Source organism: Reichenbachiella sp., from assembly GCF_965223055.1.
GTDB lineage: Bacteria > Bacteroidota > Bacteroidia > Cytophagales > Cyclobacteriaceae > Reichenbachiella.
Genome location: NZ_CBDCVM010000010.1, coordinates 57,672 through 115,342, shown reverse-complemented (window position 1 = coordinate 115,342; position 57,671 = coordinate 57,672). Strand labels below are relative to the sequence as shown.

61 protein-coding genes and 1 riboswitch (2 of these 62 cut by a window edge) are annotated in these 57,671 nt (G+C 39.2%); of the genes, 27 read left to right on the top strand and 34 right to left on the bottom strand.

Features of this window, described 5'->3' with window-relative positions; genetic code table 11:
- Positions 1-536: the 3' portion of a TIGR02757 family protein gene (locus tag ACOQO5_RS08360; RefSeq protein ID WP_420581236.1), read on the top strand. It extends 226 nt beyond the left edge of the window; 536 of the gene's 762 nt are visible here — the last part of the coding sequence; the start codon falls outside the window, past its left edge; the stop codon is at positions 534-536.
- A gap of 69 nt (positions 537-605) precedes the next feature.
- Here the strand turns inward: ACOQO5_RS08360 and pyrE are convergent, their stop codons facing one another.
- Positions 606-1,256 carry an orotate phosphoribosyltransferase gene (gene pyrE / locus ACOQO5_RS08355; RefSeq protein WP_420581235.1) on the bottom strand — a complete coding sequence of 217 codons (651 nt, stop codon included), beginning with the start codon at positions 1,254-1,256 and terminating at the stop codon, positions 606-608.
- Positions 1,257-1,388: 132 nt separating this feature from the next.
- Between pyrE and ACOQO5_RS08350 the strand changes: the two genes are divergently transcribed.
- Positions 1,389-2,057, top strand: a complete 669-nt coding sequence (locus tag ACOQO5_RS08350; RefSeq protein ID WP_420581234.1) for an NUDIX hydrolase — start codon at positions 1,389-1,391, stop codon at positions 2,055-2,057.
- Between the two features lie 8 nt (positions 2,058-2,065).
- Here the strand turns inward: ACOQO5_RS08350 and coaD are convergent, their stop codons facing one another.
- The 4 genes from coaD to ACOQO5_RS08330 all read right to left on the bottom strand — a co-directional run bounded on the left by coaD (position 2,066) and on the right by ACOQO5_RS08330 (position 4,590).
- On the bottom strand, positions 2,066-2,524 hold the full coding sequence (gene coaD, locus ACOQO5_RS08345) for a pantetheine-phosphate adenylyltransferase (RefSeq protein ID WP_420581233.1): 459 nt from the start codon (positions 2,522-2,524) through the stop codon (positions 2,066-2,068).
- Between the two features lie 10 nt (positions 2,525-2,534).
- Positions 2,535-3,425, bottom strand: coding sequence for a DUF3822 family protein (locus ACOQO5_RS08340; protein WP_420581232.1), 891 nt, complete (start codon positions 3,423-3,425; stop codon positions 2,535-2,537).
- An 8-nt stretch (positions 3,426-3,433) separates the two neighbouring features.
- Complete coding sequence (locus ACOQO5_RS08335; protein WP_420581231.1) at positions 3,434-4,030, bottom strand: hypothetical protein; 597 nt, start codon at positions 4,028-4,030, stop codon at positions 3,434-3,436.
- Positions 4,031-4,098: 68 nt separating this feature from the next.
- Positions 4,099-4,590, bottom strand: coding sequence for an NUDIX domain-containing protein (locus ACOQO5_RS08330; protein ID WP_420581230.1), 492 nt, complete (start codon positions 4,588-4,590; stop codon positions 4,099-4,101).
- Positions 4,591-4,632: 42 nt separating this feature from the next.
- Between ACOQO5_RS08330 and ACOQO5_RS08325 the strand changes: the two genes are divergently transcribed.
- Together ACOQO5_RS08325 and ACOQO5_RS08320 are read left to right on the top strand one after the other, a co-directional pair.
- A complete protein-coding gene (locus tag ACOQO5_RS08325; RefSeq protein WP_420581229.1) occupies positions 4,633-6,030 on the top strand; it encodes an ATP-dependent DNA helicase in 1,398 nt (465 codons plus the stop codon).
- A 36-nt stretch (positions 6,031-6,066) separates the two neighbouring features.
- Complete coding sequence (locus tag ACOQO5_RS08320) at positions 6,067-6,480, top strand: DUF1573 domain-containing protein (protein ID WP_420581228.1); 414 nt, start codon at positions 6,067-6,069, stop codon at positions 6,478-6,480.
- Positions 6,481-6,539: 59 nt separating this feature from the next.
- On the opposite strand, the gene ACOQO5_RS08315 is transcribed toward ACOQO5_RS08320, so the two are convergent.
- From ACOQO5_RS08315 to ACOQO5_RS08270, 10 genes are all read right to left on the bottom strand, one after another.
- The gene (locus ACOQO5_RS08315; RefSeq protein WP_420581227.1) at positions 6,540-6,911 is read right to left on the bottom strand and encodes a VOC family protein; all 372 of its coding nucleotides are present in this window, start codon (positions 6,909-6,911) and stop codon (positions 6,540-6,542) included.
- 24 nt (positions 6,912-6,935) lie between these two features.
- Entirely contained in the window at positions 6,936-7,448 is a 513-nt protein-coding gene (locus ACOQO5_RS08310) for a DUF4199 domain-containing protein (RefSeq protein WP_420581226.1), read from the bottom strand.
- Between the two features lie 77 nt (positions 7,449-7,525).
- Entirely contained in the window at positions 7,526-7,942 is a 417-nt protein-coding gene (locus ACOQO5_RS08305; RefSeq protein ID WP_420581225.1) for a response regulator transcription factor, read from the bottom strand.
- Between the two features lie 3 nt (positions 7,943-7,945).
- On the bottom strand, positions 7,946-8,815 hold the full coding sequence (locus ACOQO5_RS08300) for a hypothetical protein (RefSeq protein WP_420581224.1): 870 nt from the start codon (positions 8,813-8,815) through the stop codon (positions 7,946-7,948).
- A gap of 181 nt (positions 8,816-8,996) precedes the next feature.
- Positions 8,997-9,671: an ABC transporter ATP-binding protein gene (locus tag ACOQO5_RS08295; protein ID WP_420581223.1), complete on the bottom strand. Its 675-nt coding sequence runs from the start codon at positions 9,669-9,671 to the stop codon at positions 8,997-8,999.
- An 88-nt stretch (positions 9,672-9,759) separates the two neighbouring features.
- Positions 9,760-10,104 carry a DUF6984 family protein gene (locus ACOQO5_RS08290; RefSeq protein ID WP_420581222.1) on the bottom strand — a complete coding sequence of 115 codons (345 nt, stop codon included), beginning with the start codon at positions 10,102-10,104 and terminating at the stop codon, positions 9,760-9,762.
- The gene (locus ACOQO5_RS08285) at positions 10,101-11,069 is read right to left on the bottom strand and encodes an ABC transporter ATP-binding protein (RefSeq protein ID WP_420581221.1); all 969 of its coding nucleotides are present in this window, start codon (positions 11,067-11,069) and stop codon (positions 10,101-10,103) included. The genes ACOQO5_RS08290 and ACOQO5_RS08285 overlap by 4 nt, the downstream gene beginning before the upstream one ends.
- Positions 11,069-12,085, bottom strand: a complete 1,017-nt coding sequence (locus ACOQO5_RS08280; protein WP_420581220.1) for an iron chelate uptake ABC transporter family permease subunit — start codon at positions 12,083-12,085, stop codon at positions 11,069-11,071. The genes ACOQO5_RS08285 and ACOQO5_RS08280 overlap by 1 nt, the downstream gene beginning before the upstream one ends.
- Before the next feature lie 44 nt (positions 12,086-12,129).
- A complete protein-coding gene (locus ACOQO5_RS08275; protein WP_420581219.1) occupies positions 12,130-13,263 on the bottom strand; it encodes an ABC transporter substrate-binding protein in 1,134 nt (377 codons plus the stop codon).
- A 45-nt stretch (positions 13,264-13,308) separates the two neighbouring features.
- Positions 13,309-13,773 carry a hypothetical protein gene (locus tag ACOQO5_RS08270; protein WP_420581218.1) on the bottom strand — a complete coding sequence of 155 codons (465 nt, stop codon included), beginning with the start codon at positions 13,771-13,773 and terminating at the stop codon, positions 13,309-13,311.
- A 293-nt stretch (positions 13,774-14,066) separates the two neighbouring features.
- Positions 14,067-14,305, top strand: a riboswitch (cobalamin riboswitch).
- Positions 14,306-14,408: 103 nt separating this feature from the next.
- Here ACOQO5_RS08270 and ACOQO5_RS08265 point away from each other — a divergent pair.
- From ACOQO5_RS08265 to ACOQO5_RS08235, 7 genes are all read left to right on the top strand, one after another.
- Positions 14,409-16,319, top strand: a complete 1,911-nt coding sequence (locus tag ACOQO5_RS08265; protein ID WP_420581217.1) for a TonB-dependent receptor plug domain-containing protein — start codon at positions 14,409-14,411, stop codon at positions 16,317-16,319.
- 65 nt (positions 16,320-16,384) lie between these two features.
- Positions 16,385-17,035: a diphthine--ammonia ligase gene (locus tag ACOQO5_RS08260; RefSeq protein WP_420581216.1), complete on the top strand. Its 651-nt coding sequence runs from the start codon at positions 16,385-16,387 to the stop codon at positions 17,033-17,035.
- Positions 17,032-17,535, top strand: coding sequence for a bifunctional adenosylcobinamide kinase/adenosylcobinamide-phosphate guanylyltransferase (locus ACOQO5_RS08255; RefSeq protein WP_420581215.1), 504 nt, complete (start codon positions 17,032-17,034; stop codon positions 17,533-17,535). The genes ACOQO5_RS08260 and ACOQO5_RS08255 overlap by 4 nt, the downstream gene beginning before the upstream one ends.
- Positions 17,535-18,572 (top strand): nicotinate-nucleotide--dimethylbenzimidazole phosphoribosyltransferase, encoded by a 1,038-nt coding sequence (gene cobT, locus ACOQO5_RS08250; protein WP_420581214.1) that lies wholly within the window; start codon positions 17,535-17,537, stop codon positions 18,570-18,572. The genes ACOQO5_RS08255 and cobT overlap by 1 nt, the downstream gene beginning before the upstream one ends.
- Positions 18,573-18,574: 2 nt before the next feature.
- Positions 18,575-19,348, top strand: a complete 774-nt coding sequence (locus ACOQO5_RS08245) for an adenosylcobinamide-GDP ribazoletransferase (RefSeq protein ID WP_420581213.1) — start codon at positions 18,575-18,577, stop codon at positions 19,346-19,348.
- Positions 19,333-19,893: an alpha-ribazole phosphatase gene (gene cobC, locus ACOQO5_RS08240; RefSeq protein ID WP_420581212.1), complete on the top strand. Its 561-nt coding sequence runs from the start codon at positions 19,333-19,335 to the stop codon at positions 19,891-19,893. Before ACOQO5_RS08245 ends, cobC begins: the two co-directional genes overlap by 16 nt.
- Entirely contained in the window at positions 19,890-20,612 is a 723-nt protein-coding gene (locus ACOQO5_RS08235) for a diphthine--ammonia ligase (RefSeq protein ID WP_420581211.1), read from the top strand. The genes cobC and ACOQO5_RS08235 overlap by 4 nt, the downstream gene beginning before the upstream one ends.
- Here the strand turns inward: ACOQO5_RS08235 and meaB are convergent.
- Positions 20,593-21,582, bottom strand: coding sequence for a methylmalonyl Co-A mutase-associated GTPase MeaB (gene meaB / locus ACOQO5_RS08230; protein WP_420581210.1), 990 nt, complete (start codon positions 21,580-21,582; stop codon positions 20,593-20,595). The two genes, ACOQO5_RS08235 and meaB, sit on opposite strands and share 20 nt — an antisense overlap.
- 250 nt (positions 21,583-21,832) lie before the next feature.
- Between meaB and ACOQO5_RS08225 the strand changes: the two genes are divergently transcribed.
- Positions 21,833-23,077 (top strand): CHASE2 domain-containing protein, encoded by a 1,245-nt coding sequence (locus tag ACOQO5_RS08225; protein ID WP_420581209.1) that lies wholly within the window; start codon positions 21,833-21,835, stop codon positions 23,075-23,077.
- 28 nt (positions 23,078-23,105) lie between these two features.
- Positions 23,106-24,032: a hypothetical protein gene (locus ACOQO5_RS08220; protein ID WP_420581208.1), complete on the top strand. Its 927-nt coding sequence runs from the start codon at positions 23,106-23,108 to the stop codon at positions 24,030-24,032.
- Between the two features lie 72 nt (positions 24,033-24,104).
- Here the strand turns inward: ACOQO5_RS08220 and ACOQO5_RS08215 are convergent, their stop codons facing one another.
- From ACOQO5_RS08215 to ACOQO5_RS08175, 9 genes are all read right to left on the bottom strand, one after another.
- Positions 24,105-25,031 carry an aspartate carbamoyltransferase catalytic subunit gene (locus tag ACOQO5_RS08215; protein WP_318172270.1) on the bottom strand — a complete coding sequence of 309 codons (927 nt, stop codon included), beginning with the start codon at positions 25,029-25,031 and terminating at the stop codon, positions 24,105-24,107.
- Entirely contained in the window at positions 25,028-25,576 is a 549-nt protein-coding gene (pyrR, locus tag ACOQO5_RS08210) for a bifunctional pyr operon transcriptional regulator/uracil phosphoribosyltransferase PyrR (RefSeq protein WP_420581207.1), read from the bottom strand. Before pyrR ends, ACOQO5_RS08215 begins: the two co-directional genes overlap by 4 nt.
- A 71-nt stretch (positions 25,577-25,647) precedes the next feature.
- Positions 25,648-27,216 (bottom strand): hypothetical protein, encoded by a 1,569-nt coding sequence (locus ACOQO5_RS08205; RefSeq protein ID WP_420581206.1) that lies wholly within the window; start codon positions 27,214-27,216, stop codon positions 25,648-25,650.
- Positions 27,217-27,274: 58 nt separating this feature from the next.
- Positions 27,275-27,682 carry an EVE domain-containing protein gene (locus tag ACOQO5_RS08200; RefSeq protein WP_420581205.1) on the bottom strand — a complete coding sequence of 136 codons (408 nt, stop codon included), beginning with the start codon at positions 27,680-27,682 and terminating at the stop codon, positions 27,275-27,277.
- A gap of 58 nt (positions 27,683-27,740) precedes the next feature.
- Positions 27,741-28,982, bottom strand: coding sequence for a M16 family metallopeptidase (locus ACOQO5_RS08195; RefSeq protein WP_420581204.1), 1,242 nt, complete (start codon positions 28,980-28,982; stop codon positions 27,741-27,743).
- 71 nt (positions 28,983-29,053) lie between these two features.
- Positions 29,054-30,310 (bottom strand): RNA polymerase sigma factor, encoded by a 1,257-nt coding sequence (locus ACOQO5_RS08190; RefSeq protein WP_420581203.1) that lies wholly within the window; start codon positions 30,308-30,310, stop codon positions 29,054-29,056.
- A 48-nt stretch (positions 30,311-30,358) separates the two neighbouring features.
- Positions 30,359-30,802: a hypothetical protein gene (locus ACOQO5_RS08185; RefSeq protein WP_420581202.1), complete on the bottom strand. Its 444-nt coding sequence runs from the start codon at positions 30,800-30,802 to the stop codon at positions 30,359-30,361.
- A 125-nt stretch (positions 30,803-30,927) separates the two neighbouring features.
- Positions 30,928-31,272 (bottom strand): YciI family protein, encoded by a 345-nt coding sequence (locus tag ACOQO5_RS08180; protein WP_420581201.1) that lies wholly within the window; start codon positions 31,270-31,272, stop codon positions 30,928-30,930.
- Between the two features lie 17 nt (positions 31,273-31,289).
- Positions 31,290-31,676, bottom strand: coding sequence for an SRPBCC domain-containing protein (locus ACOQO5_RS08175; RefSeq protein WP_420581200.1), 387 nt, complete (start codon positions 31,674-31,676; stop codon positions 31,290-31,292).
- A 152-nt stretch (positions 31,677-31,828) separates the two neighbouring features.
- Here ACOQO5_RS08175 and ACOQO5_RS08170 point away from each other — a divergent pair, with 152 nt between their 5' ends.
- Together ACOQO5_RS08170 and ACOQO5_RS08165 are read left to right on the top strand one after the other, a co-directional pair.
- A complete protein-coding gene (locus ACOQO5_RS08170; protein ID WP_420581199.1) occupies positions 31,829-33,118 on the top strand; it encodes an aminopeptidase P family protein in 1,290 nt (429 codons plus the stop codon).
- 12 nt (positions 33,119-33,130) lie between these two features.
- On the top strand, positions 33,131-33,553 hold the full coding sequence (locus ACOQO5_RS08165) for a RidA family protein (RefSeq protein WP_420581198.1): 423 nt from the start codon (positions 33,131-33,133) through the stop codon (positions 33,551-33,553).
- Positions 33,554-33,562: 9 nt separating this feature from the next.
- Here the strand turns inward: ACOQO5_RS08165 and ACOQO5_RS08160 are convergent, their stop codons facing one another.
- Entirely contained in the window at positions 33,563-34,030 is a 468-nt protein-coding gene (locus ACOQO5_RS08160) for a hypothetical protein (protein WP_420581197.1), read from the bottom strand.
- 168 nt (positions 34,031-34,198) lie between these two features.
- Between ACOQO5_RS08160 and ACOQO5_RS08155 the strand changes: the two genes are divergently transcribed.
- The 3 genes from ACOQO5_RS08155 (at position 34,199) to ACOQO5_RS08145 (ending at position 36,132) form a co-directional block, all read left to right on the top strand.
- Complete coding sequence (locus ACOQO5_RS08155) at positions 34,199-34,780, top strand: DUF4389 domain-containing protein (protein WP_420581196.1); 582 nt, start codon at positions 34,199-34,201, stop codon at positions 34,778-34,780.
- Positions 34,781-34,852: 72 nt separating this feature from the next.
- Entirely contained in the window at positions 34,853-35,344 is a 492-nt protein-coding gene (locus tag ACOQO5_RS08150; protein WP_420581195.1) for a DUF4870 domain-containing protein, read from the top strand.
- Positions 35,341-36,132, top strand: coding sequence for a M48 family metallopeptidase (locus ACOQO5_RS08145; protein ID WP_420581194.1), 792 nt, complete (start codon positions 35,341-35,343; stop codon positions 36,130-36,132). Before ACOQO5_RS08150 ends, ACOQO5_RS08145 begins: the two co-directional genes overlap by 4 nt.
- Here ACOQO5_RS08145 and fabD read toward each other — a convergent pair.
- The 3 genes from fabD to ACOQO5_RS08130 all read right to left on the bottom strand — a co-directional run bounded on the left by fabD (position 36,129) and on the right by ACOQO5_RS08130 (position 40,425).
- Positions 36,129-37,001 carry an ACP S-malonyltransferase gene (gene fabD / locus ACOQO5_RS08140; protein WP_420581193.1) on the bottom strand — a complete coding sequence of 291 codons (873 nt, stop codon included), beginning with the start codon at positions 36,999-37,001 and terminating at the stop codon, positions 36,129-36,131. The genes ACOQO5_RS08145 and fabD overlap by 4 nt on opposite strands.
- A 113-nt stretch (positions 37,002-37,114) precedes the next feature.
- Positions 37,115-37,528, bottom strand: coding sequence for a thiol-disulfide oxidoreductase DCC family protein (locus ACOQO5_RS08135; protein ID WP_420581192.1), 414 nt, complete (start codon positions 37,526-37,528; stop codon positions 37,115-37,117).
- Complete coding sequence (locus ACOQO5_RS08130) at positions 37,507-40,425, bottom strand: gliding motility-associated C-terminal domain-containing protein (protein WP_420581191.1); 2,919 nt, start codon at positions 40,423-40,425, stop codon at positions 37,507-37,509. The genes ACOQO5_RS08135 and ACOQO5_RS08130 overlap by 22 nt, the downstream gene beginning before the upstream one ends.
- 315 nt (positions 40,426-40,740) lie before the next feature.
- Here ACOQO5_RS08130 and ACOQO5_RS08125 point away from each other — a divergent pair, with 315 nt between their 5' ends.
- The 6 genes from ACOQO5_RS08125 to dnaE all read left to right on the top strand — a co-directional run bounded on the left by ACOQO5_RS08125 (position 40,741) and on the right by dnaE (position 50,038).
- Complete coding sequence (locus ACOQO5_RS08125; protein ID WP_420581190.1) at positions 40,741-41,421, top strand: succinate dehydrogenase cytochrome b subunit; 681 nt, start codon at positions 40,741-40,743, stop codon at positions 41,419-41,421.
- A 32-nt stretch (positions 41,422-41,453) separates the two neighbouring features.
- Complete coding sequence (locus ACOQO5_RS08120; RefSeq protein WP_420581189.1) at positions 41,454-43,376, top strand: fumarate reductase/succinate dehydrogenase flavoprotein subunit; 1,923 nt, start codon at positions 41,454-41,456, stop codon at positions 43,374-43,376.
- 8 nt (positions 43,377-43,384) lie between these two features.
- The gene (locus ACOQO5_RS08115) at positions 43,385-44,137 is read left to right on the top strand and encodes a succinate dehydrogenase/fumarate reductase iron-sulfur subunit (RefSeq protein ID WP_420581188.1); all 753 of its coding nucleotides are present in this window, start codon (positions 43,385-43,387) and stop codon (positions 44,135-44,137) included.
- Positions 44,138-44,230: 93 nt separating this feature from the next.
- Positions 44,231-44,530, top strand: a complete 300-nt coding sequence (locus tag ACOQO5_RS08110) for a hypothetical protein (protein WP_420581187.1) — start codon at positions 44,231-44,233, stop codon at positions 44,528-44,530.
- A 54-nt stretch (positions 44,531-44,584) separates the two neighbouring features.
- The gene (locus tag ACOQO5_RS08105; RefSeq protein ID WP_420581186.1) at positions 44,585-45,580 is read left to right on the top strand and encodes a glycosyltransferase family 2 protein; all 996 of its coding nucleotides are present in this window, start codon (positions 44,585-44,587) and stop codon (positions 45,578-45,580) included.
- A gap of 243 nt (positions 45,581-45,823) precedes the next feature.
- Complete coding sequence (gene dnaE / locus ACOQO5_RS08100) at positions 45,824-50,038, top strand: DNA polymerase III subunit alpha (RefSeq protein ID WP_420581185.1); 4,215 nt, start codon at positions 45,824-45,826, stop codon at positions 50,036-50,038.
- Positions 50,039-50,060: 22 nt separating this feature from the next.
- Here dnaE and ACOQO5_RS08095 read toward each other — a convergent pair whose 3' ends face one another.
- The 3 genes from ACOQO5_RS08095 to ACOQO5_RS08085 all read right to left on the bottom strand — a co-directional run bounded on the left by ACOQO5_RS08095 (position 50,061) and on the right by ACOQO5_RS08085 (position 51,688).
- Positions 50,061-50,237, bottom strand: coding sequence for a PLDc N-terminal domain-containing protein (locus tag ACOQO5_RS08095; protein WP_318172295.1), 177 nt, complete (start codon positions 50,235-50,237; stop codon positions 50,061-50,063).
- A gap of 249 nt (positions 50,238-50,486) precedes the next feature.
- A complete protein-coding gene (locus ACOQO5_RS08090) occupies positions 50,487-50,948 on the bottom strand; it encodes a hypothetical protein (protein ID WP_420581184.1) in 462 nt (153 codons plus the stop codon).
- A gap of 101 nt (positions 50,949-51,049) precedes the next feature.
- Positions 51,050-51,688, bottom strand: a complete 639-nt coding sequence (locus ACOQO5_RS08085; protein ID WP_420581183.1) for a toxin-antitoxin system YwqK family antitoxin — start codon at positions 51,686-51,688, stop codon at positions 51,050-51,052.
- 152 nt (positions 51,689-51,840) lie between these two features.
- On the opposite strand from ACOQO5_RS08085, the gene ACOQO5_RS08080 reads away from it, so the two are divergent.
- From ACOQO5_RS08080 to ACOQO5_RS08070, 3 genes are all read left to right on the top strand, one after another.
- Complete coding sequence (locus ACOQO5_RS08080; protein ID WP_420581182.1) at positions 51,841-52,746, top strand: hypothetical protein; 906 nt, start codon at positions 51,841-51,843, stop codon at positions 52,744-52,746.
- 117 nt (positions 52,747-52,863) lie between these two features.
- Positions 52,864-55,899, top strand: coding sequence for an ATP-binding cassette domain-containing protein (locus ACOQO5_RS08075; RefSeq protein ID WP_420581181.1), 3,036 nt, complete (start codon positions 52,864-52,866; stop codon positions 55,897-55,899).
- Between the two features lie 48 nt (positions 55,900-55,947).
- Positions 55,948-56,670, top strand: coding sequence for a YdcF family protein (locus ACOQO5_RS08070; protein ID WP_420581180.1), 723 nt, complete (start codon positions 55,948-55,950; stop codon positions 56,668-56,670).
- Here ACOQO5_RS08070 and ACOQO5_RS08065 read toward each other — a convergent pair.
- Both ACOQO5_RS08065 and ACOQO5_RS08060 read right to left on the bottom strand, forming a co-directional pair.
- Complete coding sequence (locus ACOQO5_RS08065; RefSeq protein WP_420581179.1) at positions 56,667-57,464, bottom strand: SDR family NAD(P)-dependent oxidoreductase; 798 nt, start codon at positions 57,462-57,464, stop codon at positions 56,667-56,669. The genes ACOQO5_RS08070 and ACOQO5_RS08065 overlap by 4 nt on opposite strands.
- Positions 57,461-57,671: the end of a dihydrofolate reductase gene (locus ACOQO5_RS08060; RefSeq protein ID WP_420581178.1), read on the bottom strand. 296 nt of this gene lie beyond the right edge of the window; the window shows 211 of its 507 coding nt (coding positions 297-507); its start codon lies beyond the right edge, outside the window — the gene reads right to left on this strand; it ends in the stop codon at positions 57,461-57,463. Before ACOQO5_RS08060 ends, ACOQO5_RS08065 begins: the two co-directional genes overlap by 4 nt.

Sequence of the window (57,671 nt, the reverse complement as noted above, 5' to 3'; positions counted from 1 at the left end):
TCCTCAATCACGAAGAAAATGACCTCAAGCGATTTTTGACTTTCAAACACAGAACTTTCAATCCCACTGATACGCTGTTCTTCATTGATGTCTTACGATCTCACTATCAAAAACATGATTCTTTGGAATCTGCATTTACTGGAGGAAATGAAAGTGATATGGAGTGTTATCTATCCCATTTTCACAATACGCTATTCGAGCATCCAAATGCACCGGATAGAACAAAAAAACATGTAGCCACCCCTGCACGCAAGTCTGCTTGCAAGCGATTGAATATGTTCTTAAGATGGATGGTTAGAATAGACAACAAGGGTGTTGACTTTGGAATTTGGAACAATATCAGACCAGATCAGTTGATTTGTCCCCTGGATGTGCATGTGGAACGAGTAGCAAAGAGTCTAGGTCTACTTAAACGAAAACAAACAGACTGGCGTGCAGCAATTGAACTTAGCGAGAACCTCCGTTTGCTAGACCCTAGGGATCCTGTGAAATATGATTTTGCTTTATTTGGTCTAGGCGTGATGGAAAAGTATTAAGAGTTGAAAGTGAAAAGATTAAAGTTCAAAGTGGCTTTCTACTTTAAACTTTCCAACTACAAACAAAATTCACCCTCTCCAGTTTTCCGGTTCTATTCTCCAAGAATTAAGTGAATCCAACTCATCGCTATTGATTAAATGGGAAGACACAGCGATATCCAATAGAGAATGATAATCAGATAAAGTGAAATGCGAGACATTCGCCTGCATCAGATTTCTATCTGCATGTGGGAATCCATAGGTGAATATCGCTCCTAGCCCCAGTACGTTCATACCAGATTCTCTGAGTGCTTCTATCGCCTTAATCGAACTTCCACCTGTTGAAATTAAATCTTCTACAACAAAAACATTTTTTCCTTCCTGCACTTGTCCTTCTATTCGATTAGTCCGGCCATGAGATTTTGCTTTGTCTCTTACATAGATAAATGGTAAACCCATTTCTTCTGCAATCAACGCACCCTGAGGAATGCCGGCAGTAGCTACACCAGCGATCACTTCTGTCTTTGGGTATCTAGCCTTGATTTCTTTGACGAATGCATTTTTAATGACCGTACGTAATGCAGGGTATGACAATGTCATTCTATTGTCACAATAGATGGGCGACTTCCATCCCGATGCCCAGGTAAATGGGTCTTTGGGCTGCAATTTGATCGCTTTGATTTCTAATAATTCTGTTGCTATTTGAGCGCTAAGCGGAAGATTTGATTCATTGTTCGTCATGTGGCGAAATTAGTAATATTTTAAATCAAGATTTCGTTGAAAGAATGAATTCTAAAGATTCAAGAAAAATTAACCATCGAAATTGTGAATCTCAGGATTTTTTCTCCATGTTCGCCAAGTACTTCTATGTGAATGAAAATATATATTAACGACATACCAGTCAGAATTCGTGATCGCGAACGTGAATCTAATAAGAAGTTTGATGTAGTATTAGATAGCGATGTAGATGATATCCAAGCGATCAAGCTCAAGGGTAAAGTGCTGATTAAAGAAAAATCTCACGAGGCGATCAATCGTCTGCTCCACATCATGACAGATAAGAAGTACAGCAAAATCAAACAAATCGAGATACGTGTAAAAAATAAGGCTAAGGCACAACAGTATCTCAAATCCAAATTCAACATTGTAGAAGCTGCAGGAGGTGTTGTCGAAAAAGAGGGTAAAACGCTGATGATCCTAAGAAATGACCTTTGGGATATTCCTAAGGGAAAACTTGAAAAAGGTGAGAAAAGGTCAGAAGGAGCAGCGCGAGAAGTAGAAGAAGAAACAGGTGTCAAAGTACAATTGGAAGAGAAAATATGCTCGACCTGGCACACATATACCAGAAATAAGAAATACGTACTAAAAAAGACCACGTGGTACAGAATGACCTGTTTGGACGACAGTCAGCTGAAACCTCAAAAAGAAGAAAACATTCAAAAGGCCGTATGGATGTCCGAAACCGAAGTGGACGTTGCGATGCTACACTCATTCAAGACCATTGAACGAGTCGTTCAAAAATACCGAAAACTAGTAAAGTAAACGGCAGACTAAAGTTCGTAAGGAATAAACGGGCTAATGTCACCGTCATATTTATGCACCTCTCTGATAATCGTAGAGCTGATATGTGCATATTCTGGCGATGTGATTAAGAATACCGTTTCCAACTCGCTATTCAAGTACCTATTTACCTGTGAGATACTATTTTCATATTCAAAATCTGTCGTGTTTCTCAAACCTCGAATCAAAATAGATGCCTTTGTTTTCTTAGCCAAATCAGCAGTGAGTTCATTATACACCATGACAGAAATATTGTCTTCTGGGGAAAATGCTGACTTTATTCGATCCATCATATACTCTACTTCAAAGTATCTGGATTTGGCACTGTTATAGCCTACAGCTATTATTACTTCATCGAATAACTTCAAAGCACGACGTACGATATCCTCATGCCCTTTGGTGAATGGATCAAATGACCCAGGGAATAGAGCAATTTTTTTATCCGACATCGGTTTAGATTTAGTCGCAAAGATAGACGCTTAGCAAGTCAAAATACTGATGATCGGCTATTTCGTCAAAATGATAGTTGAATTTAAGGTTGGCAGGACGTTTACCAAAAGTTATGTTTCCAATATACTTTGAAAACAATTTATAATGATCTGAGCTTTTTGTGATATTCCCCCACAAAATCACTTTCTGAGTACGCTGATTCAGGTTAAACTCTTTAAAAACCAACATCACGTATTTCACGTAGTCCTTGGCTTCTTTAATTGAGAATTGATTGTAATAATGAAGTTTGTGGTTTTCGGAAACGAATACGTGCATTATCCCCCTATCCAAAATACAGTATACAATTTTAGAATTCGCTTCTGTATTGTACTTCAATAATCCCTCAATCAATGCACTTCCTTGGTGAGTAACATCAATATCCTTATTAGGATACAAAGAATCTATCCAACTCACGAGTCGCTTATCAGCGGCAAAGGCATTTACAACATTGGAAGAAGTATGCTTATAAGTATACTCGCTTTCCACAGAATCGTTGATCGTGCAATTGAGCATGAGATAATCCCTTACCGAATCTTCCACAAAATGTGTAGCAGGAACCAATGAAAACTTATGACTTTTAAGAGATAGCTTAATAGAATTCCAAAAACCTGCCATAAGCAGGTGATGATTTTCAAATAGTTTAGCCAGTACTTGCAATCTTGCATTGATCGTCTTTACATCCTGAAGGATATAATCCTCCAATAGTAAACAAGTGTCTGTGCGAGTATCAGTGATACTCATTTGAAAATCACGAATCCCTATTTGCATCGAAAGACAGTAATGATGCAGTTGATCTACATCAAAATTACTGTCTTTGATTCTTTTTACCAGCTTGTATGTTGCGCTATGTATAGCTTCCAAATCTTTTGTTATTCCCAGTTTCCGGCTGTAGTGATACTTGTTCTAGATCCAAATCTCAAAGGCTTTTTGGTTCTAGCTTCATTGTCTTCTTTTCTTTTAGGATCAACAGGTCTAGGGTTCCAAACTTCTACAACATCCACTTTCACATTGCTTTTCTCGATTTTATCAGCCCACATTTCAAATTCAACCTGCTCTTCTTCATAGCCAGGGACAAATGAGAATGTAGTCAAATCAAATCTTGGATATTTGGCCGCAGAAAATAATGAATCCCTAACTGCTACAGTTCCTAAAGTATCAATTTCAATGTAAACACTATCCGCGCCATAGTCTAGTGTGATAATATGTTCAATTTTGGATGTTAAAAAGAATTGTCCAGAATCAACAAAATTTTTCAATTTGCCCCAGTCACTTGTATATTGTCCATTGACCGCCTGATATCCAATCTGCGCATCTCTAATCATGATTAACTTATCAATGATTTGGCCTTCCATTCTTTCAATTCTATCTGCATTATCTATTGATGTATAGATGCTGTTTCCTAAAAAGCCCGCCAACAAAAGCGAAAGGACTAAAAAGCTTATTGATATTATCTTTGTCTTCTCCATGCTTGAATTTCGATTTTTTGCAAGTATAAATATTTTTTAGAGTAAATCTGCTTTAAGCAAATGCTATTTTAAGGATTATTTCCAATATTAAAAAATCCCTTTTTCTCAAATAGATCATCTAATGATTTTAAGTCCCAAAACAAGCGATGAATGCAGTTATTAGACAATTTATCAATCTGAATAAAGTCCATCCACCGAGCTTCTTTTAAAATGGATTTATCACCTAACTCTGGATCGGTACCCAGTTGTAATTTACCACCGATTTGCTCCACCACAAAGAATAACTCTATGGCATGCAGTTCATTAGATATAAATTCACTAGCACCGAAAAAGTCACAAACTTTTATAGAAAGATTCACTTCCTCTTCAAATTCTCTAATCAGAGCCTCTTTCGTAGACTCTCCAAAGGTTACCCCTCCCCCTGGAGGCAACCACAATTCACCTTCATCATTGAGTCCAGAATGATTCAACAGTAAAATCTTTTCATCCTGAATCGATAGGCCCATCACCCGGACCCGAACTTGATTTCCAAAAATAGTTTTGATTTCTTCTGATCGCATTCTTTGGGGTTGCTATACTTGCGCTAAAATAATCAATATCCTTTGCCGCTACCCTCCGAAATATTAAGAAACAAATTTGAACATGAGCCGACGGCCAGTCAAGTCAAGGCCTTTATGGCAATAGATCAGTTTGTCGCGTCTAAGACTGCCAAGCCAACTATGATCCTCAAAGGCTACGCCGGTACCGGGAAAACCTCGATCGTAGCAACCTTAGTAAAGGTATTACCCCTTTTCAACTACAAGTTTGTCCTACTCGCCCCCACAGGTAGAGCTGCCAAAGTAATAAGCCAATATGCCAAACGAACGGCTTTCACAATTCACAAGAGAATATACAAGGCGAAATCAAGCCAAGAAGACAGTGGCCCTGTTTTTAGCCAAACAAAAAACTATCAGTCTAACACCATTTTTATCGTAGACGAGGCCTCTATGATCAGCTCAGAAGCAGACTACAAAAACAAAAGCCTCCTCAATGATTTGATCCAATATGTATTCGAAAAGGAAGGCAACAAGCTATTGCTTGTAGGAGATACGGCGCAGCTTCCACCTGTTCATCAAGAAAAAAGCCTGGCTTTGGATCGAGCACACTTATCTGACGTATTTCAATTGGATACGACAGAAAGTATCCTCACAGAAATCACCCGACAGGCCGAAAACAGCGGAATTTTACTCAACGCCACTAGTTTGAGAAATAGTCTCTTTGAAAAAGAGAAACAGGTTCATTTCAATACTAAATCTCACAAGGACATCTACCGAATGACTGGCGAAAGGTTGGAAGATGGTTTGAGGTATGCACATGACAAGTACGGGCTTGAAAACACGCTGATCATATGTAGGTCAAACAAGAATGCAGTGATGTACAATCATTACATTAGAAATACACTCTTCTACAAAGAAGATGAACTGGATGCGGGTGATCTACTCATGATCTCTCGGAATAATTATAATTTTGCTACAGATAAGGTGCCTTCAGGTTTTTTGGCCAATGGAGATTTCATGGAAATACTGAAAATCAAAAAATTTGAAGAGTTGCATGGCCTAAGATTCGCAGATGTAGAAATTCGACTCACTGACTACCCCGATGCCGAACCGTTTGAAGCAAAAATCATTTTGGATGGCTTGCATAGTTACACCCCTGCCCTGACTCAAGAGCAAAATCAGGCACTCTACAAAAGTGTTTTGATCGACTACGCCGACCTGCCTCGAAAGAAACAAAAAGAAGCCATGAAGGAAGACAAATACCTCAATGCGCTTCAGGTAAAATATGCGTATGCTTTGACATGCCACAAAAGTCAAGGCGGTCAATGGGATGCCGTTTTTGTGGATCAAGGGTATTTGGGGGAAGCAGAAATAGACAATGACTTTATCCGGTGGACGTATACAGCCATCACCAGAGCAAAAAATGAACTTTTTCTGGTTAATTTTGACACCAAATTCTTCTAGAATTACGTTAAGTATCAAACAACTAAAAAACTAGCAATGAAATATATATTAAGTTTAGCAGTTATTTTTTGCCTTGGCTTTTCGGCTAATGCTCAGGATGCAGAACTATTGGCACCAACCCCTCCGGGACCGTTTATAAAATTTTCTGAAGAGTCTCACGACTTTGGGGATATTGAGCAAGGAGAAAAAGTAGAATACACTTTTGAATTTACTAATACAGGTGATGCACCAGTGGTAATCTCAAATGTATTGACTACTTGTGGGTGTACAGCTTCGAGTTGGCCAAGAGAACCAGTTCTCCCTGGTACATCTAGTAAAATTGAAGTGAGTTTTAATAGTGCCGGAAAAATTGGCCACCAAAACAAAGTCATTACCATCATGAGTAATGCCACGAACAATCCAGAGAGAATAAAGATTGTCACCAATATTTTACCTAAAACAGATAGCTAAAAAGTTAATGACAAAATCAATTACAATGGCTCAAGGCATTAAAACTTGAGCCATTTTTTTTATACATGCTGGTCTATTAAAATCATATTACCATCAGGGTCAGCAACCATCATGCTGGCTGGCCCTTCGCTTGATTCATCTGCCTCTTGAATCAAGGTAAGTTGCTCAGCTTTCATCTTCTTTTGAATGTCTCTCACATCATCGTACGTATCTAAAGTATTGGCATCTTGATCCCAGCCAGGGTTAAAGGTCATCAAATTGCCTTCGAACATGCCTTGAAATAAACCTATCAAAGTCTTTTCGTTTTTCATGATAAGGTAATTTTGTTCAGGGCTTCCTGCAAAAACAGTAAATCCTAATTTCTCATAAAATTTTTTCGATAATGTCAGATCCTTTACACTGAGGCTGACTGAAAATGCTCCGAGTTTCATTGGTGTCAAATTTTAAGTTTTAAACTATTTAGATTTTAAAGCAATAGATGAAATGAGTGTCATTACTAAGCCTATAGGAAACACTGTCCCAAACATTAGTAATCCTCCAAATGCAGAGCTGAGCCATAGATCTTTTCCTTCGTTGATATAGGCTAGCTCAGCTTCCATCTCTTCAGGAGTCAGATCCGCATTGGTTTTGACCATAGCAATGGAATGATCCAAATAGGTTTGCAAAAAATCCGGCATTAACCAAGCATACAAAAGATACGAAAAGATTCCAAACACTAATGCTGCAACAAAATTCACAAATGTCCCAAAAATGAAAGCTTGTTTGAATGACAGCTCTCCCTCCAACTCTGTTTTATATTGTTTGATACCAAAGTAAATGGCAGTAAGAGACAAAATCATAGAGGCATAGCCATACACCTCTCCTGCTCCTAATTCCATGTTTTCTCCGTAGATCCAAAAAGGAAGCATGACGCCAAGTATCATTACTACAGCTCCTATCAAACCATATTTGATTGCTATGTTTTTCATATTTTTAGAAATAGATAATGATCCAAATGTATTGGAAGATAGGAGAAAATAGCTCACCCGAAAGTATGAAATCGGAGCTATTCGACTATTCTTAACTCTTTTGCTTTGGCCAATGCTTGGGTTCTGCGCTTAGCATGAAGCTTTGAGTACAGATTACTAATATGTGTTTTGACCGTATTGAGAGAAACAAAAAGTTTGTCGGCGATTTCTTGATTGGACAGACCATTATTCAATTCGACCAGTACATCAAGTTCACGGTCGCTCAAATTGATTTTCTTTCCATTTTCAATGGAAACCTTGGAAACTCCTCGTTTCTTTTTCGATTCACTCAGTTTAATTCCAGCCCATATTCCTAGGACCATAAAGAGCAATCCCACGCCAGCAGCGTAAAATTCGAAAGACAATACTCTAATGAGATGAAAATAGTCAAGTGCATTCAACAATGTAAGCAAAAAACCCACACTCAGCCCGATGAATAACGCTGACTTATTCAAACCTTATTCATTAAAGCCAGTTCGCTGATATTTGATGGTAGTGGCTCTATCGAGTATAGAGAAATGATTGCTGTTTGGAAAGTTGAGTTTATAGTCCTGAGAGTTTGCTTCCAAATATATTTCATTTTCAAAATGAAGATTCAATTCGAAATGACTGCTTCCAGCAGCATTCACCATCCAATATATAAAATGATGATTGTGTTCATCGTAGCTGATTACGCTTTTTTTGTACAATTTACCCCCTCTCAAAAACCTAAGCTCCATGGAATGAGGAAATAGCTCTATAATTTCACAATAAGAATTATCAGACCCTCTATAAGTTCCAGGAATAAGATTAAAAATATAATTCGTATTAATAAGTGAATCCGCTGAAGGATATACTTCAGATGCCAGACGGATTACAGTTTCAAAGTGCTTCTTGCACTGTTCTGCTTTTTCACTGTAGCCGACATCAGATTTTGAAAATGGAAACTGCAAGAAAAATTCTTTAAAAGAAGGTGCCCCATTATACAGTTTTTGAATTCGTTGAGTTTTACCGATGGCATCAATATGTACTACTTTTCCTTTTACCACTCGGCCTTTATTGGACTTGACTTCTTCGATTTTGACAGAAGCCATATCCAAATCTCTTAGATTAACTATTCGATCGAAGTAAAGACCTTTGTCTACCCGGTTTGGTGTATCTGAGCTAGAGTTCTTTACGTTTATCGACTGCTTTTCTGCATTGTACAAAAAGTCATTATGCCACCATTTACCTGTTGATGGATTTTGATAAACATACTCCAAGTTGGACACCAACCACTTCATCGATTCGTTGAATTCCTCCTGATCTTCCACTTTTGATTGTCCAAACATTGCTGAAGGTACAATCATTATTAAAATGATTAGCCCAATAAATTTTGTTCTCGAATGCTTACCCATAGCCAAGGATTATAAATAACTTTTCTAATTTATAAAAAGCTCAAATATAGGCAAGGTTAAATAGCAGAACCAATGGGTCACAAAAAAACCGAAGCGAGTAACTTCGGTTTGCAATATTCCTTGTGCTTCAAGTTTATTTACCATCGCTGACCACAGCACCATCTTCTAATCGAATAATTCTCGATCCATATTCCGCACATTTCTCCGAGTGTGTGACTTGAATGATGGTCATGCCCTCCTCTTCATTCAATTTTTTGAAAAGTTTCATGATTTCTTCCCCTTGCTCGGAATGAAGATTGCCAGTTGGCTCATCTGCCAGTAGCAATTTAGGCCCACCGATCAATGCCCGGGCCACACCTACCAGTTGCTGCTGTCCTCCTGACAACTGCTCTGGAAACAAGTCTCGTTTGGCTACCATCTGAAATCTATCAAGCATTTCAGCTACCATACTGGCTCTTTCTTTGCCTTTTACTCCTCTATAGAGCAACGGCGTTTCAATGTTTTCATAAACATTCAATTCGTCAATCAGGTGATAGGCCTGAAACACGAAACCAATATATTCTTTATGAAGTTTTGAAGTTTTTCGTTCGCTAAACTTATGAACCGGTTCATCCAGAAAATAGTATTCCCCAGCCGAAGGCTTATCTAACATGCCAATGATATTGAGGAGTGTTGATTTACCAGAACCTGAAGGCCCCATGATACTCACAAATTCGCCTTGTTTCACTTCCAGATCTATTCCTTTCAGAATAAATAGTCGCTGAAACTTAGAATCGACAAACTTGTCTATGTCTTTTAGTTTGATCATTTGATTTTATTTTGAAGTTGTTTTTGACTCTTTCTCAAATATAGAAATTAATGTCACAAACGGAAGTGATCAACTTCGGTTTTACAAACTATATTCCACGCGTATTGATAGACACCTTATCGGGAGTCGGATATTTCAAAAGTTTGGAAAAATTCTCTTTCCAAAAATCCATATCCAAAAGCTCTCCTTTGCTATTTTGGGTGAGAGTAATCACCACTCTAATGCCATCTTCATCCGTATATTCCACCTGAACGATGTCACCAGCGTAATCCGAAGAGTCTCCAAGCGTAAAGTTGATACTACCCATGACTCCACCTTCATACTCATCCACATCACTTGGAAATGAATAAGCGCTTGGATCTTTTTCAGCTAATACAAGAAGGTGCCTGGCTAGCACAATTTCTTCTTCTCTAATTTTTCTAATCTGGCTCATTTCTGTTCAATAAAATCCAAAAGTTCACTAATACTGTTGCCTGATCTATCTTGAATATTCCAGGTAAACACATTCTCTTTTAAGCCGACATCTATAGATGTACCACCTTCACTTACTCCATAGCCCTTTCTTTCCAAAGCCTTTTGAACCCAATGTGCCGGTTTATCCTCTCCAGTGATCTGAAAAAACCTATTCACTTCTTGCTTGAGTTTCACTTGCCCAGTCCGACTGTCTAGCTGAAATTCTTCATGAAAAAACACTTTTTCTATTTCTCCCGATAAACCAAGATCCTCAGGCGTACCAGTTACTATCGGAGCATTGAAATTCATCAACCACAATTCATCGGCAAACTGCATAGAAAGATCTAATTCGTGGGTGGAAATCAGAATGGACTTTCCTGTTTCATTTTTAATGGACTGAAGTAATTGAAACATTTCCACTCGATTCACCACATCGAGATGCGCCGTAGGTTCGTCCATCAGAATAATGTCTGTATCTTGGGCGAGCACTCTAGCCACCATAGCCTTTTGAAACTGCCCATCACTGATCGCAGATAGCTTGGCTTTTTCAATATAGTTGATCCTACATCTCGAAATAGATTCTTCAATTTTCTCTTTGTCTTCGTTGGATTCTTGTCCAATCCAATTGGTATAAGGGTATCGTCCTAGCGCCACTAGTTCTCGTACGGTCATATTGGACATACCAATCTTCTCAGTGGTAATTATGCCTAATTTGGTGGCGAGCATCCTCCTTTCCAACTCTCCAATGTTTTGACCGTCGATTTCAATATTTCCTGTTAGTGGATCCTGCAGATTGGAAAGCGTACGTAATAAGGTGGATTTCCCAACTCCATTTTGTCCAAGCAAACACACCAACTGACCTCCACCGAGATTTAAATTGATATCTCTGGCAATTTCTTTGGTCGCGTACCCCACGCTCAATCCTTTGATTCGTAAAGCAGTCATCAGAAGCTGTTAGATATATTTCCTCGTTTGACAATCAACCAAATCACCAATGGACCTCCAAGTATGGAAGTTATGGCATTTAGCGGAAGTGAATGAGACAAGCCAGGCATTCGCGAAATCACATCACACAACATCAATATGATGGCTCCAAGAAAGCCAACAAAAGGGATCAACAATCGATGATCAGAAGTGTCTAAGATCATACGTGCAATATGAGGAGTGGCCAGGCCGATAAATGCAATAGGCCCACAATAAGCGGTAATCGTACCTGACAACAAGGCTGTCACGCTGATCACACCATATTTTGCCAAAGTCATATTCAGACCAGCATTTTTGGCATATTGATTTCCTAACAGAAAAATATTTAGAGGCTTAATCAAAAAAACAGACCCTACCCACCCTAAAGCAATCAGTGGAAACAACACCTGCAACTCACTCAAAGTCACACTACCCAAATCACCAAACGTCCAAATCAAATAAGATTGTACATCCTCAGGGTTGCTGAAAAATTGAAGGATACTCACAATAGCACTTGTAGCACTACTAAACATCAAACCGATGATGAGCAAAGAGGTATTGTCTCTCACTTTCGTTGAGAAAAAGAGCACCACAGCGAATACCAAGAATGAACCAATGATTGCACCAATAGCCATGGAAAATCCAGACATAAATTGAATACCAAAGAGCAACCATAAAGACTCCCCAAACACCACCAATGCAACTCCCAAGCTAGCTCCTGCACTAATTCCCAGCACATAAGGACCTGCCAGTGGATTTCTAAAAAAAGTCTGCATATACAAACCACTCAATCCTAATCCACTACCAGCCAACACTCCAGTGACTGCTCTGGGCAATCTATAGTTGACCACGATCCGTTCCCAAGCAGGATGATCTACTGGTTCGCCCAGTAAAATATTCCAAAGACCTTCAAAGGGTATCAATACAGACCCGAACATCACATCCAACAAAAAGGCTGCAATAAATACAAGAATCAGTATGGCTAATGGTTTATTCAATGAACTAGAAAGAGTTTTGAACGAATTTAATGGAAATGTAAAGGCTATTCTAATTTCATATAGTAATAGAGTTCGTAATCTGGCAGGAGTTCTGGGTGCAAGATTTTAATATGATCAGCCAGAAGTTTCTCCGGATTCACATTGCCCGATTCAAAATAGTCATTGGCTCCCTCCACATTCACTCTGGCCATATAAGAGTATACGTTTCCATTCTTAAATGCTTCAAATTCAGCATAGCGTTCATCTGCTTGCCGCAACTGATCCAACGAAGTGTAACTGGCTACTCCAATCCAATAATCTGCATTGTAACCACGCTCAAATACAGATTCAAAATCCATACTCAACCAACCAGCACTTTGATCTTCCTTCCACAAATAATCTCCGCCAGCTGTTCCTATGATGTTGGCTCCATAGTTCTCGCCTGCAGGCATAAACCAGGTGCCGCCATAAAGCGTACCTGTGATCACCGATGGCCGCTCTTTGCCCTTAACAAGCCGTGTCAATGAATCATAAATGGCGACCTTCCGATCAAAAACCTCTTTGGCTCTCTCCTCAGTACCTGTCAGTTGGCCCAAAAATTTGATCCATTCATATCGGCCTAAGAGTGATGTCTCCATATAGCCTGCATTCATCACCACCTTGACACCGAGTTCCTTTAATTTCTCTAGTTGGCGGTTTTCAGTCCCAGAACTAAAAGCAAGAACAATATCAGGGTTCAAATTCAATATACTTTCTATATCCAAGCTTCCATCAGGGCCAACTTCTTTTATGATTCCTTTTTTAACACTTTTCAATATCTCTGGTGAATAGATAAACTGAGTTTGTGCAAAACCAGTAAGTCTATCGGTCACACCCAACTCATCCATAAGCGCGAGTTGTGTGGTCAGGTTAGAAACAATAGTTTGTACTGGAGTCTTGATCTTAACTAAGGAAGCATCATTCTGATACTTTTCAGGAACGCTGTCGGTGTACAACAAATACTGAAGGGGTGCTTTACTACCCTGCCAAGGTTTGTCAATTGTAATCAACCGAATACCGTCCTGGTATTGGACATCAAATCTTTTGGCATACTGAATATTCGAAATGCTCTGATTATCGGATTGAGTCTTTTTGCTCTGCTCTGAAGAACAAGAGACCGCAAAAACAAGGCACAAAAAAAAGGACAGGTGTTTATTCATCGCGCAAATAAACACCTATCCTTTCAGAAATATAAAATTCTAAGCTTACAATCTGATCAAGGAAGCTCCAGCTTCCATGGTTGCATATTTTCTTATTGATTCGTAATCTTCGTTTGGCAAGTGGTCTATGGCTTTTCCTGTATTTGGAATTTTATGACCATTCTCCGCGTTCCACCATTCTCCAGCAAGTGATTTAGTTTCTTCATGATTTACATCAAAGTGTTTGATGCACGTATCACAAGTCATCCAAGTCTGATCCTTTTCTGCAGTTTTCTCAAAAATGATACCTCTCATTTTTGTGGCATTTTCATCTTTATCTTTAAAATGCTGTGTGGTATAAGACATGGTCTCCGGCTCAACCATCTTATGATCCCAATAAGTTTTACTTGTAACCACCTGAGAGGTAGTTAATGCATATCCTTCATTTCTTTCCATGTGCGACTTACACACGCTACATTGCGTAGCCTTCTTCCCTTTTTTTTCTTTTTTAAACAGCCCTAATAGTCCCATGATTGTTGAGTTTTGATCCTTGGTTTTTGATTATATCTCTTCTTAAGACGTGAAACATTCCATTCGGTTTCACATGTATAAGATGATCCTTGTGTTCATTTAGTTGCACAAAAGACAAAAATATTACGAAATAGTTTCTTTCGGCTTACTTGATTGCCCTAATAAAATTACGACAACAGTCACTTTTACACACCCTACTCCCCACTAACAACCGCTTATTCTAAACAAATAGCCAATATCAAGGATACCATCCCAATTATTAAATAATGTTTCTCATCCTCAATTATTTCTCTAGCTTTGCGGCAAATATTGGTTTTCGAAGGAAAGTCCTGAGAAATTAAAAGGGAATTCGGTGCTGTGCCATGCACAAACTCCGAAGCTGTTCCCGCAACTGTAATTCGAAGATGTCCTAGTGACATCATTTTTGATCTACCACAGCCACTGTCTGATCCTGACAACTATCAGGAGGATGGGAAGGCCGATCAGAAAGTTTCGAAAAGCCAGGAGACCTGCCAGTAGTTCAATTATTTATCTGAGCTTTCGGGAGAAAAGTGAAGTGAACTGCGGCATGCAACATGCCACTATTCCTTTTTTCAAACAAAGGCTCATAGTTTTTTAACCTTATAAAAATTACTATGAGAATTTTAAAAATTAATCTCAAACACTTTCTAGCCATTGGGCTATTTATTAAGACAGGATTGTCTATTGCACAAGAGCAAGAGGATCTTTCTACCTATACCATGGATGAATTTGTGGTAACAGGAACAAAATTCGAATTACCTGTAGAAAAATCAGGCAAAACCATCTACAAACTGACAGCCAAGGACATTGAGCAAAATGCAGGTAAGACTGTTTCGGATTTGCTCAATGAAGTACCCGGCATACAAATGGATGGGAATTTTGGTGCGCCTGGCACCAATATCAGCTACTATGTAAGAGGTGGTAGAAACAAAAATACTCTGATTTTGATAGACGGTGTGCCGTTGAATGACCCTTCTGGTATCGATGCTTCGTTCGACTTACGTTTTCTTCCAGTGAGCCAAATCGAATCTATTGAGGTACTCAAAGGTGGGTTGAGCACACTTTATGGAACAGGTGCTTCTGCAGCAGTCATTAGTATCAAGCTCAAAGAGGCGAATCAAGATGGTGTACACGGTCAGGTAGACTATAGCTACGGTTCATTTGATACGCAGCAGGCGTCTGCTAATGTAAACGGCAAACAAGACAAATTGAGCTTCATGGTAAGTGGTAGCTTGATGAAATCAGAAGGCTTTTCAGCGGCTTCGGATGAAAATGCATCGGCAACTTTCAACAAAGACGGCATGTCTCAAAAAAATGTCAATGTGAAGATAGGCTTAGAAGCCACAGAACAATTAAATATTGGAGTAAATGCGGCGTATGATGAGTTTTCTGCAGATTACGACGGTGGTGCATTTTTGGACGCAGATAATCAAAACAATGGCGAGCAATTCAGAATTGGATTCACTCCAAGCTACAAATATGGTGCAGGCCAAGTTAAATTGAATGTATTATTGAATTCAGGTTCAAGAGAATTCAAGAGCACTTATCCATCAAAATACAAGTCCAAAAACCTCCAAACGGAACTGACCCACGAACACCAATGGAATGACAATTTCAAGACTTTAATAGGTGTAAACGCACAAAAGCTCTCGGCTAAAGAAGTACTTGCGGATCCAAATGCTGAATATGATGATTTTACAATTGTTGATCCTTTTGCCTCTGTGTTTTTTGATCACAATTCTGGATTGAATGTTCATGCTGGTGTAAGGCTGAACACACATAGTGCGTATGACAATGAATTTATCTACAACATAAATCCTTCATTTCTACTACCAATAAATGGAGGTTTTTCAGTTAAATTTCTAGCTTCTATTTCTACTTCATACGTCACCCCGAGTCTTTATCAGTTGTACTCTTTTTATGGAAATAAAAATTTGTCTCCTGAGCGATCTACCAATTATGAAGGAGGTATTTCTTTTTACTTAGGAGATAACTTGACTTTAAATACTGTATACTTCAGAAGAGACGAAACGGATCCAATAATATTCAGCGGTGCTCTTGACGCTGGTGGAAATTGGGTGAGTTTTTACGATAACGGAACTGATGAACAAGTAGTCAAAGGACTTGAGCTTGATGCCAATTGGGCAATATCAAATCTTATTAGTTTGAACGCAAATTACAGCTATGTCACAACAGACGAACCAACCAATTTCTACAGAATACCAGCATACAAATTTGGTATTGGCTTGATTGTTTCTCCTATTGAAACAGTTGATATATCTGTTAAATATAATTTAACAGGAGAAAGAACTGTAGCCTATTGGGATTCGGCAACGTTCTCTTCAGTAGAAACCAAATTGGGATCTTTTGGACTTGTTGACCTTTTTGCCAATTACAAACTGATTAACAAAAAACTATCAGTCTATGGTGGAATCAATAATGTATTTGATACTGATTTCGTAGGTATCTATGGCTATACCACACGAGGCAGAACCATGACCATAGGTTTGAATTATACATTTTAAGTAAATAAACTGGCTGTTGGACTTTGTTTTAGCAACCCAACAGCCAGTCAATAAATCTCCATAAAATGAATATAGGATGTTCCTGGAGTGGTGGTAAAGACAGTTGTTTTGCATTGATGAAACAGCTGAATAAAGGCGACCAACTCAAAGTAGTCATGAACGTAATGGATGAAAACCAAGAATACTCCAAATCTCATGGATTGACCCAGGAGATTCTTCGAGCTCAGGCCAAAGCATTGTCTGTTCCCATTCAATTGACAGCAGCTTCCTGGTCAACGTATGAAGAAAACTTTATTTCCAATCTTCATCAAATCAAAAAGGATCATCACATCGAAGGCATGGTCTACGGAGATATTGACATCCAAAAGCACAGAGACTGGGAAGAGAAAGTTTCTGCGACAGCAGGGTTAGAAGCCTACCTCCCACTTTGGCAGGGTGACCGCAAAGAGATAGTAGAATCCATGATTGACGCAGGGATCAGGGCGATCATTGTTTCTTGCAATCACACTTTGGGATTGGATTTTTTAGGGCAAGAAATTACCCATGATTTGATTCCAAAGCTAGAAGCCAAAGGCGTAGATGTTTGTGGTGAGAATGGTGAGTTTCATACTTTAGTCGTGGATTGCCCGCTTTTTGATCAACCCATTCAAATAGAAAAAGGTGAAAGAGTGAAAACTGACAATTATTGTTTCATTGAAACTAAATTAGCCCAATGATCACTTATATCTCAGGTGGCGAACGATCTGGTAAATCTTCTTACGCTCAAAAGATGGCATTGGAGCTATCAGACAATCCCATTTATTTGGCTACAGCCAAAGCCTATGACGGCAACTTTGAGGAGCGAATCAAAAGACACCAAGCCGAACGAGATGAACGATGGACTAACATCGAAGAACGATTTGAATTGAGCGTTGTCCTGCCACCAGATCGAATTGTTGTAATAGACTGCGTCACCCTCTGGCTTTCTAATTTCTTTTCCAAAACCAAGGGCAAACGAGACGAAACACTGGAATTAGTTAAGGCAGAATTCGACAAACTAAAGGACTACAAAGGTCATTTGATATTTATCTCGAATGAGATAGGCATGGGCTCACATGCCGACACGCAGGTGGGAAGAGACTTTGTCGAAGTACAGGGCTGGATCAATCAGCATATTGCCAAGGCTGCCGACGAAGCGTATTTCATGGTATCAGGTTTACCACTAAAATTAAAATAATGATTGATTTCAATATCCCTCAACCAAATTCAGATCTCGACGCCGCAATCGATCATAAAATTGATTTCAAAACCAAACCCATCGGAGCACTGGGTCAATTAGAAAGCCTGGCCAAACAAATTTGCCAGATTCAAGAAACACTTTCACCCGAGTTGAAAAAACCAAGTCTTGTGGTATTTGCAGGAGACCATGGTCTGGCTAAAGAAGGTGTGAGTGCCTACCCGCAAGAAGTCACACATCAGATGGTGTTGAACTTCCTATCCGGTGGTGCGGCCATCAATGTATTCAGTCAACAGCATGGTATAGACTTGAAAATCGTCGATGCCGGGGTAAATTTTGATTTTGGTACCAAAAGCGATCTAATCAATGCTAAAATAGGTATGGGTACTGCCAATGCATTGAAAAATGCCGCTATGACAAAAGACCAACTCGACTTAGCCATTCAAAAGGGAGCCGAAATTGTGAATCAAATTCATGCTAGCGATTCAAACATAATTGGATTTGGTGAAATGGGAATCGGCAACACCTCCTCGGCTAGCTTGATTATGAGCCACATTTGCAATCTGCCCATCGATGAATGTGTCGGACGAGGAACGGGCATAAACGACACTGGCTATCAAAAGAAAATAGATATTCTGAGGCAAGTACAAGAAAAGCACTCCTCTATTTCAAACACAGCGGAATTGCTTCAAGCAGTCGGTGGCTTTGAAATAGCTATGATGACAGGTGCCATGCTACAAGCAGCAGCCAATCAAATGATCGTACTGGTGGATGGATTTATTTCTACTTCTGCCTATCTCTGCGCGCAATCCATTCATCCCAATATTCAACACTACGGCATATTCTGTCATCAATCTGATGAATCAGGACATCAGCTAATGCTTGAGTATTTAGGTGCAGAACCCATCCTACGGTTGAACCTTCGATTAGGCGAAGGTACAGGCTGTGCTCTGGCATTACCCCTTATTCAATCGGCGGTTGAATTTATGAATAAAATGGCCAGCTTTGAAAGTGCTGGAGTCTCAAACAAACATTAATCATGAAAAAAGAATGGTCCATTTTCCTTACTGCGGTCATGTTTTATACTCGCATCCCCTGTCCACGATGGGTGGATCATTCTGCTGATATGCTCAATAAGGCCACTCGATACTTTCCTTTGATTGGTTGGATCGTAGGTGGTTTTTCAGCGCTCATTTATTTGGGAAGTGTTTTGGTCTTGCCATTGAGTATAGCTGTGATACTGTCCATGATCAGCAGCATATTGCTCACAGGAGCCTTTCATGAAGATGGTTTTGCAGATGTTTGTGACGGATTTGGTGGTGGATGGACTAAGGAGAAAATTCTGACCATCATGAAAGATTCCGCCATTGGCGCTTATGGTGCATTGGGAATGATCATGATGCTCCTTTTCAAGTTTACTCTTCTATGGGAAATTGGCAACTCCAGAGGTGGTTTGAATGCCGCTATAGTAATATTGGCTGCGCATGCCATAAGCAGAGCCAATTCCGTTTTCATGATATTCACGGACGAATATGCCCGTGACAATGAAGACTCCAAAGCTAAGCCTGTAGCTAAAAAAATGAAATCAGACACTTTCCTAATTGCCATGATCATAGGATTACTCCCATTATTCTATTTCCAAAATCTATATTTTCTTATAACCATTCCTGTTCTTATTTTGGTTAAATTGTATCTTTCCAGCTATTTCAATAAATGGATAGATGGATACACAGGTGATTGTTTAGGCGCTGTTCAGCAAATTTCTGAAGTCGCCTTTTACCTATTGGTTCTACTACTATGGAAATTTACTTGATCAGGCACACCACTCCAAAAATCGCCAAAGGCATTTGTTACGGCCAAAGTGACCTTGAGCTTTCTTCTGACTTTGATAATGAAGCAGCGGTGGTACAACAGCTGATAGAAAAGCCCCTGGATTATATTTTTTCAAGTCCTTTGAAAAGATGCGCTCAACTGGCTGATTCATTCGATGTTCCAGTTCAAAGGGAACCCAGGTTAATGGAACTGAGCTTTGGGGATTGGGAAATGAAAAAGTGGAAAGACATCCCGCAGGCAGCACTCAATGAATGGATGGAAAACTACGTCACGCAAGCGCCACCTAAGGGTGAATCTTATAAAAAGCTAAAAGCCAGAATCGTAGAAATATTCAAGGGAATCATTTCTCAGAATAGATCATCAACTGGCATCATAACTCACGCCGGTCCAATTCGAGCGATTTTATCTCATGTTCTCAATCTTTCTCTTAAGGACACCTTTACACTAAAAATAGATTATGGAAGCGTTACTAAAATAAGTTTGGTTGAAGGTCAATTCACAGTAGATTATATTAATAAAAAATGAATAAGATTCCGTTAGCAATCAGTTGGAGTGGTGGCAAAGATTCAAGCATGATGCTACATCATTTGATGAATGATGATAAATACGAAATCGTGGAACTCCACACGGCCATTTCCAGCGAAACTGAGCGGGTTTCCATGCATGGTGTAAGCCAGGATCTCATACGGGCGCAAGCGGAATCCATTGGACTCCCCATACATTTCATTTCTATAGCCCCCGATTCGACCAATGCCAATTACGAAAAAGCTATAAACGTATATTATTCCAACCTCAAATCACTAGGCATCAATCACATTGGATTTGGTGATATTTTTCTGGAAGACCTCAAGGCATACAGAGATCAGATGCTTAGTAATAATGGTCTTAAAGGAATTTATCCATTATGGAAAAAGGAAACTATTGACCTTGCTCAATATTTCTTTATGAAAAATTTCAAAACCCTCATTTGCGCTGCAAAACAATCCCTATTTACTGAAAGTATCTGTGGCAAAGAATACTCGAAAGAAATGCTCCAGTCATTTGATCCAAAAGTAGACCCTTGCGGAGAAAATGGAGAGTTTCACTCTTACGCTTTTGATGGACCCATCTTCAAAAACCCCATTTCCCTAGATGTGAATGAAATAAAAGTACATACCTACGAGCATAAACTGGCGTCAGGAGAAGAAATAAAAACTTCTTTCGAGTTTGCAGATTTGACATTGGCTAAGCCAGTTGTTGTTTAATTACCTTGAGCATTTGAGTCGTGGCCTTGGTTACAGACATCTTGTTTTGCTGAACTTTCAGTTTCAATTCACTTTGAAGAGTATTGAGCTTGGACTTACCAGTCAACTCCATTAGAATGCCCAATTGCACCCTTTCTTCAAACCAGGACACATTCTGATTTGTTCTGTTTTGGTCGAAAAGGCCATTAGATGTCATTTCTTCCGTAAAGGATTGAATCATTTGCCATACAGAATCAAAACCGCTCTTTTCTAGTGCTGAACAGAGTTCCACTTTCGTGGACCATCCCGTATCGCTTGCTGCAAATAGATGCATAGCACTTAGTAGGTCCTTTTTTGATTGTTTGGCCAGTTTAGCCTGATCTCCATCTGACTTGTTGATGACAATACCATGAGCCATTTCCATGATACCCTTCTTGATCCCTTGCAAATCATCACCTGAACCCGGCTGAATCATAAGGAGAAAGAAATCAACCATATTATTGACTAGCGTTTCCGATTGCCCTACCCCTACCGTTTCAACAATGATTACATCATAACCTGCTGCTTCACAAAGTAGCACAGCTTCTCTGGTTCTATTGTTCACACCACCTAGGGCATTACCCGAAGCTGATGGACGTATAAAAGCATGCGGATTTCTGCTCAAATACTCCATTCGTGTTTTGTCACCCAGAATACTCCCGCCTGTTTTTTGGCTACTCGGATCAATGGCAAGTACAGCTACCTTTTTGCCCTGCTCAATCAGATTATTACCGAATCCTTCGATAAAACTTGATTTCCCAACGCCTGGTGTCCCAGTAATTCCAATACGCACTGAACTCAGCCTCGATTCAACAATTCGGTCTAATAATTCATTCGCTATTATTTGATCTTCCTTTCTTTTACTCTCCACTAAAGTTATCGCTTTAGCCAGAGCCACGTTGTTTTGTGCTTTAAGGCCATCCAAATAATAATTAAGTTCAAATCTTTTCATTAAAGCGTATTAGGTGAAAAATTAAAGATAGTAACGAAATAACTTGAGTTTCATAATTCTTAAATAATTAAGATTAGGATTACTTCTTATGGCTGGATTTCCTATGTTTATAGATATTTTGGAGCGTTTGGTCGATTAATAATTGAATTAATCAAAGATAGAGTTAGCTTTAATTTTGAAAAGAGAAAAAGGCTGGCAAATGTTCCGATTTATATATGACTCGAACATTTACTAATCTTAATAAACTGACATGTTTAAAAAATTCTGGTTAGAGACCATTTACGGATTATTTTTCATCCTTGCCTTAGCTTTCGTAGTAACGAGAGTGACAGCCTTCAATATTTTCGATGTATTTGACCCTATTGGTGCAGTATTCGAAGATATGGAAAGTACTGACATCGTGTTTTCACAATTGAGGGAAGACCCATTAGCCGAAGAAAATCTAGTGATTGTAAATATTGGAAATTTGCCCCGAGCAGGTATTGCAGACATGGTGAACATCATCAATTCCGCAGAACCAAGAGTGATAGGAATGGACATGTTGTTTAGAAATCCAAAAGAGGATACTCTTGGAGATTTAAAACTTTCCGATGCATTTTCCAGAGTTGAAAATCTTGTGATGTATAGCAAACTATTGGATATGGATGATGATGGTTTGTTTGATACATTGGAAGTCTCTTACCCTCCCTATTTTGCCTACGGTGAAACAGCTTTCACAAATTTCGTTACAGGAGCTGCCGATCAAGACGACCTAAAAATGTGTAGAAACTTTGCCGTGAGAGAATATGTAAATGGAGAGCCTGAACTGGCTTTTTCGGTAAAAATGGCACAGTACATGGATCCTGAAAAAGTAGAAAGGTTCTTGGCCAGAGGCAATGAAGTAGAAGACATCAACTATCGAGGCAATATTTTTGACTATGGCGATACCGCTTATCCTATCAGTTACTTTGCACTAGATTGGTATCAAGTTTTGGACATGGAGTTCGCACCTGAGCTGATCAAAGACAAAGCCGTCATATTTTGCTATTTAGGCAGTGAACTAGGAGATAGAAAAGCTTTGGATGATAAATACTTCACTCCACTCAACAAGAACTATGTAGGAAAAACTCACGCTGATATGTTTGGTGGAGTAGTCCATGCTAACGCCTTCTCTATGATTATGTCGGAAAACTACATTGACAAAATGGGGGAAGTGTATTCATACCTTATGGCATTAATATTGCTTTATTTGAACATCGTTGTGTTTTCTGTCATCTATAAAGTAGTACCCAGATGGTACGACGGACTAACCAAACTCACTCAATTAATTGAAGCAGCGGCGTTGTTTACATTGAATATTGTGATTTTCAACTACTTCAATTATAAGATTGATGTTACGTTATCTATCGTTGCCGTATTAATTGTAGGAGATGCACTGGAAGTCTTCTTTGGTGTGTTTGTCAATCTTTTCACAAAAGAAGGCAGAAAAGAACTGCGAGAAATAAAGAAATTGTAAATTTGTAATCTATAAATCTATAAATATCATGAGAACTAAATTATTCATAACATCTACTCTTCTGATATTCTTTCTAGTCAATACCAGCTACGGACAAAGTTTTGTTTTTAGAGTATTGGCCAGTAAAGGAGCCAATCAGGTGAAAAAAGCTCAATCAGGCGAAACTATTCCGCTGAAGACTGGAGCAACATTAATGTCAGGTGATGAGCTTATTGCTGCATCAGGCGCTTACATTGGATTAATGCATAAGTCGGGAAGAACCATCGAAGTAAGAAATCCAGGTGTAACTAAAATTACAGACTTAGAAACTAAATTGGCTAAGAACCAATCATCAGTTGCAAATAAATACGCTCAGTTCGTAATGAACAAGATGAACGAAGGCAGCGGAGATCTTAGCTCAAACTACAGACGCAATATGAAAGCTACTGGAGCCGTGGAGCGTGCGACTAGCAGTGCTGCCCTAAAGGTGATGCTGCCTAGCTCAGTAGATATCCTCAACCCAGAAGCTATCATTAGATGGGATGGTGCGGAAGAAGTTGAAAATGCGAACTATGTAGTGAGTATCAAAAACATTTTCGATGAAGAAATCTACAGTGCGGAAACTTCTGGCACTAGTATGAATATCAATTTTGAAGATGAAAATCTTGCGAACGAAAGACTTGTTATCTTAAATGTAAAAGTGAAAGACAATGACGAGATTAAGTCTGGCGATTATGGAATTAAAAGAATGTCTTCAGATGATGCTGCTTCTATCAATGAAAATCTAGAGGCTTTGAAGTCTGACTTATCAGATGACAGTCCATTGAACAACTTGATTTTTGCATCATTCTACGAGGAAAATAATTTAATCCTGGATGCAATGACGCAATACGAAAAAGCGCTGATCGCATCTCCTGACGTGGAAGACTTCAAAGTACTTTACGACGATTTCTTAATAAAGAATGGCTTGAAGTAAGAAATAGATTACTAGAAAATGAAGGTCATGTCATAAAGGCATGACCTTTTTTAATGCCCATAAAATCTTAGATTATCTATTTGCTCCGGCAAGCAAGTACATCACTGCCATTCGAACGGCCACACCATTTTCAACCTGATTCAAAATAATAGAGTGTTGTGAATCGGCCACATCACTGGTAATCTCCACTCCCCTGTTGATAGGCCCTGGGTGCATAATAACAATTTCTTTATCTAATCGGTCTAACAACTGCTTGTTCACTCCAAAGTAAAGAGAATATTCCCTCAATGATGGGAAGTATTTAATATGCTGCCTTTCCAGTTGTATTCTAAGAATATTAGCTACATCACACCACTGTAAGGCTTCAAATACATCTGTAACTACCTTAACACCCAATGAAGTAATGTATTTAGGCACTAACGTTGCTGGTCCACAAATCATTACTTCTGCACCTAGTTTTTGTAGAGCAAACACATTGGACAATGCCACTCGCGAATGAATAATGTCTCCAATGATTGCAATTTTCTTTCCAGCCAGATCACCAAGTTTTTCCCTCATTGAAAATGTATCCAGCAAGGCTTGTGTAGGGTGCTCGTGCGTACCATCACCCGCATTCACAATATTGGCATCAATGTGCTTCGAAAGGAAGTGCGGAGCTCCTGGAGAGGAATGCCTCATTACAATCATATCCACCTTCATGGCTAGAATATTGTTAACCGTATCTAGCAAGGTCTCTCCCTTTTTAACCGAACTTCCAGATGAGGAGAAGTTAATCACATCTGCAGAAAGCCTTTTCTCGGCCAATTCAAATGACAATTTAGTTCTCGTAGAATTTTCGAAAAAAACATTGGCTATGGTGATATCCCTCAGTGAAGGGACTTTTTTGATTGGCCTGTTAATAACGTCCTTGAAATTGTCAGCAGTCTCAAAAATCAACTGAATATCATCAGATGTTAAATCTTTGATACCCAATAAATGTTTGCTACTCAACTGACTCATTTTTCTGAATTATCTATCAACCAAATTTTATCTTCTTTTTTGCCTTGTTCGGTGAGTTCAACAAGGACTTTTTGTGACAATACAGTATTCACTTGTTTGCCTATATAATTTGCCTCTACCGGTATGTCTCGACTGTACACTCTATCGATTAGAGTCAAAAATTCTACTTTTGCAGGGCGCCCAAAAGCGCCCATAGCATCCATTGCAGACTTAACTGACCTTCCGGTATACAGCACATCATCTATTAAGACTACATTTTTATCTTCTATAATGAATGGAACTTTCGTTTCATTGGGTGCTAACAGCTCATCTCTCCTTCGAAAATCATCTCTATGAAAGGTGATATCCAAATAACCCAATGGTATAGTTTTTTTGACGACTTCTTCAAGTTTGGCTTTAATTCGCTCTGCGACATAAATACCTTTAGGTTGTAAACCTAGAAGTACTGTGTTTTCAAACTTATTGTGATTTTCAATTAATTGATAACAAAGACGGGAGATGGTAATACTCAGGTGATGGCTATTAAGAAGAAGTCTCTTTTGCATGTGTCTTTGATTACGCAAATATAGAAACTAGCCCATTACATATAAAAGTATTTGTTGCAGAAGATTTCAGATTATTGATATTGAACTTTATTGATATAAAATACTCGACGATTCAACTTCACATCTTTGTCTTTTAAATTCTTGATATGCTGAATACCAAAAGTGTAAAAATTTCCGTCAAACCACTTTTCTAACCCTTCCATTTCTTTGTCGTTGTTTCTAATCTCATCTGACTTGAAATGCAATTCAATCGGATCGAAACTTTTACCCTCGAGAATCTCATCATTTTGAATGATTTTTGAGCGGATTACATTTTCATAAACATATAACAATACAATCCGATCGTCTTCTACACTGATTTGAACATTGGGTTTCAAAGAGTAGCTTAGCAAATCATTGATTTCGAAGCTATTGTCCCACAACAACTCCCCCTTTTTACTAAAACCAACCACCACAGCATGAGTATACTTATATCCTATAAAGCTTGGGTTCGAAAAGCCGTCATTGCTCGAAAAACTATTGGATGCATAAAAATTGCTACTGCCATAATTGGAGTATTTCGGGTAGTATGCTTCACCAATCAAAATATATTCGTTCTCTCTTTCTACTATGTCGTTGATTAATAATCTGTAGTTAAATTTGACTTTTTGCCCCTTAATTTTCTTTCTTTCAATTTTTTCCTTGACTCTCTCTTCTCTTTTTGCTCTCATGTACGAGAAGAAATTCTCCAATTCAGCATAATCGAGGTATTTAATAAATTCTTGCTTACCTAGATTCAATTTTGCTACATACAGTCCCCTGGAAAATTCTGATTTCCTTTTTGAATATGTACCCGCAACATACTGCGTGCCATTGTCAAAACTGGTGGACACCCCATCTAATAAGCTTTTCTCATACTCCGTTTCAATGGTCTCCTTGTGAACCATCTCGCCTTTTTCAGTAAAAGTTTTGAGCGAAACTGTCACTTGCTTGTTTTGACCACTTTCACTCATTACAACAGTGAAATTGTTTGTCTTTTTGTCAGTCCTTATATCAATAATCGAACTGTTGTTATTGTAAATTCCGGGCATCACCTGAGGCCTAGGGTCATCTAAATCTATGACTGAAACAACTGGTTTCAAATTTGAATAGCCACCAAAAATCAGAGTATTTGATACTACTTCGAAATGACTTAATTCTAGGGCTATTGAAAGAGAAAGGTCATAGGATAGTATTTGATCTCCTTTCAGGTCTGCTTGATAAACAATCAGTTCGTCCAACTTATACTGCGTTTTACCAAAAAGAAGAAAAAAACCCTCATCACTGTAATCATACCCAAGAAAAACAGCTCCATAAGCTATGGATAGTGCTTTTTCCCATACTACATTGAGCGAACTATCCACTCCATACAACTCCCAGATAAAGCCTGATTCTGTCCTATTTCTTGTTTGCTTAACCACCAATAAGCCATTCTCTTTGGCTGAAACAATGATAAAATCTTCATCTTTAGTCCCTACTTCAAATTCAATCCTTTTTGGCTGAACTATGAATGACTCTTGTTCGGTAGTATCAATTTCTATGTCCTTTTTCTTTTTCTGTGCTAGGGCTGAAAATGGCATACTCAGCAATAAAAGAAATAATATATAAGTGTTTTTTTTCATCTCTTAATTCTTATATAAGTAAGGATTGTACAGGCCAATACCCTTATTGATTCTAGATTCATTTCTGTCCTAGAGACAAAACAATTTCAAATTCTTCCTTTTTTACTGGTTGAACAGAAAGTCTAGTATTGTTGACCAGCACCATTTCTTTTAGACGGCTTTCCTTCTTGATTTGTTCCAAAGTCACCTCCTGATCCAGTTTAAATTCCGGCACCAAATCCACTACCACCCATCGATCATCTGCTGTAGTTGGATCTGGATAGTGCTCATGGACAACTTTTGCTACTCCGATGACACACTTGTCATTTACGCTATGATAAAATAAGGCAAGGTCATCAACCTTCATATTCTTCATGTGCATTCGTGCTGCATAATTTCGCACGCCATCCCAATGGTCCTTTCCCAATTTCACAAAATCGTCCCAAGAATAAGTATTGGGTTCGGATTTGATTAACCAGTAATTCATAAATATTAGATCAATAATATATTGAAATTTAAATATTTATGAGACCAATGCAAACGGTCTAGTCTTGTATGCCGGGTAAATACTTTAGAATACTCATTTGATCAAAATCCAGACACTCATTGGCCAATTCTCGAAGCTGTGATTTACTTACACGATCCACTTTATCGAATACAACATCCAAGCCTTCAATTTTCCCATGATCAAGGATGCTTTTAGCCATCATTAGCATAAAGTTTTGATTGTTTTCTTCAGACATGGCCATCTGTCCTTTGATTTGATTTTTGGCAGTTTGAAGTTGTTTTGATCCCAACTCTTTCTCCATGAGTTTTTTTAATTCTTTCTGCACGAGCACTAAGGATCTATCCAAATTGGCAGGTTCTGTTGCGTAAAAAATAGAAAACAAACCTGTATCAGTAAAAGCCTGAAAGTTGGACTCAATGTTATAAACCATACCATGATTTTCTCGAAGACTTAAGTTCAATCTCGAATTCATCGCATGACCTCCCAAAATATTGTTTAAGACAAAAAATGGCACCTTTTGATCGGAATAAATATTGAAAGCCCTACACCCTACTCCTACATGAGCTTGGGAAATATCTCTTTTTTCACTTGCATTCAGAGGTTTATAGCCATTTACAAGCACCCGATCTCTTTGACAAGAAACACGATCTATTTGCAGGAGATTTTTTTCAACAATCTTTTTCAGTTTCTTTAATGAGTAATTTCCAACAGAAGAAAATACCATCCGTTGTGTATCCAGATTTTCACTTACAAAATCTAAAAAATCCGTTTGATGGAACGACTTTACACTCTCCTGAGTCCCAAGTATATTGTTTCCGAGTTGATGGCCATTAAAAACTAAAGTATCCAATTGATCCTGTATTGCATCCTCAGGACTATCAGCATACATAGACATCTCTTCCAGTATAACCTGACGTTCTTTATTAATCTGTGCATCTGGAAAAACAGAATTGAATGTAATATCTGTGAGTAGTTCTACCGCCTTATCCAAATGATTGTCTAACACGGCTGAATAAAAACAGATCTTTTCTTTTGTCGTATAAGCATTCAGTTCCCCGCCTAGTGACTCCAATCTATTGATGATATGAAAAGCTTTTCGACGCTGCGTACCTTTGAAAGCCATATGCTCCCAGAAATGAGCAATTCCTTGCTGATGTGCTCCTTCATCTCTACTGCCAATATCTAGCATCAACGCACAGTGGGCAATTTTTGTATTTGAAACTTGTCTATGAACTACCCTAATTCCATTGGGCAATTCCCACAACTCATAATCCATCATAAAACTCTATTCGAATTCACAAAGTTATACATTTTGATGGCCAGAAAAACCGGTTAATTAGAAATGTCAAATTAGTCACTAGAGAGTCTTTGAATCTTCAGAGAAATGTAATTTTTCTCCATTTCATTTTCAATGAGACCCAACCCTTCTTTATAAGCATCCAGCGCTTTTTCTTTCTTTTTAGCCATTTCAAATATGTAACCCTTTATTAGAAACAGCAGATAATAGTTACTTAAAAAACCTGTCTGCTCAATTTGTAGCAGTTCCTCCATTGCTATTTGCCAACCGCTTACCTGCGCCAACGGAACCAAACGATGGAGTTGCGCTACCGCAGATGGATAGCGAAGCATCATAGCGTCATACAATGCTAATATCTCTTTCCAATTTGTTTCTTCGAAAGATTTCGCAGCGCAATGAAGAGATGAAATTACAGCCTGAATATGGTATTCTGAATATACAGGTTCTTGGACAGCACGATTCAAAAAATAGTGACCGGTCTGAATCATTTCTTGATCCCAGGTTGAACGATCCTGGTCTTCCAACGAAACAATAAAACCACCTTCTGACATTCGCGAGTCAGATCTTGCCAAATGAAAATACATCAATGCCTCTAGCGCATTGGTTTCAGGTAAGTTTCCGATTTCGGCGTCTAGAAGCAATTTGTTTAGTCTAAGTGCTTCAATACATAAATCTACATTCAATATTTTCTTCCCAGAACTTGGCTTATACCCTTCATTAAACAATAGATATATCACTTTTAATACTACGGTAAGCCGATCCTTCAATTCATTGGGCGAGGGTAATTCAAATTGAGCATGCTCTTCAATGAGTTTTTGCCTGGAACGAGTATATGATTTTGCCACAGCTGCTTCGGATTTTAATAGGCAAGCAGCAATTTCTTTCACACCCAACCCGCAAAGCACTTTTAAAGCCAAAATGATCTGATGCTCTATGTTGAGTTTTGGGTGACAACATGCAAAAAGCATCTTGAGCAATTCATCTTTCAACACGTCATCTGGGTTGATGTCAGATTCGAAAGAGGCTTCCTGTAAGTCCAGATGACTATCTTCTGTGTAATCTTGTTTTGACAATCTCCTGAGTTGGTCAATCATCTGATTGTTGGACACTCGATATATCCATCCTGCGGGGTTAGTGGGCACTTCACTGTATGGCCAGGTTTGCATCGCCTTGTACATGGCTTCTTGCACTACGTCTTCAGCCAATGTCAAATGACTTGCCCCATATTTGCTGACCAGGAGAGATACAATTTTTCCGTATTCATTTCGGAAAAGATGATCTACAATTTGTGCTGTAGAGAATTTTTCCAAAGCGTATGATTAGTCGTATAAAATCGAAATTCGAACAGAATAGGAATCTTAATCAGCTTTAACATCTGAATAAGACAATTGGTAGCTTGTATGGCCAAATCCCTCACTATCCAAAGCCTGATCTATCACCACCCAGGCCTCATCAACAACAGGTTTGTTTTGAGTGATTATGCTATGTCCTGCACTCGAAGAAAGATAAAAACTAAGAGAATATAAGGCAGTTGAAGGATATGGGAATTCGGAAACAAAAGAAACATCAAATATCTTCTTCGAGGATTGCTTTGAAATAGTTATAAAACCTTCAGACTCTTTGAACCCTAACTTGGAAGAAGTGACATATGTAATGCTGATATCGTGAGTAGAATTATTATTTATCAAAAAATCAGCTGTATTTTCCTTTTTATCTATAGCAGGAGAATTTAATTCCTCTTGCTGGCAAGCCATGAAGAGAAACATTGACGTAAAAATCAGACAAGTCAAAAGTTGCTTCATAACGGATTATACATTTAAAGGATACTATTAAAGTTAACCATATTTATCTCAATTTGGAATAGTACACCTGGGAAACAAGAAAGGGTCAATTACTCTCAACCCTTAATTGCAGCTTCCTAACCGAGTTACATTTCCATTTTCATAATTTCTCTCACCTCCACAGATCCTCCATCTTCATAAATCGGACATCCTTTAGAAATTTCGACTGCGCCATCAAGTGTATCTGATTTGACAATCAAATATCCTCCGACCATTTCTTTGCCTTCTGCATAAGCTCCGTCTGTGATCAATGCTCCAGCATTACGAACTACCTTACCTTCTTTCTGAAGAGGTTCTCCTGCTATTAGTTTATTGTCCTCAGCCAATCCTTGCATCCAAACACTCCATTTGGCCATATGCGCCTGCATTTCCTCTGGTGTTTGATCTGAACCTGACTCGTCATTTCTAAAGATGAATAAATAATCTTTCATGTGTTTTATGTTTTAGTTTATAAATTATTAGATTCTAACCAAGTAATCAAGGGATTCATATAATGTTCATCCCATCCTCGTTTGATATTATCATAAGAGTTATCTGGTATAGCTGTATGAACTAATGATATGACCAGACTGCTTGGCCCTTGCTTCCATTCAAAAGATACGTTCGAGTAATTCTCCCAACTTTTTTCTTTCCATTGCTGTATCAGAGTATGTCGAGTCACTATTTTATTCACCCCTTCGATACTACCTCCCCATAACGAAAATCTTGCCCCTTCCTCTTCACTCATTACAGCTGGTGCGCCTGACCATTGACTTACTTTGGACTGGTTAGTTAGTGCTTCATATAACAATTGTTCACTTACTTTGACCTCATATTGTTTTTCAAATCGCCTCATATCTTCACTGTTTTGATAAGAAGACGAATAGAGATTACGCATTCGGACAGAAATCAGAAAAATTATTTTTCATATAAATAATCAATCGAAAGAAGCACTAGATTTACCGTACCAAATAGCTTCGTCTATTTCTTTAATTAAACAACATTACCATGAAGTATTTACCCATTGGGAAAGATCTTTTTATCTCTAATCGGAAAAAATTTAACGCACGACTTAAGTCCAAGTCAATCGCTGTCTTCAATTCGAGTGATATAATGCCAACTTCGGCAGACGGTACCATGCCATTCAAACAAGACGCCAATTTGTTTTATTTGTCAGGGATAGATCAGGAAGAGTCAATACTCATATTAGCCCCTGATTTTCCAGATGAAAGATTTCGAGAAGTGTTATTTCTTAGAGAAACTAATGAGGAGATCGCTGTTTGGGAAGGACATAAATACACAAAAGAAGAAGCTGCAGCTACTTCTGGTGTTAATACTGTAAAATGGCTGAATGAATTTGAATCTATTCTCAACACGATTCTAGCAGAAACTGATCACATCTATTTAGATTCAAACGAACACATCCGTAATGGCACACAGGTCGAAACAAGGACCGATCGATTTGTGAAATGGTGTCAAAAAAATTATCCACTGCATGAATATCAGCGTATCGCACCGATCATATATGACCTTCGGTGTGTGAAAGAACAAAGAGAAATCGAAATGATTCAACATGCCTGTGACATTACAGAAATCGGATTTAGACGAATATTAGAATTTACAAAACCTGGTGTTTGGGAATATGAGTTGGAAGCAGAATTGTCATATGAATTTTTACGTAATCGAGCCAGTCGATTTGCTTATGACCCTATCATAGCATCTGGAGGCAATTCATGTGTATTGCATTACATTGAAAACAATCAGCAATGTAAAGACGGTGATATTATCTTATTTGATGTAGGCGCCGAATATGCCAACTACAATGCGGATATGACTCGAGTAATTCCTGTGAATGGTAGATTCAGCAAGAGACAGCGACAGGTATACGATGCGGTGCTCAGAGTGAAAAATGAAGCTACAGAACTACTGAAACCAGGCAATGCAATTCCCGAATACCATAATGCAGTAGGTGAAATCATGGAAAGAGAACTTCTTACATTAGGACTGATCACTAAATCTGATATTGAAAAACAGGATCCAGATTGGCCGGCTTACAAAAAATATTTCATGCATGGTACTTCTCACCATTTAGGATTAAATGTACATGATGTTGCAAGCATTTATAAGAAGTTTGAACCTGGAATGGTTTTCACTGTTGAGCCAGGTATTTACATTCCTGAAGAGAATATCGGCATCAGATTAGAAGACAATATTGTGATCACGAAAGATGGGCACGACAATTTGATGAAAAACATTCCTATTCATGCCGAAGAAATAGAAAGTTTAATGCACGCGTAATAGACCAAAAAAATGAATAACGAATCCATAAAAAATTCAAGCGAGGCACCAGAGCCCGTAGGCCTTTATCCTCATGCTAGAAAAGTTGGTAATCTTCTTTTTCTCTCAGGGGTTGGTCCTAGAGAAAAAGGAACTAAAGTAATACCCGGTGTTGATTTAGACAGCAATGGTCAGGTGAAATCATACGACATTGCAGCACAGTGTCATTCAGTTTTCAAAAACATCAAACTCATATTGGAAGCATCTGGTTCCTCATGGGATCAATTGGTCGATGTGACTGTTTTTCTTACCAACATGAAAGACGATTTCAAAACGTACAATGAAATCTATGCACAGTATTTCAAAGACAATCAACCCTGTCGTACTACGGTAGAAATCAATTGTCTACCTACACCTATTGCGATTGAACTAAAGTGTGTAGCAACAATAGAATAATCCTGCTTCTTACTCCATTGATAGTGACTTAAATGCGGCGTCCAAATCATTGTATCTGTTTCTGATATTTTCGATGCTTTGTTCACCATAGCGAGCAGAATATTTATCAATTTCGACCTGGATGGCTTCTAGTCTGGACTGCTGGTAGTCGTCCTCCATCTTATTTGCTTCATTCTCTGCTCCTACAATACCATATAGTTGCGAGATGGCATTAGATTTATCCTGATATTCATCACCCCAGCCATATTCAGCGAGTGTATCTTTTATTTTTTGTTTTCCTGCATTCATTTTTTCCGGCGTTGGGGAGCCATTAGCCATTTCAACTTGTAGTTCTTTTAATACTTGCGTGTAAGGGCCAACAGCATTTATGAATCTGGTAATCTCACTGTCAGAAATAGTCAACTCTTGGGCATTGACCCAAAATGACGATGAAATGATACTACAAATTAGAATCATGGACTTTATTGGTGCATTCATAAGTTTAGTTATGTAATCGGTTTGCAAATTTTTCGACCAAAATAAACAATTTCTATTTTTTGAGATTTGAAAAAAAAATCAAACCATAAAAGTGACCACATGAATTTGTTCTCAAAGTATAATGAGTGTATATTGATCTTTTATACTCAACCAAACAATTAAACTATTATGACATTTACTGTTAAACATCAGGAGACTTATTCCAGAGGAGAGTTGCTTCTAAGATCCTTTTTTGGATATTTCTACATTGTTCTTCCTCACGCATTCTTGTTAATGTTTCTAGGTCTTTGGGGATCCATTCTTACCTTTATCTCCTGGCTTATTATTATGTTCACAGGCAGCTATCCGGAGAGCTTTTTCGAATATCAAGTAAAACTAATGAAATGGTCTACCAGGGTGAATCTCCGAATTTACAATTTGGCGGACGGCTACCCTGCATTTGGATTAGAAAGTGAAGACCCCGCATTCTCACTTGACATTCCTTACCCTGAAAACCTGAGTAGATCGACTCAGTTATTGAAATTATTTTTTGGCGCCATCTATGTAATTATTCCTCATGGATTCTTACTTCTATTCAGAGGTATAGCCACCATGTTCCTTTGGATTTTGGGTTGGTGGGTAGTATTATTCACTGGCAAATTCCCGGAATCTTGGCACGAGTTCATTGTTGGAACTATGCGATGGGGCCTGAGAGTTCAACTGTACATGGGGTACATGACTGATGATTACCCTCCATTCACAGGAAAATAAAGTAATAAAATATTTTTCGCAAAGTCATTACTTCCTTGTAATGACTTTGCTATAACTGACCTTTAAATCTCAATGGAATACCACGATCTCGAACAACCTGATGAGCTCAGCAAAAAAGAAAAGGAAGATGCCATGGGTGCTTATCTTATGATGTTCGCTGCCATTGGTGCTGGTTTGCCATTACCAATCATCAACTTAATTGCTTCAGTGATTTACTATTTTGTTCAGAAAAGAAACACCAGATTTGTTCGGTTTCACAGTCTCCAATCTCTTTGGAGTCAAATACCTACTACATTGATCAACGCAGGTGCGATGTACTGGACCTTACAGATTTTCCTCTTCGACAACCTGGAAGTGACTGATATGTACTATGGCTATTTGGTTATGCTGGTGATATTGAACCTGGCCTATTTTGCTTTTAGTATAGTGGGAGCTGTAAAGGCAAGAAATGGAAAAATGTACTACTTCCTTTTCTTTGGTAAAATATGCTACCATCAAGTATATCAAATCAAAGATGATATAGATAGTGAATCGAACAATGTAAACCTTCCTCCTAAGCTATGAGATGGAGTGCGCTCAAGGAGTTGGCGATACTCATAGCCATTTTTGTTGCCTTATGGGCTGGTTTTTCTTATTACAATTATGAGAAAATTGAAAATCCATTCTCAATTTCTCTGGAGAAAGAAGCTGAGTTGTCTGATTTTATAAATAAACATTTAATGACTGATTTTGAGTTTGTTCAAAATCAATCATTGGACTCCTCTATCCAAATCATTTCAGACCGATTGTTATCCAACTTAGATTCGTCGCAATACGAATACAAATTTCATATTGTTGACGAATCTGAAGCCAATGCATTCACCACGCTGAATGGTAATATTTATATCTTTAGTGGGCTCATTAGAGAAGTGTCATCTGCAGAAGAACTGGCGTTAATATTAGCCCACGAATTTGGACATGCAGAAAACAAACATGTCGTAGAGAAGCTTGTAAAAACCATAGGGATGGAGGCATTGTTTAGCATCCTGACTGGAGGAGATCCAGTACTCATTTCTGAAATCAGCAAATTGACACTTTCCACTTCATTCGACCGAATGAACGAAGAGGAAGCTGATGACTTTGCGCTATCCTTAGCCTACAGCAGCCAAATAAATCCTCGTAGGCTGGCTCAGTTTTTCCTAAAAATGAAAGCCAAGGATCAATCTGCTCTTCAAGAAAAATTGGAATTCATCAGCACCCATCCCATGAGCAATGACAGAATAAAAAAGTCATCGGACTACAAATTGCCCGATGACTTTGAAGAGATGCCTATTCCCTTAGATTGGGAAGAAGTAAAGAGTTATCTGAATTAGATACCGCTTACCTCAGCTTCTCTATGTATTTTTTTCACTAATCCTTGAAGTACTTTCCCAGGACCACACTCTATAAAGTTAGTTGCTCCGTCGGTAACCATCTGCTGTACTGATTGTGTCCATCGTACTGGCGCCGTTAGTTGAGCAATAAGATTAGCTTTTATTTCTTCTACATTACTATGCGCTTTAGCATCTACATTTTGATATACAGGACAAATGGGCTCCGAAAATGTAGTTGCCTCGATTGCTGCAGCCAATTGTTCTCTTGCTGGTTCCATCAAAGGCGAATGAAAGGCACCTCCTACTGGAAGCGGCAAAGCTCTTTTGGCTCCTGCTTCCTTCATTTTTTCGCAAGCCAATTCGATGCCGGCATTAGACCCTGAGATAACCAATTGTCCGGGGCAATTGTAATTTGCTGCTACCACTACATCATCTATTTCAGCGCAAATCTCCTCAACCTTATTATCTTCTAGGCCAAGAATAGCCGCCATAGTAGAAGGGTTCAATTCACAAGCTTTTTGCATAGCCTGAGCTCGCTGCGATACCAGTTTCAATCCATCTTCGAATGTCAATGTCCCATTAGCCACTAAAGCTGAAAATTCACCCAATGAATGACCAGCTACCATATCAGGCTTAAAATCATCACTAATTAGGGCTGAAACTACAGAGTGAATAAAAACTGCAGGCTGAGTCACCTTAGTCTCTTTCAATTCATCAGCAGTACCTTCAAACATGATTTTTGTAATATCAAACCCTAAAATTTGATTCGCACTATCAAATAGCGTCTTGGCTTTGCTTGAATTCTCATATAAATCTTTGCCCATGCCTGTAAACTGAGCGCCCTGTCCGGGAAATACATATGCTTTCATCAGGTATTTATTTAGTAGTTAGTAGAACTCGCAAACTGATCACTGAATGTAATCATAATGCTAGTTAAAAAATGTCTTAGTATAAAATTTGCGCAAACTTAAGCCAAAAGGAATCATTCTAAAAACCGATCTCGAGCCTCAGGAGGAGGAAGCATGCAAGCATCGGCTTGTCCCATGAGTCTGTATCTGTGCTTAGCTATTATGCTGTAAAAAAAATTGGAAATAAACGTGGGCAACAATTTAAAAATTCTTATCCATCTCCACGGAGCTCTCAAAAATCCTGCAATTTTAAATGCTGCTTGAGCGTGAGAATTAATTTCACCTTTAGACAGAAACAAAAGGCTTTCTGTATAATCAAGCGGTAGATTGAAATCTTTTAAAATAGATTGGCCCAATTGCGACTGAAGAGGAGCAAAAGTTAACTCAGCTTGGCTTTCGTGCTCCAAAATGAAATTAATCGAGCGATTACAAAATTTACATATACCATCGTAAAGAATCAGATGGTCTATTTCACGATCTGCACCCATCCCTTGATAGTTTGCTTGCTTTCATCTTCATTCAACACATCAAAAGTTACATCTGCACCATAATAGTAAACGCCTGCGGGTAACTCTCTCCCACTATCTGTGGTTCCATCCCAATTAATTAGAATACTATTGACACTTTGGCCTTCACCTCCTGAACGAGCCGAATTAAAATCAAATATTATTCCCCCCGAGCGGTCGAATACTTTAAACTCTACTCTTCTAACAAACCTCGGACAAAGTGAATAGTCAAAGTTCTCAATACTGTTATTCAAATCTGTGAATGGGGTAAATGTCTCATTAGTTAATTGTGCATCCTTGTCTGGTGAAAATGCATTTGGCAACACATAGTTGGGACAATTGTCAGCACAAAGCGTCTGCTCTACATCCCATTCTCCTTCATTTCCCGCTTTATCAACTGCTGTAATTCTATAGCAGCCTTTAAACGAGCCTAACCCCGTATGAGTGAAAAACGTTCCTTGTACTTCTGCTAAAAAGTCTACGCCTTTTTCCCCAAAACCTTCCTCAGATCCATCAATAGAAAAATATATTCGATAGGCTTTAACATCCGGATCACAATCCCCAAAATCATAAGTCCAACTTAAGTCTCTTGTAAAATTGGAGAATGAACAAGGTTGACCAGCCAAAAATGTAGTACAATCAAAACTCTCATCAAAAGTTAATACAGGCGTGCAATTAGGAGGCACTCCATCATCCAATTGAGCAGAGTTAATTTGTGCTTTGTTCACAATTGGATCTTCGAGTACGGCATTACCATAGCTCCCTCTGGTTTCTACATAATAATAGTAGACCAAGTCAGCATTCAGAGGATTTGAGTTCTCATCATAGACATCCTCAAAATACAATCCAGTAATTGATGCGTCAACACTAGTTAATGAATCGAAGTCGGACAAAACCAAATCCTCCTCCGACACAAACCCATCACCCTCATATCTGTAAATGGTGTGGTAATATTTCTCTGCAGGATCACCAGCCGCAGGCTGTACAATATTGGACCAAGGTGTCAGGGACTCCCAATTAAGGGTTATTGCCTGAGTCGTGGAGCTCGTTTCTAACCAGACCGATGACGCTGGTGCTGAAGCATCTAAAGGGTCATCATTTCCGATGAGCATCATATTTACAACATAATGATAGGCATTTGATTTGGTGTTTAATCCAGTGTCAGTATATGACAAGGTATTTAGTCCTACTTCTTTTTGGATGTCAGAAGCAACCGTATCTGGATTATTCAATCCTCCTTGTCCTGTAAATCTAACTACCTCATATTCATAGTCATTCAAATCAAGATCTAGAGGCAACTGCCATCTTAAAAAAATCTGTCCCGTTGTTTCATTAGTTTTTTCTACATCCACTTCTAATATGACAGGTGCTGTCAATCCCATCTCCACACAAACTTCTGTAGACGCATAACTCTCACCTCCAGTAGGTTCAGGAAAAACAGCTACAATTCGGTAACAGTAATTCGCACCAGGGGCCAGTTTCGCTCCGTCATTATCATCAAGGTAAGTTGTCGCATTAACCCCTACTGTATCAATCAATTGATAACCAGCAGATTCTGGAAGTCCAACATTACAGTCTTCTGCTAAAAACTCATAGGAATCTACTCTACGCCATATTTGAATACGACTAGCCCCTTGGCAGCCTGCATAAGAATCCCAATTTAATTCCACAGATCGTACTGGTTGAGCTGTACCAGTCAGCCCAGTGGGTGCGGGTGCCACCACAGTGATATTCCATGTTTTAAAATCAACCAGTTTAGGACCCAATTCCGGATTGTCTGTTGCCTTAAGTTGTACTTCATAGGGTCTTCTTCGAACCAATTCACAAGAAGTATTCCAACTAAACGCAGCACTAGCTGGAGAATTTTGATACGTCCCATCTGGATTAAGGACAGCACTATTTTCAGCAAATTCGAAAGGGCCACCAAACGCTTCAATTTTTACCTGATGTCCATCTGGGTCTGTGGCTGTGATCGTTTCATTTACTGGATTACCTGCTTCGACACATACATCAGGGGGAGGTAAAATCTCAGGTCTTTCATTATCTGTGTCCTCAATAATTACTTGCATATCCCGAACCAATGACCCCAATAAAAACCACTCTCCTTCTATTTTCCTCCATTCATCAACAATGAACGCAATATTATATTCACCAGGTGCTCCTGGAGCATCCCATAAAACGTTTCCTGAAATAGGATCTATCTCAAAAACTGGAATATCATTTTGATCTTCATTTCCATTTAGATAGTCTTCATAAAACTCTGGATCAGCAGGAGAAAGATAATTGTTTACTACTCTATCAAGGGCTTGTTTAGGTTCTGTAAGTCGATATGAAAGACTATCTCCATCGCTATCAAAAGCACCTGGATTATGAAGAAAAGCGGCTCCAACAGCACCTTTGTCTATTGGTGGCACTAAGAATACAGGTGTGTTATTAAGTCCAACAAATGGATCAATCAAAATTGTTGTTTCTATATAGAATGGAGTATCAACAGAATTAGACATATTTTGAATACCTGCATTTCTGTTTCGTTCGTTGTATCGTACGGTATATTTACCGGGAGCAGAAAATGTATGAGATATTTCAAAATAATTGTACGCTACCTCATCCTCCAAGGGAGAAGATCCGCTAACCTCCGCGTATTCTGCCAGGTTCAAAACAGTGCCATCTCCAAAGTCAATTTCTCCACCGCCAAAAACCACTGAAGATCCTGTATCTGTATAACCAATCACTGTAAATCTGTAAGTAAGACTGGAATTAGAGGTTCTAACTGCTACAATCTCACCCGCCCTGATATGGGTAGCGATAGCTTCTTCAAAACAAAAAAGCAATGAGAAAAAAAGTAAGCCTATAATTCTAAGTCCCGCTTGGTATGTCATTAAAATGAGGTTTGATATTTATATTCAAAGTTGAAACAATTCTTTCAACTCATTCCCTATGCTTTTTGTTCCAGATATTATTGAAACGAAATATTCTTTGGCATTAAATATATAAGATTAACGTCATTGTTGACATGAATCATGCGGCAAACTCTAAAATTTTTATGTGTACTAATTTCATTTTGACAATTCTTTCTGCTCTAATTTATAATAAGTCTAAATACCAAAACTGAATTTCGCATATCATTGGTTGCTACGCCCTCCAACTATATATTTGGGGCATCATTTAGCATCTAAATTTTCAACAATCGTAGTATGAGTTGGTTTACACAAACACTTTCAGGCAGCGTCGGCAAAAAACTCTTGATGGCTCTGACTGGACTATTTCTAATTTTGTTTCTAGTTATACATTTAGCTGGAAATTTGCAGCTACTTTTCAATGATGGAGGAAAGGCGTTTAATATATACGCAACTGGCATGGCCAACAATCCTTTAATTAAGGTAGTATCCTATGGCAATTTCTTTTTCATTTTGCTTCATATTGTAGATGGCATCATCCTTACAATGAAAAACAAAGCAGCCAGAAACGTGAGGTATCATGTAGCTACTAAAGATTCTAAAAGTAGCTGGGCTTCTAAAAATATGGCCCTACTTGGAATCATTACATTGGTATTTATTATTGCTCACCTAAAGGGATTCTGGTACGAATTCAAATTTGGAGCCATACCTTTTGCAACCTATGACGGTGTAGAATATAAAGATGTTTATCAGATAGTTGCGGCCACCTATGCCCAACCTTTATTCGTTGCTTTCTATGTGGTATGTATGATCTTCTTAGGGCTTCATTTGTCACATGGTTTTTCAAGTGCATTTCAGTCCATGGGACTTAATCATAAAAAATATACGCCTTTCATTTCTAAACTTGGGACACTATATTCAATCCTGATTCCTTTAGGATTTGCAAGTATTCCAATCATTATGTTTTTAAGAGGATAAATCAATTAAGAAAAAATTAAGACCTATTTATAATGGCTTTAGATTCCAAAATACCTGAAGGACCGTTAGCTGAAAAGTGGACGAATCACAAATTCAAAAGCAAACTGGTCAACCCAGCCAATAAAAGAAAATATGATGTAATCGTAGTAGGTACCGGACTCGCAGGTGCTGCAGCCGCCGCTTCCTTTGGCGAACTTGGTTACAATGTAAAATCATTCTGCTTTCAAGATAGCCCTAGACGGGCGCACAGTATTGCCGCACAAGGCGGTATCAATGCAGCAAAAAATTATCAAAACGATGGAGACTCAGTCTTTAGATTGTTTTACGATACAATTAAAGGTGGTGACTACAGAGGTCGAGAAGCCAACATTCACCGATTAGCTGAAGTGTCGGTTAATATCATTGACCAGTGCGTAGCGCAAGGCGTTCCTTTCGCACGTGACTATGGCGGGCTTTTAGACAACCGTTCATTTGGTGGAGCGCAGGTTTCACGTACGTTCTACGCTCGTGGTCAAACAGGACAGCAGTTGCTTCTAGGCGCATATAGTGCATTAAGCAGACAAGTCGCTTCCGGAAAAGTCCAGCTGCATGCCAGAACTGAAATGCTAGACGTTGTGATCGTAAACGGTCAGGCAAGAGGTATCGTAACAAGAAACTTAATCACTGGCGAGATCGAATCTCATAGTGCTCATGCCGTAGTATTAGCTACTGGAGGGTACGGCAACGTATTCTTCCTATCGACCAATGCCATGGGATCAAACGTGACTGCAGCTTGGAGAGCCCACAAAAAAGGCGCTTTCTTTGGCAACCCTTGTTACACACAAATACACCCGACTTGTATCCCAGTATCAGGCGATCACCAGTCTAAATTGACTTTGATGTCTGAATCTCTCAGAAACGACGGTAGAATTTGGGTACCAAAAACAGCTGTTAAAGGATTGAAAGCAGCTGATGCGGCTAAGATTGCTGAAGAAGATAGAGATTACTACTTGGAGAGAAAATATCCTGCATTTGGCAACCTGGTACCAAGAGATGTGGCTTCTCGAAACGCCAAACAAATGTGCGACGAAGGTCGTGGAGTAGGCAATACAGGATTGGCTGTTTTCCTTGATTTTTCTGATGCTATCAAGCGAGACGGCTACGATACTATAAAAGGCAAGTATGGTAACCTCTTTGATATGTACAAGCAGATCACAGGAGATGACCCATACGAAATGCCAATGATGATCTATCCGGCAGTTCACTACACCATGGGTGGTCTTTGGGTGGATTACAACCTGATGACTACTGTTCCTGGATTGTATGCTGCTGGTGAAGCCAATTTTTCTGATCACGGTGCCAATAGACTTGGCGCGTCTGCATTGATGCAAGGGCTAGCTGATGGGTACTTTGTTTTACCATACACGATTGGAGATTATTTGGCCGACATGCCATATGAAAAGATCCCAACAGACCACGAAGAATTCCAAAAAGCCGAAAAAGAAGTAAAAGACAGAATTCAAAAACTATTGAGTATCAATGGTGAGAAGACTGTAGATGACTTCCACAAAGAGCTCGGCCACATCATGTGGGAATACTGCGGTATGGCCAGAAATGAAGAAGGCTTGAATACTGCCAAGAGCAAAATCAAGGCTTTGAAAGAAGAATTCTGGAAGAATGTAAAAGTATTGGGTGACAATGAAGAGATGAATATGTCTCTCGAAAAAGCCAACAGGGTAGCAGACTTTATTGAACTTGGAGAGTTAATGATCGACGATGCACAAAACAGAAAAGAGTCTTGTGGCGGCCACTTCCGTGAAGAATCACAGACACCTGAAGGCGAAGCCTTAAGAATCGATGACGAGTTTTCTTATGTAGCCGCTTGGGAATACCAAGGCGAAGGAAAAGAGGAAAAACTCAACAAAGAGCCATTAGAATTCGAAAATGTGAAATTGACCCAAAGAAGCTATAAATAAGAATTGATATGAATCTGAAATTAAAAATCTGGAGACAGAAAAACGCAAACGATAAGGGTGCTTTCGAATCATACGATGTTTCGGACGTATCGCCAGACATGTCATTTCTTGAAATGCTGGACGTATTGAACGAGGACCTTTCCAGAGAAGGTAAGGACCCAGTACACTTCGATCATGATTGTAGGGAGGGTATTTGTGGTATGTGTTCATTATATATCAATGGTAAACCTCACGGCCCAAAAGACGCCGTGACCACTTGCCAGCTACACATGAGATCTTTCAAAGACGGTGACATCATTGTTATCGAACCGTGGAGAGCAGCCGCTTTCCCTGTGCAAAAGGATTTGGTAGTAGACAGAGGGTCGTTCGACAGAATCATTCAGGCTGGCGGCTATGTCAATGTGAACACTGGAGGTGTACCTGATGCTAATGAAATTCCTATTCCGAAAGTTATCGCTGATGAGGCCATGGATGCCGCTCAGTGTATTGGATGTGGCGCTTGCGTGGCCGCTTGTAAAAACGCTTCTGCAATGCTTTTTACTGCAGCTAAAGTTTCTCAATTGGCGCTATTGCCTCAGGGACAAGTAGAGCGTCATACTCGTGTAGAAAACATGGTAGCGCAGATGGAAGAAGAAGGTTTTGGTAACTGCACCAATACCCAGGCTTGCGAAGCGGTTTGTCCAAAGGAGATTAGTGTGACACACATTGCTAGATTGAACAGAGAATACCTATCTGCTAAGGCTTCATCGGATAACATCTAGTCCTTCGATATACAAGAATTCAATGCCATTATTGCATCGCGCAGTAATGGCATTTTTTATATATTACTCAATCAATGAACTAAACTTAATATTATGAACAAAGTAAAAAATGCCTTTTTGGCGATCGTATTCGTATTACCTATGCTGTTTGTTGCCACCTCTTGTGATGACGATGAGGATGACAACGGCTGGACTGATGCAGAAAAAGAACAACTTGTATCCGAATGCGTTTCGGATGAATCAGGTACAGAAGAACAATGCCAATGCTTCGCAGATCAAGTGACTAATGAATTCAGTAAAAGTCAATTTGAAAATGAAGATTTTTCCGATGCTGATGCATTTAAGCTTCTGGAAATAATTTCAGATTGTGGTATTTTACTTTCATTTGGATAAAATCAAAGAGAATTAGATTAAAGGTTTATCGCATGATGAACCTTTTTTTATACCATGTTAATCTCCGTAGTTCTGCCATTCTACAATGCTCAAAGTTGCTTAAAACAAGCAATTACTAGCATCCTCAACCAAACCTATTCCGATTTCGAACTCCTCCTTATCAACAACAACTCAACAGATAACAGTGAGTCCATTGCCAAACAATTGGCTCAAACCGATTCAAGAATACAACTACTCAGCGAAACTCAACAAGGCGTAGTCTTCGCTGCCAACACTGGCATGAGAGCAGCCAAAGGTGAATTCATCGCTCGAATGGATGCTGATGATGTTGCACAACCCGAACGATTAGAAAGACAATTAAGGCACCTGGAATCCAATCCTGATATCTCCATTTCTGCCTCGCAAGCCAATTACAAAACCGAAAACAAAGAACTTAGCGATTTTTCACATTTCGTAGAATGGAGCAATGCATTAGTCTCTTGGAAAGACATCTATCAGAACCGATTCGTAGAATTTCCAGTAGTCAACCCAACCCTTATGTTTCGGCGATCGCTGCTGGAAGAGGTGGGCTATTTAAAAGAAGGTGATTTTCCAGAGGACTACGAGTGGTTTTTACGTGCCATCAACAAGGGGTTCAAAATAGAAAAACTCCCCCTACCCTTGCTCGACTGGCACGACAGTTTGAAAAGACTAACCAGAACAGATTCACGCTACCAAAGCGATGCTTTCTTTCGAATTAAAACGAAATACCTCACAATACACTTAAAAAACATCAACCAAACTAAAGTGTGGATTTGGGGTGCAGGTAAGTTTGGATTAAAACGAAGTCAGCTATTGCTCAATCATGGCATTGAGATCGTGGGGTACATTGATATCAAGAAAGGCAAACAATTGAATGGCTTCTCGTGTGTACACTTTAAAAACATACAAATTGAAACTCAGCCCTTCATCCTTAGCTATATCACGAATAGAAATAAACGTGATGAAGTAAGATCATTTCTAGATTCTAAAGACTACCGAGAGGGAAAGAATTATATCATTGCGGGATGACGACTGGAACTCTTCCAAAATTTGAAACATTGGATGAGTTTTCACCGCAATATGTGGAAAACTTCCCTCCTTTACGTACCGTTTATCCAAACGAAATTCCTAGCTTTAAAGTCCTATTTGCACTTACGAAATAACCACCATGTCATTTCGAGTGAAACGAGAAATCTTCATCATTTCTAGCATCGTTGTTAGCTACAATAAGATCTCTCCTAGCGTCGAGATGACATAATAAATTAGTCGCACATGTACCTAATATTCGATACCGAGACCACTGGACTACCGAAAAATTATAATGCTCCTCTGGAGGATCTTGACAACTGGCCACGCCTGGTGCAGCTGGCTTGGCAAGTACATGCGAATGATGGTTCTCTGATCAGCGACAAAAACTACATCATCAAACCAGAAGGCTATACCATACCCTTCAACGCCCAAAAGATTCACGGCATCTCCACCAAAAGAGCTGAAGAGGAAGGTCATGACCTGAATGAAGTGCTCAGCATCTTTTCTGAAGACCTTACGCAGATCAAAGCAGTAATCGGACACAATGTAGAGTTTGATCTTAACATTGTAGGCGCGGAATATTTAAGAAAAGAAAGAAACAATGACCTGGCATCAGTTGATTCCATAGACACTAAAGACGAATCGACTGAATTTGTAGCCATTCCCGGACGAGGAGGCAAATTCAAATGGCCTACCCTAACCGAGCTCCATACCAAGCTTTTCGGCGTTGGGTTCGACGATGCGCACGATGCAGCATATGACGTGGATGCCACAGCCAAATGTTTCTTTGGACTTTTGACCGAAGGTGTGATCGCTCCGCTGGATGACACATCGAAAGAAAACATCAAGTATGAAGCACCAGATTTGGCAGCAGCCAATTTTGCTGTCAAAGACAATAACAAAGGCATTGACATTGATACTGAAGCGGCCAAAGCTATCGATGCACCATTCTGCCATTTGCATGTGCATTCACAGTTCTCTGTACTTCAGGCCACCCCTAAAATCAAGCCCTTGATTGCTAAAGCAAAGGAAATGGGAATGCCAGCTGTGGGTCTGACGGATTTAGGAAACATGTACGGAGGATACCACTTTGTGGAAGGTGCCATCAAAGAAGGAATCAAACCTATTTTAGGTCAGGAATTTTTCATTTCTGAAGAAAGAAAAACACTCAAATTCACCAAAGACAATCCAGATCGTATGACGAGGATTGTACTTCTTGCCAAAAACAAGAAAGGCTATCACAACCTGGCCAAACTTTCTTCTCTAGGACATATGGAGGGCCTGTATGGATTTTACCCGAGAATCGACAAAGAACTCATCCAACAGTACAAAGAAGACATCATTTGTCTGACTGGTGGTTTGATGTGTGAGGTGCCTTCATTGGCACTAAACCAAGGAGAAGAAAAAGCAGAAGAAGCACTTCTCTGGTGGAAGGAACAATTTGGAGATGATTTGTATATCGAACTCAACCGACACGGTTTAGATGAAGAGAATCACTTGAACGAAATCCTTCAGGGATTTGCTAAAAAGCACAACATCAAATTGATCGCTTCTAACCACGTTCATTATTTGGACAAAGATGAATCAAAAGCACACGATGTATTGCTCTGCATCAAAGATGGTAAAAGCATCAACGACGAAGTAGGTAGAGGACGTGCATACAGAGATGCCCTTCCGAATGATCAGTATTATTTCAAAAGCCAAGAAGAAATGAAGGCATTGTTTGCCGACATACCTGAAGCCGTTGAAAACATAAAACTCCTTATTGATACTGTAGAGGAATATCGACTGTCTCGAGACGTACTCTTGCCGGCATACGACATTCCAGAAGAATTCAAGGACCCAAAAGACGACGAAGATGGTGGCAAACGCGGTGAAAACAATTTTCTCCGCCACCTGACATATGAAGGTGCAAAAAGACGCTATGGTGAGATTACTGAAGAAATCACCGAACGTCTCGACTTTGAGCTAAAAACAATCGAAAACTCTGGTTACCCAGGTTATTTCCTTATTGTCCAGGACTTCACCACCAAGTCGAGAGAAATGGGTGTCTCCGTAGGACCAGGTCGTGGTTCGGCGGCAGGATCAGCCGTGGCCTATTGCATTGGCATTACGAATGTAGACCCCATCGCCTACGACCTACTTTTTGAGCGTTTCTTGAACCCAGATCGTGTATCTCTTCCCGATATTGATATTGATTTTGACGACGAAGGGCGTGATAAGGTCATTCAATATGTGATTGATAAATACGGGCAAACTCAGGTAGCTCAGATTATTACCTACGGTACCATGGCAGCAAAGTCATCCATCCGAGATTCTGGCCGAGTGATGGAGCTACCACTACCGGATACAGACTCAATCGCCAAACTGATTCCTGAAAGACCAGGCATCAGTTTAGAAAAGGCTTTCAAAGAAGTGAAAGAACTCCAATCTATGGAAAGCGGGCATGGGTTAAAATCTGAAGTAATACAACAAGCAAGGGTACTGGAAGGGTCAGTTCGAAATACAGGAATCCATGCTTGCGGTGTAATCATTACGCCAAGTGACATCACCCAACATGTACCAGTTGGGGTAGCCAAAGACTCGGATCTTTTGGTGACGCAGTTCGACAACAGCGTGGTGGAAAGTGCAGGGATGTTGAAAATGGACTTCTTGGGCCTAAAAACCCTTTCCATTATCAAGACTGCCTGCGCCAATGTAAAAAAACGACATGATGTAGAAATCATCCCAGACGACATTCCGCTTGACGATAAAAAAACCTACGAGCTCTATCAACGTGGCGAGACCAACGGTACCTTCCAGTTTGAGTCGCCGGGTATGCAGAAGCACTTGCGCTCACTCAAGCCAGATAGGTTCGAAGATTTGATTGCTATGAATGCCTTGTATCGTCCAGGCCCGATGGAGTACATCCCCAACTTTATTGCTCGTAAGATGGGAACCGAAGAGATCGAATATGATCTCGACGGGATGGAAGAATACCTAGCCGAAACATATGGCATCACAGTCTATCAGGAGCAGGTGATGCGTCTTTCGCAGAAATTGGCTGGATTTACCAAAGGTGAGGCAGACATGCTTCGAAAGGCCATGGGTAAGAAGATCCAGGCCATTCTAGATCAACTTAAACCCAAGTTTGTAGAGGGTTGCCTCGAACGGGGCCACGATGAAGCCAAAGTCCAAAAAGTATGGAAGGACTGGGAAGCCTTCGCCGCCTACGCGTTCAACAAGTCTCATTCCACGTGTTACTCTGTAGTAGCCTATCATACCGCGTATCTCAAGGCCCACTACCCTGCCGAGTATATGGCAGCCGTGCTCACGCACAACCAAAATAATATTGAAAAGGTAAGTTTCTTTATGGAAGAATGCCGGGTGAGGAAGATTCCTGTTTTAGGACCAGATGTCAATGAATCGGGGGTTTTCTTTCAAGTGAATGACGAAGGGAAAATTAGATTCGGAATGGGTGCCATCAAAGGTGCGGGTGAGGCAGCGGCCATTTCCATTATTGAAGAACGTGAAGAGAATGGCAAGTTCAAAGACTTCTTCGACTTTGTGACTCGAATCAACCTAAGATCTGTTAATAAAAAGACATTAGAGGCATTGGCTCAGTCTGGTGGCTTCGACTGCTTTGAAGTATATCACAGAAGACAATACCTAATCACGGATGACGGAGAACCTAGCTTGATCGAAAAGGCTATCAAGTACGCCAACAAAATGGAGCAGGAAGAAGCCAGTGCGCAAGCTTCTTTGTTTGGAGGAGATTCTGGAGTATCTATCCCTACTCCTACGGTTTCTAACGTTGAGCCTTTTTCAGAGTTAGAAAAGTTAAGGATAGAGAAAGAAGTGGTTGGACTCTATATCTCTGGACATCCACTGGATCAGTTCAAGTTTGAAATTGACCAATTCACCAATACGTCAATCAAAGAACTCAACGGCGAGCTGACCGAGCTACAGAAAAAAGGAAGCATAAAAATCGCTGGCCAGGTCTCAGCTGTGGGGCACCGAGTCACTAAAAACGGCAAGCCTTTTGGGACCATCACTTTAGAGGATTTCACAGACTCGTTTACTTTCTTTTTATTTTCGGACGACTACATCAAATTCAAAGAATATTTTGAAACTGGATGGTTTCTTTACTTCCAATGCGCAGTACAAAACCGCTGGAAAGGTGAAGAATTAGAACTCAAAGTAAAGTCCATGGATTTGCTCACCGAAATCAGAGGAGAAAAAACCAAAGGCTTGAACTTGAGAATTAAGCTAAAAGACGTGAATGATGGTTTGATTCATGAGATTAAAAAACTGACAACTGAATACGCGGGCAGCAGTTTACTCAAACTTGATATCGTGGACGAAGAAGAAAATATGCAAGTCAATTTACTTTCACGTAAAGTGAAAATTGAACCGGATAATGGATTGCTTGATAAGTTGGAAGCGATGGATGAAATTCAGTATAAGGTGATTGCCTGACCATATTGGCCAGGCAAGTCACTTACTTTTTCTTAGTGAAATAGTAAACGATTGCTGTAATAATACTGAAAAACAAAGCACAGATAATCCACAAGGCTTTACTTCCACCACTCATACTTTTTTGTTTAGTCAGCACTTCAAAGATCACCCAAATAGCACTAATCAAGGCTACTAGGTAAAGAATAGAATTTGTATCCATAATAATTGACGGTTTGTTGAGAATGATTGATTCTTAATATACTCTTTTTCCAACAGACAATTATCCTACGCTAAGAAATAGATTAACTCAGACTATCTAAATTCCCTCAATTGAACAGAGTTTTTTGCTTTGCTTTTAGCACTCAAAGAATTGGGTTGTTCGATCCGAGAATAGATGTACACTGACGAGATATGGCCTCAAATTAGTTCGCTCCTGACAGATGTCCATTTTATGGCTTGGTTATTATAATCAGCTTTTATTAAGACGATTTGCTTTTTTAATTTGCTTGGAAGAAACAAGACGAAATACTACCGAAGAACAAATGGCTGCACCACCAATCCAGTACAGAGAAGTATATGGCTTGTACTCCCCTTCTGAGTTATTATTGGCAGTATGTGCAAGTTGACCCATGACATTTACAGCCAAATTTAGAATAACCAAACCCACTCCTGAGCCTAAAGTCACGTTGGATGCTGCTCGATTTTTCAAGGATTTTTTCAGACACAGGTTAATCTCGGGATCATCCCATTCATAGCTATTGACATCAAATCCATTACTAAGAAGGTATTTATTTTTAGATTTAGAGTATGGGGTTTTTTCTTTTTCGAGCCTAAGGATTGTATTTTCTGCACGCTTGTCGTTTTGTGCCTGAGCTTTTTGTACCAACCAAAGGAACATGAAAAGGAGGATAAGTTTGGTTTGTTGTTGCATGAGTTAAGGCATGGTTTTGTTTTAATACTACTAAGTCAACCAAAAAAACAACTCCCCCTAAGCAACGCAATAAATCATAAGACTGGCACCAAAAATATTAGTTATTTACCATAGTCAAAATACAGCTTTTTCTTCCCCTTCTTAGAATACTCAAACCATTCTCCTACTTCTTTACCTAACCTGTAGTTTCCCGAAAAATTGATTCGCCCATCTCCATCAAAAAACTCCCAGTAGCCTTCTTCCTTTCCGTCTTTGTATTTTCCTTTTTGAAAAAGAATTCCATCTTCAGTAAAAACCTGCCACATACCGTCTGGCATTCCCAGATTATATGACCCTTTGCTTTTCAAATTCCCATTTTCATGAAAGGAAATCCATTCTCCAGCATACAATCCCATTTTGTAAATCCCTTTTCTTTTGAGTTGGTCAGATTCGTAGTAATAAGAAGCACTATCCTCAAGAAGACCATCGCGCCAGTTTTCTTTGCTCTTCAAATTACCATTTTCATAAAAAGTAGTCGATATTCCAGTTAGCTCTCCTTCTAAATAATTCTCTATAGCGTTGACTTCCCCTGACGGGTAATAATAAGTCCATTGACCAGATTTCTCGTTTTCATTGAGAATGCCTTCCGATTTTAAGATGCCATTCGGGTAAAATATCTGCGTTTTATCTTGAGCCCAAAGTTGCTTGGTGTTAACTGAACAAAAACAGATAAGCAGTAAAAGGTATTTTTTAAAATCCATAAGTATGTATACGGGTGTTTTCTGAATAATATCAATTATTAATCAATTTTACCTCCAATCAGACGCAACGGTTCAAATTAATTCAAACAGTGCTTTATATCCATTCAAAAATATATTAAAATTGGCGTTGAGAAATTCATAAAACACAAACTATGATCAACTATAAACAAACCATCAACCTTTGCTTTGCTATTGCGTTGACTGTTTTCATTTGTTCTTGCGGAGGAAATTCTAAAAAAGTTACCGCTGAAATTGAAGCTGAAGCTTTTGAAGAAGCCGAAAACCAGCTTATCCAAGAAATTGACAAAGTGGTACATGACATGCCACCACCATCAGAAGTTCCTTACTTGCTTCAAGCTACCGGATCTGATTTCAATGCAGATTTGATCAACGACTTGAACAACGTAACTAAATACGAAAATTCTACTGACAAAGCTGCCATGAACCTTGGGGCTTACGCGACTGACATTGGATATCTGTCTGCTTATGATCAGGTGCAAGATGCCTTGAAGTACATGGAGACTTGCCAAAAGCTTGCCGACCAAATTGGAATTGCATCTGCTTTCGAATTAGAGTTGATGGAGAGATTTGAAAGAAATCTTGGCAACAGAGACTCCCTAGCTAATTTAATAAACTATGCAATGGATGTTGCTGAAGAAAAATTAGAAGCAACGGATAGACTGCAAACTATCGCCTTGGTACTTTCAGGTAGCTATATCGAAGGATTATACCTTTCAGTAATGGTTATCGACACTTATCCAGAAGATTTACTTCCTGAAGCAAGTAGAAATTTGATCTTAGAGCCATTGGTTAAAATCATTATTGACCAAAAAGAACCTCTAAATGATGTGGTGAGACTATTGAAAGACTTAAAAAGCGATGACACCATAGCAGAAGTAGTTGCTGAATTTGATATCCTTAGAGTACTTTATCAAGAAGACCTTGCAGAGATAGATAAGAAAATCGCTGAAGGTGACCCTAACTTTATGTTGAATAAAGATATGTTAGTTGATATCATCTCAGAAGTAAAGAGAATTAGATCCGAAATGGTGAAATAACAAACCATACTTTGGGTCCAAAAAGCATTGAATGTATTGTTCAATGCTTTTTTTATTTCTGCCCCAATTTGACCTATATTTAAAGATCAATTCCATCCGTAAATCTCAATCTAAACTATGAGTGAGCAACTGTTAAAAGCCATCATCCATCTACTTGCAATTGTAGCCAAAGAAGATGATGTAACTGAGGACGAAAGAAGTGCCATTGAAGACTTCCTACTTGAGAACTTGAGCAAAGACGAAAGTCTTAAATACATGCAATTGTTCGATCAATTAACCAGCCATATGTCTGGTGATCGCGAGGTTTCGTTTGGCGAGCAGAAAGAGATTACCATCCTCGCCAAGCAGGTCAATCAGGAACTCACTCAGCAACAAAAAATTGTTGTCATCCTCAAAGTTCTAGAGGTGATCATGGCTGACGGTGAGATTTCGGACAGAGAATTGGAACTACTACATTTGATCGGTGAGTCGTTTAATTTCTCCACTAAAGCCGTAGATCATATCAAGTCATTTGTGATCACAAAAGAACGTTCCCAGCTGAGTGCGGATAATATTCTGATCGTAGATGACAGCCAGGGTGCCGGACCAAATACGGCAGCCAAACACCTGAAAAGAGCGTTCCTTTCTGGATACATAGCCTTCTTCAGACTTCCTGCTCTTGAGATGTATTTCATGAAATACATGGGTGACTCTGCGCTTACATTAAATGGAGTTCATGTTAGAAAAAATAAGATCATTGTATTCTCATCAGGGAGTACGATTCGAAGCTCAAAAATAGATCCCATATACTATAGTGATGTTGTATCTGAGTTTAGAGAGGAAGGATCAGATTCCAAAATTTCCTTTGTTGCTGAAAATATTGGCTTCACCTTTCCCAATGGTCACGAAGGATTACGAGACATAACCATAGCAGAAAGCTCTGGAAAACTTGTCGGCCTTATGGGAGGTAGTGGTGCCGGAAAATCCACATTACTTAATGTATTGAATGGGAATGAAACACCATCTCAAGGCACTGTCCGAATCAATGGCATTGATATCAATAAAGAAAAGAGCAAAGTCGAAGGAGTAATTGGTTATGTCCCTCAGGATGATCTTTTGATTGAAGAACTTACTGTTTCTGAAAACCTCTATTATGCAGCCAAGCTTTGCTTTGCTGACATGAGCAATGAAGAATTGCATGAGTTGGTTGATAAAACGCTTTCAGCACTGGGACTGAATGAGACGCGTCATCTCAAGGTAGGATCGCCTCTTCAAAAAACAATTAGTGGAGGTCAAAGAAAAAGAGTAAACATTGGACTCGAATTGCTTCGAGAACCATCCGTACTCTTCGTTGATGAACCAACTTCAGGCCTATCTTCCAGAGATTCAGAAAACATCATGGATCTTCTGAAAGAACTTTCTCTGAAAGGGAAAATGGTTTTCGTGGTTATCCATCAGCCATCCTCGGAGATTTTCAAAATGTTTGACAAGCTCGTCATTCTTGACGTCGGTGGGTATCAAATTTATTATGGCAATCCAGTAGAAGCTGTCATATACTTTAAGAACATTGTTGATCTGATAGATAAAGACGCTGGGTCCTGTATTGAATGTGGAAATGTAAATTCTGAGCAAATATTCAATATCATCGAAACCAAAGTGGTAGATGAATATGGCAAGCTCACTGATCAAAGAAAAATATCCCCACAGGACTGGAATAATTACTTCACAGAAAGAGTAACAATAAAGCCGGCAGATGAGTCCGAAGATCAACCGGAAAAAACGCTTAAAATCCCTAACAGGATTAAGCAGTTGATGATTTTTGCGAATCGTGACATAGCTTCTAAAATCAGCAATAAGCAGTATTTAGCGATCAACCTACTTGAAGCTCCACTACTCGCTGTTATTCTGGCATTCATAATCAGGTATACACCTGAGGGCTCAAACGATTACATTTTTAGGGAGAACCCTAATATTCCGGCCTTTTTCTTTATGGCGATCATCGTAGCGCTATTTATGGGGCTAACAGTGAGTGCAGAAGAGATTTTTAAAGACAGGAAAATCCTTAAGCGAGAATCGTTCCTAAACCTTAGCAGATTCAGTTACCTCGTTTCTAAGATGGCCATTCTATTTGGTCTATCTGCACTACAGACCTTGATGTTCGTGCTAATCGGCGATCTTGTCTTGGGAATTAATGGTATGACCTTCTCCTTTTGGTTGGTGATGTTCAGTGTATCCTGTTTTGCCAATATTATGGGACTCAATATATCTTCAGCCTTCAACTCGGCTGTCACGATATATATTTTGATTCCACTGCTCATTATTCCTCAGCTCATATTGAGTGGAGTTGTAGTCAACTTCGACAAGCTTCACCCTTGGTTGAGCAATTCTAAAAAAGTGCCAATCATTGGAGAACTCATGGCTTCAAAATGGGGTTATGAAGCACTTGCCGTGACTCAATTTAAAGACAATGAGTTTGAAAGGAATTTCTTTGAGTATGACCAGACCATTGCCAACTCTGAGTTCAAAAGCGTTTACTATTATTCAGCCATAGAAGCTAATCTTGACTATGTTCATTCTAATTTCGGTTCAGAGGAAAGTGAAAAAAAGCAAAAAGTAACTGAGAAGTTAAAGCTTATTCAAAAAGAGCTTTCGAAGGAAATGGAATTGGGAGGAATTCCAAGAGATAAGTTCAAAGCCTTAGAAAACCTTACACCCGGCAAGTTTGACAAGGCCACTTTTGATGAAACTGAAAAGTTCATCAAAATCATGAGAAAGATTTACAACAACCGTCTAAAGAAGGCCACAGAAGAGCGTGATAAGCTTACAAAGACGATGACAGACTCTGAAGAGAAGTTGGAAGCTTTTGCTCAGCTTAGAAAAGACAATGAGAATGAGGCCATCGTGTTTTTTCTAAAAAATAGCACCGCTGAAAACCGGTTATTAGAAACCAAAAAGGAATTGATCCAGAAGATCTACCCTATTTATAATGTACCAGTTCCTCATCATGCACTGGATATTAGGTCTCATTTTTATGCTCCTCAGAAGCATTTCATGGGCAACTATTATGACACGTTGTATTTTAATGTTGTAGTCATTTGGTTGATGTCAGTATTGCTTGTAGTGTCACTTTATTTTGACTGGTTTAGAAAAGTCGTTAACAGTTTCGGTAAATAAGAGTAACTGATGTTCTTTGTTCTGTCCAAGATTGCTTATTGGCTAGTAATGCCTACCAGTCTTGTTGCTTGGCTGATTATTGCCTCTATATTCATTAAAAGGGATAGACACAAAAAAATACTGAGAGGACTAGCTTTTGGACTTTTTATATTCTTCACCAATCCATTTATAGCCACTGTTGTGATTAATTCATGGGAGCCAAATGCCATACAGTATGATCAAGTAGAGCGCACCTATTCATATGGTATTGTGCTTTCAGGTATTACTAACCCAAATAGGCCTCCTTTTGATCGAGTGCAGTTCAACAAAGGAGCTGATCGCATTGTGCATGCCATTGACCTTTACAAGAAGGGAATAATTGAAAAGATTATGATCACAGGAGGCAGTGGGACACTGACTTTTGAAGGTAACAAAGAAGCTCATGCTATGAGGGATTTTCTTTTAAATTTTGGCGTTCCGCAAGCTGACATTCTCATAGAGGACAAAGCAAGAAACACTAGAGAAAATGCGCTTTTCACTAAAGAACTATTTACCAACCCATCAAGTAAAGTGGTATTAATCACTTCGGCCTTTCATATGTATAGAGCAAAAAAGTGTTTTGAGAAAGTAGGAATGGATGTCATGTCATTCCCTACTGACCATTATGGTCGTGAACTATATTACACACCAGACGATACGCTTATTCCCTCTATATATGGATTGAAGATCTGGACTATTCTATTTAAAGAATGGATTGGAATTATAGCTTACAAGGTTGCTGGTTACCTTTAGGTAACTGCCACTTTCCTTACAATTCTGGAGAACAGTGTAGGAAAAAAACGTTTTACATAAATTCCAAACACCTCCTTCAATCCTCCTATATAGCTTTCTTCTTTTTGAGCGGCAATACTTTTGAGCATCTTAACTACCAACTGGTCCACAGTTAATCCATTGGCTTGAGCTTTATCCAGCGTATTTTGCTTTGAGCCATCACCCATAAGTGCATTGTAAGATATTTTCGTATTGACATACCCTGGCAATATCAATGTTACCCTTATCCCATCTTCAAAATGCTCTGCACGTAAGCAATCAAAAAAACCATGAACAGCATGTTTAGAGGCTGAATAGCCAGCTCTCAATGGGGAATATAGAATTCCGACAGCACTTGTCACAGCTATATGGTGGCCAAATCCCCTCTCAACCATTCCCGGGAGAACATATTTTGATAAAGCAATTGTTCCAAAATAGTTGACCTCCATGATCTGGCGCTGTACCTCCATGGAAGTATTAATCACTTTGTCACGTTGACTGATACCTCCATTATTGAAGAGCATATCAACACCACCAAAGAAAGCCTCAGCCTCCTTCGCCTTTTGTTCCAGAGATGGTCCATCAGCCAAATCAAGTGCTAGTATTTCAATTGTCGCTCCCTGCTGATTTTCTGATTTCACACGTTCTAATTCTTCCACTCGACGAGCTGAAATCACAATGTTACATTTCACTTTGCTCAAGTGCTGTACCAACCCCTCACCTATGCCACTTGAGGCCCCTGTGATCCAGATATTTCTATTTTCGAAGTATTTCAATTTTTTATCTTTTCGTATTTTACAAAATCAAATGCATATTGATGACGGTCATCTGCTGGATGATGAATTCTAGACACTTCCTTCCAATTACCTTTCATCTCCGGAAAAAACACTTCTCCATTTTCAATATGAGCATCTATTTCTGTCAGGTAAATCATATCCGCTTGCTCCATGGCCATTTGATAAATTTGCCCACCTCCTATTACA

Coding starts and splice junctions, on each gene's coding strand:
- pyrE (WP_420581235.1), bottom strand. CDS start 1,256: ATGACGAACAATGAATCAAATCTTCCGCTTAGCGCTCAAATAGCAACA.
- ACOQO5_RS08350 (WP_420581234.1), top strand. CDS start 1,389: ATGAAAATATATATTAACGACATACCAGTCAGAATTCGTGATCGCGAA.
- coaD (WP_420581233.1), bottom strand. CDS start 2,524: ATGTCGGATAAAAAAATTGCTCTATTCCCTGGGTCATTTGATCCATTC.
- ACOQO5_RS08335 (WP_420581231.1), bottom strand. CDS start 4,030: ATGGAGAAGACAAAGATAATATCAATAAGCTTTTTAGTCCTTTCGCTT.
- ACOQO5_RS08330 (WP_420581230.1), bottom strand. CDS start 4,590: ATGCGATCAGAAGAAATCAAAACTATTTTTGGAAATCAAGTTCGGGTC.
- ACOQO5_RS08320 (WP_420581228.1), top strand. CDS start 6,067: ATGAAATATATATTAAGTTTAGCAGTTATTTTTTGCCTTGGCTTTTCG.
- ACOQO5_RS08315 (WP_420581227.1), bottom strand. CDS start 6,911: ATGAAACTCGGAGCATTTTCAGTCAGCCTCAGTGTAAAGGATCTGACA.
- ACOQO5_RS08310 (WP_420581226.1), bottom strand. CDS start 7,448: ATGAAAAACATAGCAATCAAATATGGTTTGATAGGAGCTGTAGTAATG.
- ACOQO5_RS08300 (WP_420581224.1), bottom strand. CDS start 8,815: ATGATTGTACCTTCAGCAATGTTTGGACAATCAAAAGTGGAAGATCAG.
- ACOQO5_RS08295 (WP_420581223.1), bottom strand. CDS start 9,671: ATGATCAAACTAAAAGACATAGACAAGTTTGTCGATTCTAAGTTTCAG.
- ACOQO5_RS08290 (WP_420581222.1), bottom strand. CDS start 10,104: ATGAGCCAGATTAGAAAAATTAGAGAAGAAGAAATTGTGCTAGCCAGG.
- ACOQO5_RS08285 (WP_420581221.1), bottom strand. CDS start 11,069: ATGACTGCTTTACGAATCAAAGGATTGAGCGTGGGGTACGCGACCAAA.
- ACOQO5_RS08275 (WP_420581219.1), bottom strand. CDS start 13,263: ATGAATAAACACCTGTCCTTTTTTTTGTGCCTTGTTTTTGCGGTCTCT.
- ACOQO5_RS08270 (WP_420581218.1), bottom strand. CDS start 13,773: ATGGGACTATTAGGGCTGTTTAAAAAAGAAAAAAAAGGGAAGAAGGCT.
- ACOQO5_RS08265 (WP_420581217.1), top strand. CDS start 14,409: ATGAGAATTTTAAAAATTAATCTCAAACACTTTCTAGCCATTGGGCTA.
- ACOQO5_RS08260 (WP_420581216.1), top strand. CDS start 16,385: ATGAATATAGGATGTTCCTGGAGTGGTGGTAAAGACAGTTGTTTTGCA.
- ACOQO5_RS08255 (WP_420581215.1), top strand. CDS start 17,032: ATGATCACTTATATCTCAGGTGGCGAACGATCTGGTAAATCTTCTTAC.
- cobT (WP_420581214.1), top strand. CDS start 17,535: ATGATTGATTTCAATATCCCTCAACCAAATTCAGATCTCGACGCCGCA.
- ACOQO5_RS08245 (WP_420581213.1), top strand. CDS start 18,575: ATGAAAAAAGAATGGTCCATTTTCCTTACTGCGGTCATGTTTTATACT.
- cobC (WP_420581212.1), top strand. CDS start 19,333: ATGGAAATTTACTTGATCAGGCACACCACTCCAAAAATCGCCAAAGGC.
- ACOQO5_RS08235 (WP_420581211.1), top strand. CDS start 19,890: ATGAATAAGATTCCGTTAGCAATCAGTTGGAGTGGTGGCAAAGATTCA.
- meaB (WP_420581210.1), bottom strand. CDS start 21,582: ATGAAAAGATTTGAACTTAATTATTATTTGGATGGCCTTAAAGCACAA.
- ACOQO5_RS08225 (WP_420581209.1), top strand. CDS start 21,833: ATGTTTAAAAAATTCTGGTTAGAGACCATTTACGGATTATTTTTCATC.
- ACOQO5_RS08220 (WP_420581208.1), top strand. CDS start 23,106: ATGAGAACTAAATTATTCATAACATCTACTCTTCTGATATTCTTTCTA.
- ACOQO5_RS08215 (WP_318172270.1), bottom strand. CDS start 25,031: ATGAGTCAGTTGAGTAGCAAACATTTATTGGGTATCAAAGATTTAACA.
- pyrR (WP_420581207.1), bottom strand. CDS start 25,576: ATGCAAAAGAGACTTCTTCTTAATAGCCATCACCTGAGTATTACCATC.
- ACOQO5_RS08205 (WP_420581206.1), bottom strand. CDS start 27,216: ATGAAAAAAAACACTTATATATTATTTCTTTTATTGCTGAGTATGCCA.
- ACOQO5_RS08200 (WP_420581205.1), bottom strand. CDS start 27,682: ATGAATTACTGGTTAATCAAATCCGAACCCAATACTTATTCTTGGGAC.
- ACOQO5_RS08195 (WP_420581204.1), bottom strand. CDS start 28,982: ATGATGGATTATGAGTTGTGGGAATTGCCCAATGGAATTAGGGTAGTT.
- ACOQO5_RS08185 (WP_420581202.1), bottom strand. CDS start 30,802: ATGAAGCAACTTTTGACTTGTCTGATTTTTACGTCAATGTTTCTCTTC.
- ACOQO5_RS08180 (WP_420581201.1), bottom strand. CDS start 31,272: ATGAAAGATTATTTATTCATCTTTAGAAATGACGAGTCAGGTTCAGAT.
- ACOQO5_RS08175 (WP_420581200.1), bottom strand. CDS start 31,676: ATGAGGCGATTTGAAAAACAATATGAGGTCAAAGTAAGTGAACAATTG.
- ACOQO5_RS08170 (WP_420581199.1), top strand. CDS start 31,829: ATGAAGTATTTACCCATTGGGAAAGATCTTTTTATCTCTAATCGGAAA.
- ACOQO5_RS08165 (WP_420581198.1), top strand. CDS start 33,131: ATGAATAACGAATCCATAAAAAATTCAAGCGAGGCACCAGAGCCCGTA.
- ACOQO5_RS08160 (WP_420581197.1), bottom strand. CDS start 34,030: ATGAATGCACCAATAAAGTCCATGATTCTAATTTGTAGTATCATTTCA.
- ACOQO5_RS08155 (WP_420581196.1), top strand. CDS start 34,199: ATGACATTTACTGTTAAACATCAGGAGACTTATTCCAGAGGAGAGTTG.
- ACOQO5_RS08150 (WP_420581195.1), top strand. CDS start 34,853: ATGGAATACCACGATCTCGAACAACCTGATGAGCTCAGCAAAAAAGAA.
- ACOQO5_RS08145 (WP_420581194.1), top strand. CDS start 35,341: ATGAGATGGAGTGCGCTCAAGGAGTTGGCGATACTCATAGCCATTTTT.
- fabD (WP_420581193.1), bottom strand. CDS start 37,001: ATGAAAGCATATGTATTTCCCGGACAGGGCGCTCAGTTTACAGGCATG.
- ACOQO5_RS08135 (WP_420581192.1), bottom strand. CDS start 37,528: ATGGGTGCAGATCGTGAAATAGACCATCTGATTCTTTACGATGGTATA.
- ACOQO5_RS08130 (WP_420581191.1), bottom strand. CDS start 40,425: ATGACATACCAAGCGGGACTTAGAATTATAGGCTTACTTTTTTTCTCA.
- ACOQO5_RS08125 (WP_420581190.1), top strand. CDS start 40,741: ATGAGTTGGTTTACACAAACACTTTCAGGCAGCGTCGGCAAAAAACTC.
- ACOQO5_RS08120 (WP_420581189.1), top strand. CDS start 41,454: ATGGCTTTAGATTCCAAAATACCTGAAGGACCGTTAGCTGAAAAGTGG.
- ACOQO5_RS08115 (WP_420581188.1), top strand. CDS start 43,385: ATGAATCTGAAATTAAAAATCTGGAGACAGAAAAACGCAAACGATAAG.
- ACOQO5_RS08110 (WP_420581187.1), top strand. CDS start 44,231: ATGAACAAAGTAAAAAATGCCTTTTTGGCGATCGTATTCGTATTACCT.
- ACOQO5_RS08105 (WP_420581186.1), top strand. CDS start 44,585: ATGTTAATCTCCGTAGTTCTGCCATTCTACAATGCTCAAAGTTGCTTA.
- dnaE (WP_420581185.1), top strand. CDS start 45,824: ATGTACCTAATATTCGATACCGAGACCACTGGACTACCGAAAAATTAT.
- ACOQO5_RS08095 (WP_318172295.1), bottom strand. CDS start 50,237: ATGGATACAAATTCTATTCTTTACCTAGTAGCCTTGATTAGTGCTATT.
- ACOQO5_RS08090 (WP_420581184.1), bottom strand. CDS start 50,948: ATGCAACAACAAACCAAACTTATCCTCCTTTTCATGTTCCTTTGGTTG.
- ACOQO5_RS08085 (WP_420581183.1), bottom strand. CDS start 51,688: ATGGATTTTAAAAAATACCTTTTACTGCTTATCTGTTTTTGTTCAGTT.
- ACOQO5_RS08080 (WP_420581182.1), top strand. CDS start 51,841: ATGATCAACTATAAACAAACCATCAACCTTTGCTTTGCTATTGCGTTG.
- ACOQO5_RS08075 (WP_420581181.1), top strand. CDS start 52,864: ATGAGTGAGCAACTGTTAAAAGCCATCATCCATCTACTTGCAATTGTA.
- ACOQO5_RS08070 (WP_420581180.1), top strand. CDS start 55,948: ATGCCTACCAGTCTTGTTGCTTGGCTGATTATTGCCTCTATATTCATT.